At 67.8% G+C, this 55,815-nt stretch carries 53 protein-coding genes (1 of these 53 cut by a window edge); 19 read left to right on the top strand and 34 right to left on the bottom strand.

The annotated features are described in order from the left end of the window. Nucleotides 1–70: 70 nt before the first annotated feature. From BRO63_RS16910 to BRO63_RS16865, 10 genes are all read right to left on the bottom strand, one after another. Complete coding sequence (locus tag BRO63_RS16910; RefSeq protein WP_054453939.1) at nt 71–1,108, bottom strand: LD-carboxypeptidase; 1,038 nt, start codon at nt 1,106–1,108, stop codon at nt 71–73. Then, on the bottom strand, nt 1,105–1,596 hold the full coding sequence (gene tadA / locus BRO63_RS16905) for a tRNA adenosine(34) deaminase TadA (protein ID WP_088140877.1): 492 nt from the start codon (nt 1,594–1,596) through the stop codon (nt 1,105–1,107). The genes BRO63_RS16910 and tadA overlap by 4 nt, the downstream gene beginning before the upstream one ends. A 10-nt stretch (nt 1,597–1,606) precedes the next feature. Next, the gene (locus BRO63_RS16900) at nt 1,607–2,455 is read right to left on the bottom strand and encodes an HAD family hydrolase (protein WP_059380070.1); all 849 of its coding nucleotides are present in this window, start codon (nt 2,453–2,455) and stop codon (nt 1,607–1,609) included. Nucleotides 2,456–2,566: 111 nt separating this feature from the next. Further along, nucleotides 2,567–3,052: a hypothetical protein gene (locus tag BRO63_RS16895; protein WP_088140876.1), complete on the bottom strand. Its 486-nt coding sequence runs from the start codon at nt 3,050–3,052 to the stop codon at nt 2,567–2,569. A gap of 130 nt (nt 3,053–3,182) precedes the next feature. Continuing rightward, the gene (gene mnhG / locus BRO63_RS16890) at nt 3,183–3,524 is read right to left on the bottom strand and encodes a monovalent cation/H(+) antiporter subunit G (protein ID WP_088140875.1); all 342 of its coding nucleotides are present in this window, start codon (nt 3,522–3,524) and stop codon (nt 3,183–3,185) included. Beyond that, a complete protein-coding gene (locus BRO63_RS16885) occupies nt 3,521–3,802 on the bottom strand; it encodes a K+/H+ antiporter subunit F (RefSeq protein WP_013394078.1) in 282 nt (93 codons plus the stop codon). The genes mnhG and BRO63_RS16885 overlap by 4 nt, the downstream gene beginning before the upstream one ends. Continuing rightward, complete coding sequence (locus tag BRO63_RS16880) at nt 3,799–4,281, bottom strand: Na+/H+ antiporter subunit E (protein ID WP_088140874.1); 483 nt, start codon at nt 4,279–4,281, stop codon at nt 3,799–3,801. The genes BRO63_RS16885 and BRO63_RS16880 overlap by 4 nt, the downstream gene beginning before the upstream one ends. Beyond that, nucleotides 4,281–5,912, bottom strand: coding sequence for a monovalent cation/H+ antiporter subunit D (locus BRO63_RS16875; protein WP_088140873.1), 1,632 nt, complete (start codon nt 5,910–5,912; stop codon nt 4,281–4,283). Before BRO63_RS16875 ends, BRO63_RS16880 begins: the two co-directional genes overlap by 1 nt. Next, complete coding sequence (locus BRO63_RS16870) at nt 5,909–6,253, bottom strand: Na+/H+ antiporter subunit C (protein ID WP_054453926.1); 345 nt, start codon at nt 6,251–6,253, stop codon at nt 5,909–5,911. The genes BRO63_RS16875 and BRO63_RS16870 overlap by 4 nt, the downstream gene beginning before the upstream one ends. Beyond that, nucleotides 6,253–9,168 (bottom strand): monovalent cation/H+ antiporter subunit A, encoded by a 2,916-nt coding sequence (locus BRO63_RS16865; protein ID WP_088140872.1) that lies wholly within the window; start codon nt 9,166–9,168, stop codon nt 6,253–6,255. Before BRO63_RS16865 ends, BRO63_RS16870 begins: the two co-directional genes overlap by 1 nt. 559 nt (nt 9,169–9,727) lie before the next feature. Between BRO63_RS16865 and BRO63_RS16860 the strand changes: the two genes are divergently transcribed. Together BRO63_RS16860 and BRO63_RS16855 are read left to right on the top strand one after the other, a co-directional pair. After that, entirely contained in the window at nt 9,728–10,708 is a 981-nt protein-coding gene (locus tag BRO63_RS16860; protein ID WP_088140885.1) for a Bug family tripartite tricarboxylate transporter substrate binding protein, read from the top strand. A gap of 463 nt (nt 10,709–11,171) precedes the next feature. Beyond that, on the top strand, nt 11,172–12,053 hold the full coding sequence (locus BRO63_RS16855; RefSeq protein ID WP_088140871.1) for a hypothetical protein: 882 nt from the start codon (nt 11,172–11,174) through the stop codon (nt 12,051–12,053). 34 nt (nt 12,054–12,087) lie between these two features. Here BRO63_RS16855 and BRO63_RS16850 read toward each other — a convergent pair whose 3' ends face one another. The 11 genes from BRO63_RS16850 to BRO63_RS16800 all read right to left on the bottom strand — a co-directional run bounded on the left by BRO63_RS16850 (nt 12,088) and on the right by BRO63_RS16800 (nt 26,465). Beyond that, complete coding sequence (locus BRO63_RS16850) at nt 12,088–13,053, bottom strand: Bug family tripartite tricarboxylate transporter substrate binding protein (RefSeq protein ID WP_088140870.1); 966 nt, start codon at nt 13,051–13,053, stop codon at nt 12,088–12,090. Nucleotides 13,054–13,093: 40 nt separating this feature from the next. Beyond that, nucleotides 13,094–14,236 carry a CaiB/BaiF CoA transferase family protein gene (locus tag BRO63_RS16845; RefSeq protein WP_088140869.1) on the bottom strand — a complete coding sequence of 381 codons (1,143 nt, stop codon included), beginning with the start codon at nt 14,234–14,236 and terminating at the stop codon, nt 13,094–13,096. Between the two features lie 25 nt (nt 14,237–14,261). After that, complete coding sequence (locus BRO63_RS16840) at nt 14,262–15,323, bottom strand: hypothetical protein (protein WP_088140868.1); 1,062 nt, start codon at nt 15,321–15,323, stop codon at nt 14,262–14,264. Beyond that, complete coding sequence (locus BRO63_RS16835; protein WP_088140867.1) at nt 15,310–15,993, bottom strand: TetR/AcrR family transcriptional regulator; 684 nt, start codon at nt 15,991–15,993, stop codon at nt 15,310–15,312. Before BRO63_RS16835 ends, BRO63_RS16840 begins: the two co-directional genes overlap by 14 nt. A gap of 7 nt (nt 15,994–16,000) precedes the next feature. Beyond that, nucleotides 16,001–17,170, bottom strand: a complete 1,170-nt coding sequence (locus tag BRO63_RS16830; RefSeq protein WP_088140866.1) for an acyl-CoA dehydrogenase family protein — start codon at nt 17,168–17,170, stop codon at nt 16,001–16,003. A gap of 163 nt (nt 17,171–17,333) precedes the next feature. Then, a complete protein-coding gene (locus BRO63_RS16825) occupies nt 17,334–18,209 on the bottom strand; it encodes a DMT family transporter (protein ID WP_088140865.1) in 876 nt (291 codons plus the stop codon). 374 nt (nt 18,210–18,583) lie between these two features. Further along, a complete protein-coding gene (locus BRO63_RS16820) occupies nt 18,584–21,208 on the bottom strand; it encodes an AAA family ATPase (RefSeq protein ID WP_088140864.1) in 2,625 nt (874 codons plus the stop codon). After that, entirely contained in the window at nt 21,205–22,332 is a 1,128-nt protein-coding gene (locus tag BRO63_RS16815; protein ID WP_088140863.1) for a metallophosphoesterase family protein, read from the bottom strand. The genes BRO63_RS16820 and BRO63_RS16815 overlap by 4 nt, the downstream gene beginning before the upstream one ends. 39 nt (nt 22,333–22,371) lie before the next feature. Next, on the bottom strand, nt 22,372–24,165 hold the full coding sequence (locus BRO63_RS16810; RefSeq protein ID WP_088140862.1) for an acyl-CoA dehydrogenase family protein: 1,794 nt from the start codon (nt 24,163–24,165) through the stop codon (nt 22,372–22,374). A gap of 72 nt (nt 24,166–24,237) precedes the next feature. Then, on the bottom strand, nt 24,238–25,464 hold the full coding sequence (locus tag BRO63_RS16805; RefSeq protein WP_088140861.1) for a CaiB/BaiF CoA transferase family protein: 1,227 nt from the start codon (nt 25,462–25,464) through the stop codon (nt 24,238–24,240). A gap of 32 nt (nt 25,465–25,496) precedes the next feature. After that, nucleotides 25,497–26,465 (bottom strand): Bug family tripartite tricarboxylate transporter substrate binding protein, encoded by a 969-nt coding sequence (locus BRO63_RS16800; RefSeq protein ID WP_256943332.1) that lies wholly within the window; start codon nt 26,463–26,465, stop codon nt 25,497–25,499. A 195-nt stretch (nt 26,466–26,660) separates the two neighbouring features. Here BRO63_RS16800 and BRO63_RS16795 point away from each other — a divergent pair, with 195 nt between their 5' ends. Then, on the top strand, nt 26,661–27,542 hold the full coding sequence (locus BRO63_RS16795) for a LysR family transcriptional regulator (RefSeq protein ID WP_088140860.1): 882 nt from the start codon (nt 26,661–26,663) through the stop codon (nt 27,540–27,542). 97 nt (nt 27,543–27,639) lie between these two features. Here BRO63_RS16795 and BRO63_RS16790 read toward each other — a convergent pair whose 3' ends face one another. After that, nucleotides 27,640–28,941, bottom strand: a complete 1,302-nt coding sequence (locus BRO63_RS16790; RefSeq protein WP_088140859.1) for a D-amino acid dehydrogenase — start codon at nt 28,939–28,941, stop codon at nt 27,640–27,642. A gap of 135 nt (nt 28,942–29,076) precedes the next feature. Between BRO63_RS16790 and BRO63_RS16785 the strand changes: the two genes are divergently transcribed. From BRO63_RS16785 to BRO63_RS16765, 5 genes are all read left to right on the top strand, one after another. Next, the gene (locus BRO63_RS16785; RefSeq protein WP_013394098.1) at nt 29,077–29,544 is read left to right on the top strand and encodes a winged helix-turn-helix transcriptional regulator; all 468 of its coding nucleotides are present in this window, start codon (nt 29,077–29,079) and stop codon (nt 29,542–29,544) included. A 127-nt stretch (nt 29,545–29,671) separates the two neighbouring features. Then, nucleotides 29,672–30,331, top strand: a complete 660-nt coding sequence (locus BRO63_RS16780) for a DUF502 domain-containing protein (RefSeq protein ID WP_088140858.1) — start codon at nt 29,672–29,674, stop codon at nt 30,329–30,331. 33 nt (nt 30,332–30,364) lie between these two features. Next, the gene (locus tag BRO63_RS16775) at nt 30,365–30,610 is read left to right on the top strand and encodes an RNA-binding S4 domain-containing protein (RefSeq protein WP_059380049.1); all 246 of its coding nucleotides are present in this window, start codon (nt 30,365–30,367) and stop codon (nt 30,608–30,610) included. A 32-nt stretch (nt 30,611–30,642) separates the two neighbouring features. Beyond that, entirely contained in the window at nt 30,643–31,218 is a 576-nt protein-coding gene (locus tag BRO63_RS16770; protein ID WP_088140857.1) for a restriction endonuclease, read from the top strand. 13 nt (nt 31,219–31,231) lie between these two features. Next, complete coding sequence (locus BRO63_RS16765) at nt 31,232–31,603, top strand: DUF2784 domain-containing protein (RefSeq protein ID WP_088140856.1); 372 nt, start codon at nt 31,232–31,234, stop codon at nt 31,601–31,603. Nucleotides 31,604–31,611: 8 nt separating this feature from the next. Here the strand turns inward: BRO63_RS16765 and BRO63_RS16760 are convergent, their stop codons facing one another. The 3 genes from BRO63_RS16760 to BRO63_RS16750 all read right to left on the bottom strand — a co-directional run bounded on the left by BRO63_RS16760 (nt 31,612) and on the right by BRO63_RS16750 (nt 35,512). Beyond that, entirely contained in the window at nt 31,612–32,739 is a 1,128-nt protein-coding gene (locus BRO63_RS16760) for an acyl-CoA dehydrogenase family protein (RefSeq protein WP_088140855.1), read from the bottom strand. Between the two features lie 130 nt (nt 32,740–32,869). Continuing rightward, complete coding sequence (locus BRO63_RS16755; RefSeq protein WP_088140854.1) at nt 32,870–34,687, bottom strand: glycoside hydrolase family 15 protein; 1,818 nt, start codon at nt 34,685–34,687, stop codon at nt 32,870–32,872. A gap of 3 nt (nt 34,688–34,690) precedes the next feature. Continuing rightward, entirely contained in the window at nt 34,691–35,512 is an 822-nt protein-coding gene (locus tag BRO63_RS16750; RefSeq protein ID WP_088140853.1) for a glucose 1-dehydrogenase, read from the bottom strand. Between the two features lie 160 nt (nt 35,513–35,672). Between BRO63_RS16750 and BRO63_RS16745 the strand changes: the two genes are divergently transcribed. Continuing rightward, nucleotides 35,673–36,767 carry a sensor domain-containing diguanylate cyclase gene (locus BRO63_RS16745; protein ID WP_088140852.1) on the top strand — a complete coding sequence of 365 codons (1,095 nt, stop codon included), beginning with the start codon at nt 35,673–35,675 and terminating at the stop codon, nt 36,765–36,767. 59 nt (nt 36,768–36,826) lie between these two features. Here the strand turns inward: BRO63_RS16745 and BRO63_RS16740 are convergent, their stop codons facing one another. The 6 genes from BRO63_RS16740 to BRO63_RS16715 all read right to left on the bottom strand — a co-directional run bounded on the left by BRO63_RS16740 (nt 36,827) and on the right by BRO63_RS16715 (nt 42,874). After that, on the bottom strand, nt 36,827–38,557 hold the full coding sequence (locus tag BRO63_RS16740; RefSeq protein ID WP_088140851.1) for an ABC transporter substrate-binding protein: 1,731 nt from the start codon (nt 38,555–38,557) through the stop codon (nt 36,827–36,829). Nucleotides 38,558–38,673: 116 nt separating this feature from the next. Beyond that, nucleotides 38,674–38,982, bottom strand: coding sequence for a DUF2160 domain-containing protein (locus tag BRO63_RS16735; protein WP_054453883.1), 309 nt, complete (start codon nt 38,980–38,982; stop codon nt 38,674–38,676). 26 nt (nt 38,983–39,008) lie between these two features. Then, nucleotides 39,009–39,821 (bottom strand): carbohydrate ABC transporter permease, encoded by an 813-nt coding sequence (locus BRO63_RS16730; RefSeq protein ID WP_088140850.1) that lies wholly within the window; start codon nt 39,819–39,821, stop codon nt 39,009–39,011. Next, entirely contained in the window at nt 39,814–40,704 is an 891-nt protein-coding gene (locus BRO63_RS16725; RefSeq protein WP_088140849.1) for a carbohydrate ABC transporter permease, read from the bottom strand. The genes BRO63_RS16730 and BRO63_RS16725 overlap by 8 nt, the downstream gene beginning before the upstream one ends. After that, nucleotides 40,701–41,789, bottom strand: coding sequence for an ABC transporter ATP-binding protein (locus BRO63_RS16720; RefSeq protein WP_088140848.1), 1,089 nt, complete (start codon nt 41,787–41,789; stop codon nt 40,701–40,703). Before BRO63_RS16720 ends, BRO63_RS16725 begins: the two co-directional genes overlap by 4 nt. Further along, nucleotides 41,789–42,874, bottom strand: coding sequence for an ABC transporter ATP-binding protein (locus BRO63_RS16715; protein ID WP_088140847.1), 1,086 nt, complete (start codon nt 42,872–42,874; stop codon nt 41,789–41,791). Before BRO63_RS16715 ends, BRO63_RS16720 begins: the two co-directional genes overlap by 1 nt. Before the next feature lie 211 nt (nt 42,875–43,085). Between BRO63_RS16715 and BRO63_RS16710 the strand changes: the two genes are divergently transcribed. Then, nucleotides 43,086–43,877 carry a DeoR/GlpR family DNA-binding transcription regulator gene (locus tag BRO63_RS16710; protein ID WP_013394120.1) on the top strand — a complete coding sequence of 264 codons (792 nt, stop codon included), beginning with the start codon at nt 43,086–43,088 and terminating at the stop codon, nt 43,875–43,877. Nucleotides 43,878–43,882: 5 nt separating this feature from the next. Then, on the top strand, nt 43,883–45,481 hold the full coding sequence (locus BRO63_RS16705) for a glycerol-3-phosphate dehydrogenase/oxidase (protein ID WP_088140883.1): 1,599 nt from the start codon (nt 43,883–43,885) through the stop codon (nt 45,479–45,481). A 6-nt stretch (nt 45,482–45,487) separates the two neighbouring features. Here BRO63_RS16705 and BRO63_RS16700 read toward each other — a convergent pair whose 3' ends face one another. From BRO63_RS16700 to BRO63_RS16690, 3 genes are all read right to left on the bottom strand, one after another. Continuing rightward, nucleotides 45,488–46,087, bottom strand: coding sequence for an HD-GYP domain-containing protein (locus tag BRO63_RS16700; RefSeq protein ID WP_088140846.1), 600 nt, complete (start codon nt 46,085–46,087; stop codon nt 45,488–45,490). A 165-nt stretch (nt 46,088–46,252) separates the two neighbouring features. Then, nucleotides 46,253–46,933: a type 1 glutamine amidotransferase domain-containing protein gene (locus tag BRO63_RS16695; RefSeq protein WP_088140845.1), complete on the bottom strand. Its 681-nt coding sequence runs from the start codon at nt 46,931–46,933 to the stop codon at nt 46,253–46,255. Next, the gene (locus tag BRO63_RS16690) at nt 46,930–47,979 is read right to left on the bottom strand and encodes an NADP-dependent oxidoreductase (protein WP_088140844.1); all 1,050 of its coding nucleotides are present in this window, start codon (nt 47,977–47,979) and stop codon (nt 46,930–46,932) included. The genes BRO63_RS16695 and BRO63_RS16690 overlap by 4 nt, the downstream gene beginning before the upstream one ends. A gap of 165 nt (nt 47,980–48,144) precedes the next feature. Here BRO63_RS16690 and BRO63_RS16685 point away from each other — a divergent pair, with 165 nt between their 5' ends. The 8 genes from BRO63_RS16685 to BRO63_RS16650 form a co-directional block, all read left to right on the top strand. Then, nucleotides 48,145–48,873, top strand: coding sequence for a TetR/AcrR family transcriptional regulator (locus tag BRO63_RS16685; protein WP_088140843.1), 729 nt, complete (start codon nt 48,145–48,147; stop codon nt 48,871–48,873). Between the two features lie 2 nt (nt 48,874–48,875). Further along, nucleotides 48,876–49,844 carry an HlyD family secretion protein gene (locus BRO63_RS16680; RefSeq protein ID WP_088140842.1) on the top strand — a complete coding sequence of 323 codons (969 nt, stop codon included), beginning with the start codon at nt 48,876–48,878 and terminating at the stop codon, nt 49,842–49,844. Next, nucleotides 49,841–50,785 carry an ABC transporter ATP-binding protein gene (locus BRO63_RS16675; protein WP_088140841.1) on the top strand — a complete coding sequence of 315 codons (945 nt, stop codon included), beginning with the start codon at nt 49,841–49,843 and terminating at the stop codon, nt 50,783–50,785. The genes BRO63_RS16680 and BRO63_RS16675 overlap by 4 nt, the downstream gene beginning before the upstream one ends. Continuing rightward, the gene (locus BRO63_RS16670; RefSeq protein ID WP_088140840.1) at nt 50,782–51,927 is read left to right on the top strand and encodes an ABC transporter permease; all 1,146 of its coding nucleotides are present in this window, start codon (nt 50,782–50,784) and stop codon (nt 51,925–51,927) included. The genes BRO63_RS16675 and BRO63_RS16670 overlap by 4 nt, the downstream gene beginning before the upstream one ends. A gap of 6 nt (nt 51,928–51,933) precedes the next feature. Further along, nucleotides 51,934–53,415 carry an efflux transporter outer membrane subunit gene (locus BRO63_RS16665; protein ID WP_256943331.1) on the top strand — a complete coding sequence of 494 codons (1,482 nt, stop codon included), beginning with the start codon at nt 51,934–51,936 and terminating at the stop codon, nt 53,413–53,415. A gap of 132 nt (nt 53,416–53,547) precedes the next feature. Continuing rightward, a complete protein-coding gene (locus tag BRO63_RS16660; protein WP_088140839.1) occupies nt 53,548–54,267 on the top strand; it encodes a response regulator transcription factor in 720 nt (239 codons plus the stop codon). Nucleotides 54,268–54,385: 118 nt separating this feature from the next. Continuing rightward, nucleotides 54,386–54,868: a YbaK/prolyl-tRNA synthetase associated domain-containing protein gene (locus tag BRO63_RS16655; protein ID WP_088140838.1), complete on the top strand. Its 483-nt coding sequence runs from the start codon at nt 54,386–54,388 to the stop codon at nt 54,866–54,868. A 26-nt stretch (nt 54,869–54,894) separates the two neighbouring features. Then, nucleotides 54,895–55,815, top strand: partial view of an FUSC family protein gene (locus BRO63_RS16650; RefSeq protein WP_088140837.1) — the beginning only. The gene runs 1,059 nt beyond the window's last position; 921 of the gene's 1,980 nt are visible here — the first part of the coding sequence; its start codon is at nt 54,895–54,897; its stop codon lies beyond the right edge, outside the window.

The raw sequence follows: 55,815 nt of genomic DNA, 5'->3' as shown, positions 1-55,815 counted from the left end.
GGGCGCGCCCGCCGCAGGCACGCGGCGGCCGCGCGCGGCGCCCCGGACCCGCAAGCGCTAATCGCGCGCTTTAATGCGTGTGTTCGTCCAGCACCAAGTGCGCCATGCCCTTCTCGGTCGCCAGGCCGACCTTCTGCCCGATAGGCAGCGTCGCCTTGGTCGCGACGTGGCCATAAGGCAGCCCCGTCACGACCGGCACCTTGACCGTCTTGCGCAGCCAGGCCACCACTTCGTGCAGGTCGTAGCCGTTGTCATGCGGCGCCAGCTTGTAGTCCGAGAAGCGGCCCAGCACGATGGCCTTTTGCTTGCCCAGGATGCCGGCCTGCGCCAGCTGGATCAGCATGCGTTCGATGCGGTAGGGATGCTCGGCCACGTCTTCCAGGAACAGGATGCCGCCGCGCACCTTGGGCATGTAGGGCGTGCCCAGCAAGGACGTCAGCATGGCCAGGTTGCCGCCCCACAGGATGCCGCGGCAATCCACCGCATCGGCGTCCTGGGTTTCGAAGCTGAGGATTTCCAGTTCGCCGCGCATGATCTCGCCGAACAGCGCTTCGGTCAGGTCGTCGACCTTCTTGCCGCCGAAGTCGTAGACGGCCGAGGCGCCGGTATAGCTGACCGCGCCGGTCTGCGCCAGCAGGCCCAGGTTGAAGGCGGTGAAGTCGCTCATGCCGACGAAGCGCTTGCCGCTGTCGGCCATGGCCTTCCAGTCGATGGCAGGCAGCAGCCGGCCCATGCCGTAGCCGCCGCGCGTCACCATGACAATGGGCAGCTTCTGCTTGGCGGCGCGCGTCAGGCTGGCCAGGCGCTGCGCGTCGGTGCCGGCAAAGCGCTGGTGCTGCGCGTACGCAGTGCGGTCCACGGCGGTCTTGAAGCCCTGCTGTTGCAGCCTTTCGCGCGCCAGTTCGACGGCGGCCGGATCGCGCACGGCGGAGGACGGCGAGATCAGGTAGATGCCGCGGGCGTCGGGCAGCACGTGGGCGTGGCTGTGGTCGTGGCCGCAGTCTTCATCACATTCGTGGCCTGCGTGGCCATGATCGTGGTTGTGGTCATGGTCGTGGGCGGCGGCCGCTTTCGCGCCGCGCGCCTTGGCGCCTTGGGATTTGCTCATGCTGCGGATTCCTTGCTGCGGCGTTCGCGGAAGAACCGGCGCAGCAGCTCGCCGCAAGGTTCCGCCAGCACGCCGCCGGTGACTGAGGTGTGATGATTGAGTTTGGGGACCGAGCCCACGTCCAGCACGCTGCCGCAGGCGCCGGTCTTGGGGTCGTAGGCGCCGAACACGACGCGGGCGAGCCGCGCATGCAGCATGGCGCCTATGCACATGACGCAGGGCTCCAGCGTGACGTACACGGTGATGCCCGGCAGACGGTAGTTTTCCAGCGCGCGCGCGGCGCCGCGCAAGGCGACGATCTCGGCGTGGGCGGTGGGGTCGTGGTCGATGATGGTGCGGTTGTAGCCGCGCCCGAGGATGTCGCCCTGGGCCGACACCACCAGCGCGCCCACCGGCACCTCGCCGATGTCGTAGGCGGCGCGGGCCTCTTGCAGCGCGAGTTCCATGAAGCTGGCGTCCTGCGCGGTCCAGGGCTGGACCGCCGCCATCGGGATGGCCTCAACCACGGTACACCCGGGACTTCAGTGCGATGCGGCCGGCCAGGCTGGTCACGGCTTCTTCCAGCCATTGGTAGAGTTCGGCGTGCTCGTCGTAGCGGGCCTGGTTCAGGTTCGACACCCGGCCCTCTTCGATGAAGCCCCAGGCCCGGCTGCGCTTGTCGCGATGCTTGGGGTCCCAGACGCCGAAGGCAAAGCCGCCGGCGCGGCGGATCAGCGAAAAGCACGGAATGTCGGTGTAGCCGTCGCCGACGAACACCATCTGGTCGAACGGCACGCGCAAGCGGTCCTCGGGCACCTTGCGGTTGACCTCGAAAGGCTTGTTGCGGAAGTCGCGGCCGATGATGCCCTTCTGGATGTGGAACAGGTAGCGGGTCTTGTCGGTGAAGCTGACGATGCGGCGCGGAAACGCGATGCCGCCGTCCGCGCCGTAGATGAATTCGGACGCCCAGATCTCGGTGAATTCATGCGCGATGGGGGTGGAGCGGACCACGTCGCCGATGCCGCTGGAAATCAGGTAGAACTCCAGCTGCACTTGCGGCTGCTCGGCCCGCACGGCGGCGCGCAGCCGCTGGAACAGCGTGGGCACGCCGTCGTGCAGTTCCAACCGGGCGCCCCAGTCCTTCAGGCGCTGCTGGGTGATGAGGCCATGCTTGCCCGATTGCGACAGCTGGATCATCTGGTACAGGTAGGCGGGCACGGGATCCCAATCCTGCTGCGAGAGCAAGGGATCGACCTCATCCTTCCAGAAGGATGCCGTGTCCACGCCCATGCTTTCCAGGAAGCCGGACGTGCTGTCCGAGGCCAGCGTGTCGTCGAAGTCGAATATCAGGGCGATGACGTCGGACATGTATATGCGTGAAAAAGGGGCGACAGCCGCCATTTTGCCTGAATGTGGCGGCGGCTGCGCCCCTGGAGGTCCTAGCGGGCCGCCCTTGCGGCCCACGATCCGGACTGTCGCTTACTGGCGCACCGGCGAGGTCATGGGCGTCCCGGGCGCCGGCGCCATGCCCGGCGCGCCGGCCGCGGGCGGCACGGTGTCGGCGGGCACCTGGATCACGGTTTCACGCAGCACGCCCCCGCCCTGCACGCTGCCGCGCACATTGGTGGGCGAAGTCATCTGCGTCACGCAGTCCTGGCGCGAGGCGGCCGGCAGGCGGTTGCAGCGGTCCAGCATGTTCTGCTGCAGCTGGTCGTTGCTGCCATCCTTGAGGTTGTTGCGGCCGCTTTCCTGGCGCGCCGCGCCAGCTTCGCGCATGCAGGCGGCCTGGTCCTGGCCGGTGGCGCCGCTCTTGCAAGCGGCGACGTCCTGCTGGTACTGGGATTGGGACTGGGCTGAGCCGCGGCCGCTCGCATCGGCCGCGTGGACCGCTCCCGCGGCCAGCATCAGGCCGGCAGCGCAAAGCGTCGCCGCGAGGCGTTTGGTGTGCATGGGTCGTGTAGTCATGGTCAGCTCCTTGAAGTTGGTTGAACCCTTACCCACTATCCCACGATGGCGCTGCGCCTACATGTCCAGCGACGTGAAATCGTAAGACTACGTTTCAATTGCCGCGACGCAACAAACCCTGGTTGCCTCCTTAGCTGGCGTCGCGCTCGGCGTCGGTCTTGCTCAGGCGATTGCGGTACGTCGCCGCACGCATCAGCAGCATCGCGGTCACCGGCGAAGACACGATCAGCAGCAGCGTGATGATGACTTCATGAAACACGGGCCGCGCCGACAAGGCCGAAAACACCAGGATCGACGCCGCCAGCACGCAGCCACAACCCATGGTGTTGCCCAGCGTCGGCGCATGGATGCGGGCATAGAAGGTACGGAAGCGCAGCAGGCCGGCCGAACCGGTCAGCGCCAGCAGGCCGCCGAGCACCAGCAGGATGCTGGCCGGTATGGCGGCCCACAGCGGGATCTGGGCGTCGATCATGGCTCGATCACCTCGCCGCGCAGCAGGAAGCGCGCCATGGCGGTGGACCCGACGAAGCCAAACAGGGCGATCAGCAGCGCAATGTCGAAATACACCGACGTGCCGGAGCGGATGCCGAACACCAGCATGGTCAGCATGCCGTTGATGTACAGCGTATCCAGGGCCAGCACACGGTCCTGCGCGGTGGGGCCGCGCAGCAGCCGGATGGCGGCGAAGACCATGCCCAGCGCAAAGCAGAGCAAGGCGAAGGACGCGGCCCAATAAAGTATGTTGTTCATTCGAAAATCTCCATCAGCGGGCGCTCGTAGCGTTCCTGGACCAGCTTGACCCAGTCGCCTTCGTTCTGCAGGTCCAGCACGTGCAGCTTCAGGCAGTGGTCGTCGGTCAGGTCCACCCAGACGGTGCCCGGCGTGTACGTGACGATGCAGGCCAGCATCGCCAGGCCGTGCGGGTCGCGCATGGTCAGCGGGATCATGATGAACCCGGGCGAAAAGTCATTGCGGCGCGGATTCAGGATCAGCCGCGCCACGGCGATATTGGATTTGATGATGTCCGCGGTCACGTGCAGGAACAGCGGCACCGCCTTCCACAGGCGGCGCGGCTTGGCCTTCAGCGGCCGCAGGCGGGACGCCGCCCAGGTGAACCACAGCGCCAGCGCAATTCCCAGCGCGATCTGGCCCGCGGACGCGCTCTGGTTGAGCACCAGCCACAGGACGAACAGGTAGACGGGCAGGAACAGGAAGTAGAGGCGGCGCATCAGCTTCCTCCCTTGAGGCCGCGCACGGTCTGCGCGGACATGACGGCGTCGATGTAGGACTTGGGCTGATCCAGCGAGCGCGCCGCGTCGTCCAGATAGGCCGACACGGGACCGGCGCCGGCCGCCAGGCCCACGCACAGCAGCAGCAGCACGGCCACCGGCCCGGCTTCGATCAAGCGCAGGCGCGGCGTGCTGCGGTCATCGCTGGCCCAGAACACGCGGATGCCGGTGCGGCCCAGGCCGATGAGGCCGGCCAGCCCCGAAAGCAGCACCGCGGCCACCAGTATCCAGGCGTCCATGGGCACGGCCGATTCGTTGGCGGCCGACACCGCCGCCGACAGCAGCGACAGTTTGGCGACGAAGCCCGACAGCGGCGGCAGGCCCGTCACCAGCAAGGCGCAGGAAATGAAGGCCAGGCCCAGGAAGGCCATGGCCGCGGGAATCGCCACGCCCACCACGTCGTCGGAACGGTTGACCGAGGCCGGATCGTCCAGGTCGAACGCGTCCAGGGTCACTGCCAGCACGTTGGCGCCGAAGCTGCGGGTGCGCTCGATGAGTTCGGCCAGCAGGAAGAACGCGCCCGTGGTCAGCACGGAACTAAGCAGATAGAACAGCGCCGGGCCGGTCAGCGTCACGCCCGGCATGCCCAAGGCGGTCAGCAGCGTGCCGGCCGACACGATCACGCAGTAGCCCACCATCTTTTCCAGCTGCTGGGTCGCCAGCAGGCCCAGGCCGCCAAACAGCAGCGTGGCCAGCCCCGCCGCGAACATCCAGTCCAGGCTGAAGGCCGCCGGCGCGCCGGTGGGCAGCAGCAAGGAACCGATGCGCAGCAGCGCGTAGATGCCGACCTTGGTCATGATGGAGAACATGGCCGCGACCGGCGCGCCGGCCGAGCCATAGCCCTTGACCAGCCAGAAGTTCAGCGGCCAGGCGCCCGCCTTGACCAGGAAGGCCACGCCCAGGATGGCCGCGCCCGCCTCGAACAGCATGCGGTCCGCGCCCGCCAGGTTGCCGGCGCGCACCGCCAGGTCCGCCATGTTCAGCGTGCCGGTGACGCCATAGATCAGCGCGATGCTGATCAGCAGCAGGAACGAGGCCACCAGGTTGACCGCGATGTACTGCAGGCCGGCGCTCACGCGCGCCACGCCCGAGCCGTGCAGCAAGAGGCCGTAGGACGCGGCCAGCAGCACCTCGAAGAACACGAACAGGTTGAACAGGTCGCCCGTGAGGAACGCGCCGTTCAGGCCCATCAGCAGGAACTGGAACAGCGAATGGAAATGCACCCCGGCGCGGTCCCAGCGCGCCAGCGCATAGACCAAGGTGGCCAATCCCAGCACCGCGGTCAGGGTCAGCATCACCGCGGCCAGGCGATCGACCACCAGCACGATGCCAAAGGGCGCGGGCCAGTCGCCCACCAGATAGACCCCTACCCCGTCGGGCCAGACGCCGGGCACGCCGCCGCCCGCCACCACCAGCAGCGCGATGGCGGCGGCCAGTTGGCCCAGGGTCGAAACCAGCGCAATGGCGCCACGGGTATAGCGGCGGGTGTCCGCCAGCAGGAGCATCGCCGCGCCGGCCGCGAGCGGCGTGATGATGGGCAATACGGGCAGGTGTTGCAGCCAAAAATTCAAGATTGGGACTCCCGTCCATCAACGTGGTCGGTACCCGTGAGGCCACGCGAGGCCAGCAGCACAACCAGGAACAGCGCGGTGGTGGCAAAGCCGATCACGATGGCCGTCAGCACCAGCGCCTGCGGCAGCGGATCCGCATACCAGGAAGGATCATGGGCCATTGCCGGATCGACCACGGGCGGACGGCCCGAGGTCAGCCGGCCCATGCCGAAGATGAACAGGTTCACCGCATAGGAAACCAGCGACAGGCCCATGATGAACTGGAAGGTCCGCGGCCGCAGCAGCAGCCAGACGCCCGAGCCCGCCAAGACACCGATAGCGATGGCGTATATCAATTCCATCAGGCTTCCCCTGTTTGTGCGGCGGCCGCCTGGATTTCGACGGCAGCCTTGCGTTGCGCGCGCAGCGATTGGTGGGCCAGCGCCACCAGCACCAGCACGGTGGATCCCACGACCAGCATGTAGACGCCCAGGTCGAACAGCAGCACGCTGGACAAATGCACGTGGCCGATCAGAGGCAGCGCGAGGTCCCAGGACAGCGCCGCCAGGAAGGGCTTGTAGGCGAGCCAGGCGGTCACCGCCGCGGCACCGGCGAACAACAGTCCCAGGCCGATCCAATGCTGCGGGTTGAGGCGGCTGCGCGACTCCACCCAGTACACGCCGCCGACCATGTATTGCAGGATGACCGCGGTAGCGAAGATCAATCCGCCCACGAAGCCGCCACCCGGCTCGTTATGGCCGCGCAGCAGGAAATACACGGAAATCAGCGCGGCGGTGGGCAGCAAGAGGCGCACCAGCACGGTAGGCACCATCATGGAACCCGTGGGCACCAGCGACTTGATGTCCGGCGCGTCGGGCACGCCGCCGTCCTGGTCGAGCTGCTGGCGCGGCAGATCTGCGCTTTCGGCGGCCGGACGGAAGCGGCGCAGCAGCGCGTAGACGGTCAGCGCGACGATGCCCAGCACCGTGATCTCGCCAAAGGTATCGAAGCCGCGGAAGTCCACCAGGATCACGTTGACCACATTGGTACCGCCGCCGTCCGGCAGCGCGCGGTCGACGAAGTACGAGGAAATGGTGTCGCCTTGCGGCCGCACCAGCACCGCGTAGGCCAGCGCGGCCATGCCGGTGCCGGCCGCCCCCGCCAGCAGCAGGTCGCGCAGGCGGCGCCCGCGCGCGCGCAACGTGGCCTTCAGGCCCTCGTCTTCATCCTGCGCGATGCGCCGCGGCAGCCAGCGCAGGCCCAGCAGCAACAGCACCAGGGTCACGACCTCGACCGACAGCTGGGTCAGCGCCAGGTCGGGCGCCGAGAACCAGACGAAGGTCAGGCAGGTGATCAGCCCCGCGCCCCCGGCCAGCGCCAGCGACGCCAGGCGGTGGTACTTGGCCTGGAAGGCGGTGGCCAGCGCGCAGCCCGCGCCCACCAGCCACAGCAGCGCGAAGGCCGGATCAATAGGCGTCATGCGGCCCGCGCCGTCCAGCCAGCCGCCTGCGCGCAGCGGCAGCCAGGCCACGAACAGCGTGCCCAGCACGATCAGCAGCATCTGCACCTGCAGGCGCGAGGACGCCAGCCAGCGCAGCAGCCACGCGGCGACGACGCTGGAGCCGTCCAGCAGCGCCTCGAAGCTGCGGCGTCCGTCCAGGCGGTAGATGAACGGCACCCGGCCCGGGTTGGCGCGCTGATGGGCGCGCAGGGCCAGATAGAGCAGGATGCCGACGGTGGTCGCGACCAGGCTCATGACCAGCGGCAGGTTCAGGCCGTGCCAGACGGCCAGGCTGTACTCGGGCATGTCCTGGCCCAGGATGCTTTGGGCGGCCGTCGCCAGGAACGGGCCGACCGTCAGGCCGGGCACCACGCCCACCAGCAGGCAGATCGCCACCAGCAGCGCGCTGGGGAACAGCATCCAGCGCGGCGGTTCATGCGGCGCGCGCGGCAGGTCGGTGGCCGGCGGGCCGAAGAACACTTGCAGGATGAAACGCAGCGAATAGGCCACGCTGAAGGCGCCCGCGATGGTGGCCACCAGCGGCAGGCCGATCTCGGTGATGCGGTCGCCGCTGACGAAGGTGGTCTCGGCGAAGAACATTTCCTTGGACAGAAAGCCGTTGAGCAGCGGCACCCCCGCCATGGACGCGGCCGCCACCATGGCCAGCGTGGCGGTGATGGGCATGGCCTTGTAGAGGCCCGATAAGCGGCTCAGGTCGCGCGTGCCGGTTTCATGGTCCACGATGCCCGCCGCCATGAACAGCGAAGCCTTGAAGGTGGCGTGGTTGATCATGTGGAAGATGGCGGCCACTAGCGCCAGCGTGCTGTTCAGGCCCAGCAGCAGCGTGATCAGCCCCAGGTGGCTGATGGTGGAGTACGCCAGCACCCCTTTCATGTCCTGCTGGAAGATGGCGGCGTAAGCGCCCAGCACCAGCGTGATCAGCCCCGCCCCGCCGATGATCCAGAACCATTCGTCGGTGCCCGACAGCACCGGCCAGAAGCGCGCCAGCAGGAACACCCCGGCCTTCACCATGGTGGCCGAATGCAGATAGGCGGACACAGGCGTGGGCGCCGCCATGGCGTTGGGCAGCCAGAAATGGAACGGAAACTGGGCGCTCTTGGTCAGCGCGCCCAGCGCCACCAGGATCAGGACGGCGGGATACCAGGGGTCGGCGCGCACCAGGTCGCCCGCGGCCAGCACCCGGTCCAGGTCGTAGCTGCCGACGATATGGCCGAGGATGAGCACCCCGGCCAAGAGGCACAGCCCGCCCCCGCCCGTGACCGTCAGCGCCATGCGGGCGCCGCGCCGGGCGTCCAGGCGGTGGTGCCAGTAGGCGATCAGCATGAAGGACGCCAGGCTGGTCATTTCCCAGAACATGACCAGCTGGATCAGGTTGCCCGACAGCACCACGCCCAGCATGGCGGCCATGAAAGCCTGAAAAAACGAGAAGAAGCGCGGCACCGGATCTTCCGGCGACATGTAGTAGCGCGCATACAGCACCACTAGCGCCCCCATGCCGGAGACGATCAGCGCGAACAGCCAGGCGTAGCCGTCCATGCGCAGGGTGAACTGCAGGCCCAGGGCGGGCGCCCAGGGCATGTCGAAGCGGACCACGCCGCCGTTGGCGACCTCGGGGTAGAGGCTGATGACCAGGATCGCACAGACCAGGGCGATGAGGCCCGCCAGCCAGGCCTCGGCATTGCGGGCGTTGGATGGCAGAAGCGCGGCGCACAGGCTGCCGGCAAACGGCAGAGCGAGGATCAGGATCAGCGACATGGCGTTCCGAGAGTGTCCGGGCCCCCTCCCGCCAGCGCAAGGCAGCGAAAGACGAACAGACCGGGGATTGAAAAACGGACGGAACCCTGGCCCGGTGCGTCGCTGCACTACACGTTGCCCCGCGGGGGACATCAACCAACGCCATTGAACGGCGCAGACAGAAACAAACGCAATAGCTTTCTTGCAAGACCGGCCAAGAATCTCATACGAAAAATATCAGATTCTTGTAAGTTATGCAGAGATTTATGTGTTTACGATGCGGATGACGGCACGATCGATGCGCAATCCTTGCGCAATTGAAATATTCCCGAAGCTTTTCATGTCGTTGTCAGCATTGGATATTTTGGTCTATTGCGGTCTTCTTCGGACATCCGCGCCATAAAAAAATAACCCTGGACAAGCCAGGGTCTATCCGGGTTGACCGGCCGAAATTTACTGTGTGGAATGGCGCCCACGAGGCTCCGCCACGCCAGCATCCGGGCGCGGCAGGCTTCACCGACGCCGGCCCAAGAAGCCGGCCGGGTCGGAAATTCAAATAATCTGGAGAAGACTCTTGACCATGCTGTCCCAAGCCAAGGCCGTCCTGGCCGCCGCCGTCGCCGGCCTCTGCCTCACCACCGCCGCGCAAGCAGCCGACCCCTACCCCAACAAGCCCATCCGCCTGATCGTCCCCTTCGCCGCGGGCGGCACCACCGACATCGTCGCGCGCATCGTCGCCGAAGGCCTGACCCGCGAGCTCGGCCAGGCCGTGGTGGTCGAGAACCGCGGCGGCGGCGGCGGCTCGATCGGCGCCGACGCCGTGGCGCGCTCCACGCCTGACGGCTACACCCTGGGCGTGGCCACCGTCAGTACCATGGCCACCAACCCGGCCACCAATCCCAAGAACCCGTACAACCCGTTGAAGGACTTCGCTCCCATCACCAATATGGTGAACGTCCCCAACGTGCTCACGGTGAACCCGGCGGTGCCGGCCAAGAACCTGGCAGAGTTCATCGCCCTGCTCAAGGCCAACCCCGGCAAGTACGCTTACGCGTCCTCGGGCGCGGGCGGCATCGGCCACCTGGACGGCGAACTCTTCAAGTCCCTGACCAAGACCGACATGGTGCACGTGCCCTACCGCGGTTCGGGCCCGGCCCTCAACGACGTGATCGCCGGCCAGGTCAACGCCCAGTTCGACAACCTGCCCTCGTCCATGCCCCACATCCAGGCCGGCAAGCTGCGCGCCCTGGCCGTGGCCGCGCCCAAGCGCCTGCCCGCGCTGCCGGACGTGCCGACCTTCTCCGAAGGCGGCCTGCCGGAAATGGACAACATGGCCTGGTACGGCCTGGTCGCGCCTGCGGGCACGCCGCAGGCCGTGATCGACCGCATCCATGACGCCACGGTCAAGGCGCTCAAGGATCCGAAGATCGTGCAGCGCCTGGCCGACGGCGGCTCGCTGGTGGACGGCAACACGCCCGCCGAGTACGCCGCCCAGATCAAGCGCGAGCTGGAACTGCGCCAGCGCATCGCCAAGGAACGCAACATCCAGTCGACCAACTGATCGTCCGCGGACAGCGCGCCGGCCCAGCCCGGCGCCGCCCAGAAAGCCGGCCTGTTCCCAGGCCGGCTTTTTTTCATCCCCATATTGCGCCGCCGCGGTTGCGCGGGCCGCGCTTGACTGCAATCGCCCCGGTGGTAGCATGTGCGACCGTGCGATCCCATCTTTTCTCCCTTCCCTGCGCCGCCTGCGCGCTTTGCGCCCTGCGCTCGACCCTGTTGAGCTCGCAGGAAGTCGCCGCGCGCTCTGCCTACGCGCGCTCCAAGCCCGGCTAATCGCCCGCTTTCCCCCTTTCTGATTCCTGTACCGGCCCGCCGCCGGCTGCCTGCGCACATCCGCGCATTGCGCAGTCTTGCTGCCGGCCGGCGGACGCCCAGCCGCGTGGCCGGGCTCCGCGTCTCGTCCCGATATCCGCACGCCGCCGCAGGCTTGCAGCCAGGCCACGCACTGATCCATTCCAAGCGCCATGCAACTCACCAAGAACTTCGTCAAAGCCAAGAACCCCTGCGCGGGCGGCTACAAATGGTTCATCCGCGACCACAACGGCCAGGGCGACTACCAGGCCGTGCTTGACGCCTTGGTCGCCGACGGACGCGTCAGCGACGCCTGCTGGCTGCTGGACCAGTTCGGCCCGACCGACGCCGTGCTGCGGCTGGATTCGGTCGACGCCAACGCCATCGTCTTTGCCGGCACGCTGGAAGTGCGCATGGGCATCAACGTGGACAGCGTGGTGCGCGCCGGGCGCAGCATCGTCACCGGCGGCGGCATCCGCGCCGGCGAAACCATCCAGGCGGGCGAGAACATCACCGCCGGCGCCACCATCGCCAGCGGCGGCAACCTGCGCGCGGGCGGCGACGTCAGCGCCGACTGGGGCATCGAAACTGCAACGCGCCTGGATTGCGGCGGCAACGCGCGCGCCAAATGGGACATCTGCGCCGGCCAGGACCTGGCCGTGACCGGCCACCTGCATGCCGGACAGGACATCCAGACGCAGGGCGCCATCAAATGCGGCCAGGGCATCAAGGCCGGCGGCGAGGTGCGCGCCGAAAAGGGCATAGACGCAGCTTGCGGCATCCAGGCCGGCGGCTCCATCCAGTGCGGCGAGCACCTCGCTTCGGGCTGGGGCCTGATCGCCGGCGAGGACATCCGCGCCGAAGGATCGATCCGCGCCGGCGAAGGCGTGCAGGCCGAAGGCATCATCGAAGCCGGCGCGGGCCACGGCATCTACGCCGGCCTGAGCGTCCGGCTGGACGCCTGGGCGGCCTGCGCGCGGGTGGTGGCGCAGAGCCGGCCCGAGCAATTGGTCAGCGGACACTGGCACGGCCAGGACAGCGCCGCCTACGCATAACGGCTGCCCCGGCGCGGCCAGGACGGAAAGCCGCCTACTCCGGCTTGATGTTCGCTTCCTGCATGCGGCGGCCCCAGGTGCCCAGTTGCGCCTCCACGAAAGCCTGCTGTTGCGCTTGCGTGTTCGGCGCGGCCGTCATGCCCAGGCCGGCGAACTTCTGCTGCACCTCGGGACGCGCCAGCGCCTCGTTCACCGCCTTGTTCAGGCGTTCCAATATCGGCTGGGGTATGCCGGCGGGACCGGCCAAGCCAACCCACACCACCAGGTCGAAATCCTTGTATTCCGTTTCGGCAAAGGTCGGCACATCCGGCAGGTCCGGCAAGCGGCGCTCGGTGCTGATGGCCAGCGCCCGCAGCTTGCCGCCGCGCAACAGCGGCGTGGCGACCGACAGGTCCGCCATCACGTAATCGACCTGCCCGCCTGCCAGGTCCGTCAGCGCCGGGGGCTGGCTCTTGTACGGCACGCCTTCCGCGCGTACGCCGGCAATGCGGTTGAACGCCGCCGCGCCGACCTGCCCGCCCGGAGAACCGTAGCCGTAGTTCAAGGACCCCGAGGCCGCCTTCTTCACGAACGTGGCCAAATCCTTGTAGGGACCGTCCGCGCGAACCAGCAGCAGCATGGGCATCGTGGTCAAGCGCGACACGTGGCTGAAGTCCTTCTGCGCATCGTAGGGCAGCTTCTTGAACAGCCCCGGATTGATGGAGTTCAGCGAACTGCTGGAGATCGTCAGCGTGTAGCCGTCACCCGGCGAACGCACTGCGTACTCGGTGCCGATCAGGCCTTGGGCGCCGGGCTTGTTCTCGACGATCACATTGGCGTTCAGGTCCTTACGCAGTTCTTCCGCGATGATGCGGGCACTGGTGTCGGTGGCGCTTCCTGGCGAAAAGGCCGCGACGATCTTGATGGGCTTGTCGCCGGGATAGGTCTCGGCCTGCGCCGCGCCTTGCGCGGACAGGTTCAGCGCCGCGCACGCCAACAGCGCGAATCGAATCGTTTTCATGGTGTTGTCTCCTGGTTTTATGGGTACTGCCTGGTTCGCCTTACCGCTCTGACGGCGGTGTTGCGGCATTCATTTCGCCCAAGCGCGGCGGGCCCCGGCGTATAGCCGCGGGCGTGCCGGACAGCTTTATCGGTATGCCCGGGCCGTGATAGTCGTCCCGCCGCACCACCATCTGGCGATGTTCGGTATGGGCGGCCGCGGCCACCGATGCCATGTCCAGGATCGGCGCCGCAGGCACGTTCTGCGCCAGCAACTGCTTGCCGAACGCCTCGCCGTCCAGCTGCGCGAATGCCTGGGCCAGCGCCGCGTCCACGGCCTCGCGGTTGATCACGCGTTGCCCGTTGGACTTGTAGCGCTCGTCCTGCGCCATCCCGGCCATGCCCAGTTGCGCACACAGCTTGGCGAACAGCCGGTCATTGGCGACCGCGATGAACAAGGGGCAGGTCCGGGTCTGGTAGACGTTGTAGGGCACGATATTGGGATGCCCGTTGCCGCTGGGCCGCGGCGTATTGCCCGACGCAAGATAGTTGGCCAGGAACGGATGCGCCACCGACACGGCGGAATCGTAGAGGCATACGTCAGCCATCTGCCCGCGCCCCGTGCGGTGCCGGGCCTGCAGCGCCAGCAGCACGGCGATCGCGGCGTTCATGCCCGTGGTCAGGTCGACCACCGGCACGCCCAGCCGTAAGGGTGCGCCGCCCGCCTCGCCGTTGATGCTGAGCAGGCCGGCCATGGATTGCACCGCGGCGTCGTAGCCCGGCAATTCGCCCAAGGGGCCGTCATCGCCGAAGCCCGTGATGCGGCAATGGACCAGCCGCGGAAAGCGCTCGGTGATGGCGGCCGGTTCGGCCACGCCCCAGGTACGCAGCGTGCTGGCCTTGAAGTTCTCGATCAGCACGTCGGCGGTTTCCAGCAATTGCCAGAACGTCTCGCGTCCGGCCTCGCTGTTCAAATCCAGCACCATGCTGCGCTTGTTGCGGTTCACGGCGCGGAAATAGGCCGAGCTGCCATCCACGAACGGGGGGCCGAAGCCGCGGCATTCGTCGCCCTCCGGCGACTCGATCTTGATCACGTCGGCACCGTGGTCGCCCAGCATCTGGCCGCAGAACGGCCCTGCCAGGACGCGCGACGCGTCGATGACGCGCAGGCCGGCGAGCGCACCGCCGGCATCGCTGCTATGCATAGTCTGTCTCCTATCCGATTCCAGCTCAGGCCGAGGCGCGGGCAACCAGCCAGCTGAATTGCCTGCCCTGCCCGCCTGCCTGCGTGGTCATTTGCAGCGCGAGCCGGTGGTTGTGCGCATCCAGCGCGCCTTCCAGCAAGCCGTTCCAGGCTTGCGCCAAGCAAGGGTGCGCGTCGGCCACGCCATCCATCAGGTTCCAGCCGCTTTGCGTCACGCGTACGCCTTGCGGCGTCTCGTTCAACTCGCACGGGTCGCCCTGCGCTTGCGCCAGCGCCACCATGAAACGCCCGAATTGCAGCGCCGAGCCATCCTGCACCACCCCCAGCGCGCCTGCGGTCTCGTGATAGAACTGCATGCCTATCATTCTTCCGGTCAGGTGCAGCAGGCCGCCCGCTTCCTCGGGGCCCCACAGGTTCACGGCCACGGGCAAGGCGCTGCGCACGTATTCCATGGCGTAATTGCGGCTTGCCTTGGCCAGGCGCGTGGCGGGCCAATCCGCGGTGGGCAGCGTGGGCGCGGCGGCGGCATCGAAATCGGGCGCGTCCTCGTTGCGGCTAAAGCGCAGGCGCTCGTGCGGCTGCAGGTCGCGGTCGTATTCGTAGTAGTAGCCTTCCAGGCCCGATTGGCCGTCGACCGCCTGCTTGGTGCACACGAAACCCAGCCGCGGATTGTTGAGCGACACGCCGTTCTGCGCGTGCCAGCCCGCCAGCATGGCGCGCGACACTTCCGACGGTATCGCGCACAACGCGGTGCCCGACCAGATCCAGCGCGGCGCGGAGTAGCGTATCCAGGCCTTGCGGTCGGACTCGTACATGTATTGCACCGCCACCCCGCCGATATGGTTGGACAGGTAGTGGTACTGCGCTGCCGCGACGGCGGGCGGCAGATGCACGATGCCCAGCTTCTTCAGGCCCGCAACGAAGCGTTCGTTGCGCTGGCGGCAGAAGATCTCGTAGACCAGTTCCGCCGCGCGCGCCGTGCCGCGGCGGGTCACGGCGGACAGGACGATGCCCGTGAAAAAAGCGTGGTACCACTCGGAAACCGCGCGCCAACCGCGCTCCTCGTATTGCATGTCATGCATGGCGATTCACTCCCGCGGGCGCCGCCACGGAACCGGGCAGCAGGGATTGCATGGAAGCGACGGCGAAATCCGCGATGTCGCGCGCGATGGCCTCGCGATCCGCCTCGGATTCGCCAGTCCTGGGGCGGTACCACATGGTGGTCCAGTTCAAGGCGCCCAGTAGCGGCTTGACCTGCAAGGCCGGGGGGCCGGGCCGGAAGTCGCCCGCCGCCACGCCTGCCTCGATCACGCTGCGGAACAGCGACTCATAGCGGTCGCGCTGCCGCACCAGCTCTTCCAGTTCGGCGCGCTGCCCCGCCGTGGTGCGTCCGGCCAGATGCAGTTCGACGCCCTGCACCGTGACGCGCTGGTATGGCAGATGCGCCATCATCAGATGCGTGTGGGCATGCGCCATGTTCCAGAGCCGCTGGGGCGGCGACGCGGCAGCGTCCTGCGCCAGCGGCGTCACCGCGTCCAGGTTCAATTGCATGGCGCGCCGGTGCACAGCGAAGAACAGGTCGGTCTTGCTGCGGTAGTAGTAATAGACGCTGCCTTTGGTGACCCCGATCAGGTCGGCGACCGAATCGATGGTGGTGGCCGCGAATCCCATTTCGGTGAAGGCTTGCGCGGCGGCGTCCAGCAGCTCTACTTGCCGCAGCGGCATCTCGTCGTACGGAACAACAGTCTTGGTTTTCATGGCGTTCCTAGCGTTGCGCGGCGGCGCCCGCGCTTTTCTTGATGGCGCGGGCCAGGACCACGCGCTGGATTTCGGAGGTGCCTTCGTAGATTTCGGTGATGCGCTGGTCCCGGTAGCAGCGTTCCACCGCGCTGGGCTTCACATAGCCGCGTCCAGCCAGGATCTGCATCGCGTCGTCCACCACGCTGTGCGAGGTTTCGCTGGCCAGCAGCTTGGCCATCGCGCCCAGTGTGCCGATGTCCTGCCCGGCGTCGTAGGCACGCGCGGCCTCGTAGGTCATCATCCGCGAAGACGACAGCGCGGTAGCCGCGTCGGCCAGCTTGAAGCCCACGCCCTGGTGGTCGATGATGCTGCGCCCAAAAGTCTGGCGCTGCACCGCGAAGTCCCGCGCCTCGGCATAGCTGCACAGGGCGATGCCATTGGCCTGGGCCGCCACCACCACGCGGCCGATGCTCAGGGTCGCCAAGGCGAGCTTCAGCCCTTCTCCCAGCGTCCCGACCACGCTTTCCGCGCCGACCCAGGTGTCCAGTTTCAAGTTGGTGGTGGTGGTGCCGCGTATGCCCATCTTGTCTTCGTAATGATCCACCACCACGCCGGACGCGTCGCGGTCGACCACGAATGCGCTGATGTTGTTGCGCGCGCCCGGCTCGCCCGTGCGGGCAAACACGATGAAATGGCGCGAATGCCCGCCATTGCCCAGCCAGCACTTTTCGCCCCGGATGCGCCACCCGTCGCCTTCGGGCACGGCCGTGGTCAACAGGGCTGCCGCATCCGAACCCGCGCCGCGCTCGCTCAGGGCAAAGTTGACCGCGTGGCCGTCGCGCGCCAGGCCGCCCAGCAGCACCATCTTCTGCTCGGCGGAACCGCCCAGGATGACCGGAAACGCGCCCAGCGACAGCGCCGCCAGGATGGCGGCCGTGGAGGCGCAGCCCTGGGCCACGGTTTCCACCACCGCCACCAGCGAGCTCAGCGATGCGCCCGCGCCGCCGTATTCAACCGGAATGAAAAGCCCGGAAATCCCGCTTTCCCGCAACGGTTCCAGATGCTCCACCGGATAGCGCTGGTCACGGTCGATGGCGGCGGCGGCGGGCGCAAAAGCGCGCGACGTCAGGTCGGCGGCCTTATCCCGCCAGGCACGTGCTTGCGGGTCGAGCGGGGGATTCCAGATCACGGACATCGTTGTCTCCAGCAACATACTAATCAGTATTTAATCGAATGAACGAGAACATACTACTTGGTATTTTTCTTAGATACCTGGGGAAAACCCGGAACATGAGGAGGCCCCGCAAGCGCAGGCCATTCCGCCCGCGAGGTCCTGCCTCAATCGGCGCCGGCCACGTCTATGCAGACTTCGCCGCGGGCGCCGGACTACGCAACACCAGCATCAGCCCCAGCAGGATCCCCGCCATCCCGCCCAGGCTCAGCGCCGACAGCCGGTTGCCCAGGATCAGGTAATCCAGGGCCGCGGTGCCGGCGGGAACCAGGTAGAACAGGCTGGTGACATTGACGAGGTTGCCGGCCTGGATCATGCGGTAGAACAACAGGGTCGCACCCACCGAAATCACCAAACCCATCCAGATCAGCGGCAGGATGAAACCCGTCACCCACTCCACCCGGATCGGCTGGAACGGGACGAACAGCAGGCACAGCGCCAGGCTGACCAGGTACTGCAGCGGCATGACGTCCATGGGCGCCTGGCGCACGCGCTTCTGCAGCATCGCGCCGCTGGTCATGCAAAGCAGCGCGGCCAGCGCATAGGCCATGCCCGCCGCGGAAAAGCGCGCCATTCCTATGCTCTGGTAGACCACCATCACCAGCCCGCACAGGGCGAGCAAAAGGCCCGCCAGGCGCGGCAATGAATAGCGCCTTTCCATCACCGCCAGCGTCAGAATGGGCTGGGCGCCCAGCAGCGTGGCCAGCACCCCCGGCGTGATGCCGTGGTCCAGCGCCAGCAGATAGCAGATGGAATAGCCGCCGATGAGCAGCAGGCCGGTACCCGCCACCGTCAGGCGCGTGCCTGGTTGCGGCAGCCAGCGCCGCCGCCACGCGCACATCAACAGCAGCGCGGCCAGCGCCAGGATGAAACGCAGCAGCAGGAAGCCGAAGGCGGAGGCGTGGGACAGCCCCCATTTGGCGAAAATCGCGCCGCCGCTCCACAGCAGCACGAACAAGGAAGTGGAGCCATAGGAGGTCCACGCGGTTCTATCGAAAGACATGAGGTTTCTACCTGTCGGGGTATGAACAGGCTCCAGCCCCGCCCGCGCGTGCGGGCATGAGCATGCGCTAGACGGATGCAATACGCATCGGGACGTCTGGCGTAGCTTTTTTGAAAAAGGACTGGAGTCGCGTTGCGGACGGCGTCAGCCGACGACGACCGCGCTAGGCGGGTAAGCGCCCGAGACCACGCCGCAAGGCGGCGAGACCGGCGGCGATACCACCGTGGACACGACAGGAGAAAAACCGGGGGAAACTGCGGGACGCCGGAACAGCACACGCGCACGCGGACCCGCTGCGCAGGCAGCGGATGCGAAATCGGCGAGGAACGTGTGGTCAGGCATGGGGCGTAGCCTACCGGCTGCGCGCGGCGCGGTCAAGCGATGCGCCGCTGCTCCACCCCCATGTCGCGCCACGCCTCGCCATGGCAGGTGAACATCAGGATCTGATGCCGCGTGGCCGCGTCGAACAGCGCGCGCTTCATGAAGTCGCGCCGCGCGTCGTCCGTATGGACCAGCGCGTCGTCGAGCAGCAGCAGCGTCGGCCGCCCTGCTTCGCGCAGAAGGTCCGCGTAGGCGAAGCGGGCCAGGATGCCCAGCTGCTCGCGCGTGCCGAAGCTGAGCGCGGACAGCAGATCCTCGCCGCCCGCGCGGCGCAGCGCCGTGGGCAGCAAGGCGTCGTCCAGCCGCAGGTCGGCTTCGGGGAACAGCAGCGCCAGGTAGTGGTTCAAGCGGCGCGCCAGCGGCGCCTGCAAGCGTTGCGTGGCGGCGGCGCGCTTGTCGGCCAGCAGCTTTTGCAGAAGCTCCAGGGCGGCAGCGCGGCGGGCGAAGTCGGCGCGGCGCCGTTCCAGGCGTTCGCAGGCGGCCGCGGCCTCGGACAGCCGTTCGCCCAGCCCTTGGGCGCCCGCCTGGTCCAGCTTGCCCTGCAATTGCAGGATTTCGCCGTGGCGCTTGTGCTGCGCCTCGCGTTCGATGGCGGCGGACTTTTCGTAGCGCTGCACATCCTGTTCGACCAGCTCGGGACGGTGGCCGGCCAATGCGGCCTGCGCCTCGCCCACGCGGCGCTCCAGCTCATCGTGGCTGCTGCGGACTTCGGCCAACCTGCCTGCGCGGGCCTGCCGCTGCGTCGCGCGCTCGGACGACTGGAGCTCGGCGCTGCGCGCCGCTGCCTGGTTTTCGAGCAATTGCGCGCGTGCGCCGTCGGTATCCATGGCGCGCTGCGCGGCGGCCAGCGCGGTCTCGGCCTGAGCCGAAACCGCCTCGGCCTCACGCAGGGCCTGGAGCGCCGCGGGCAGATCGCCGCCGTCCGCCTGCGGCGCGGGCGGCAGCTTGTCCAGGCGATCCTGCAATTGCACACGGCGCGCCAGCGCGTCATCGCGCTGGCCGCGCAGGACGTCCATGCCCTTGGGCGCGTGGATGCCCAGCGTCTTGCGCATGCCGTCCAGTTCGCGCAGCAAGGCGCCGTAGCGGGCGTGGCGTTGTTCGGCCAGAGCCAGGGTCTCGACATCCAGGCGCTGCAGCAAGGCCGCGCTGGCCGCCCGGGCCGCTTCCACTTCACGCTTGAGCGCGGGCAGGTCCTGGCCGCCCGGTTCGATGCGCAAGCGTCCGACGCCCGGCAGCTCCAGTTCGGCGGCCGCGGTCAGCAGGACCTCGTCGGCGCCATGCAGGATCCGGCCGTCCAGCCGCGCCTGGGCGCCGGCTTCCAACTGGTAGGACAGCCGCGTGGCGCTGGCCTGTTGTTGCAGTTGCAGATTGGCCAGCTCGCGTTCGCTTTTGCGCAAGGCCTCGATATCGGCGTCGGCGATTTCGATCCGCATGGCCTCGGCCTTGAGCGCGGAGCCCTGCTCGATCAGCGCGGCGGCTTCCTGCAGCGCGCCGTCCAGGCGTTCGATCTCCGCGCCCAGCTGCGCCAACTGATGCTCCAGGTCACGCCGGTCGGCCACGGCCTGCACCGAGGTGACGCGCTGGCGCGCCATGTCCACGGCGGCGGCATGCGTCTGGCGCTGCTGCTGCGCGCGCGCCAGCGGTTCGCGTGCGGCCTCGACCCGGGCGCGGGCTGCGCGCGCCTCGTCGACCAGGGCCTGGAGTTCGGCCTCGTCCTGCTGGTCGCGCCGGACCTGGTCCTGCAATAGCGCCAGGGTCTGCGCGGCCTGCGTTTGTTCGCGGCGCAAGCCTTCAAAGGCTTCGCGCTCCTTGGCCAGGGCCGCCAGGCGCGCACGCGCTTCGGCCGCCTTGGCTTCGAAGTCCTTCCAGGGCTCGCCGGCCTGGGCGCGCTCGTGCTCGCGGCGCAACTCGGCCAGGCGGTCCACGTCTGCGTTCAGCTGCGCCATGGCCTGCGCGCACTCGTCGCGTTCGGCGGCGGCACGCGCAAGCGCGTCCTCGGCCTCTTTGTAGGCGCCCTTGGGGCGGCCGTTGCGTGCATCCAGCAGCGCGCCGCGCTCGGCGGCCACGCGCTCGTACAGGCGGTCGCCATCGCCGGAAGCCAGTTCGCCGGACAACTGCGTCAAGGCGTCGCGCAGATGCGCGCCCGCATGGCCGGCCGCTTCCTGCAGGTTCTGGCCGTCGCCCTGTTGGATCCACAGCAGGCCAGGTATGCCCGCCAGGTCCGGCTTGCTCTGGCCGCGTCCCGGCAATTCAAACCCCAGCAAGGCGGCTAGCGCGTTCTCGGCTTCTTCGCCGTCCAGGCGCTGCGCGCCGCCGTCGATCAGCAGCTCGCAGCGGGCCCGCGACAGGAATTGCTTTTTCAGCACATAGCTGTGTCCGGCATGCGTGAATTCCAGTTCCACGCTGGGCCGCGCGCCCGATTCGCCGTGCGGCGCCAGATCGGCGACCTTGCTGGTGCTGTAGCGTTCCAGGAAGGCGGAACGAATGGCGGCGGCCACCGTGCTCTTGCCGGCTTCGTTCGGGCCCACGAACAGGTTCAGGCCATCTTGCAGTCCCTCCAGCGCCATGGGCTGGCGGAACTTGCGGAATTCTTCCAGGGCGATGCGCGAGAGCTTCATTTGGCGGCTCCCGGCGCGGCGCTTTCGCGCTGGAACCGCAGCAGCAGCCGCAAGGCCTCGCCCGCGACCGCGGATTGATCCGGGTCGGCCTGCAGCGCCTGCAACTGCGTGGCGACTTCGCCCACGTAGCCGCTGGCGCGCAGCTCGGCCAGGTCGGCTTCGTCCGGTTCCAGCATGAGGCCGGACAGGTCCGGCAACAGCGCGCGCACCTGGGCCGCGGCCTGGTCGACGGCGCGTTGCAGGGCCTCCCAGGTTTCCATGTTGACGTGCCCTTGCAGGTCCAGCCGCAACACGTCCTCGGCGCGCAGCTCGGCCATGCGCGCGGCCAGCGCCTGCGCGTCCGAGGGCAGGCTCAGCGTTTCCGACCAGGCCGACCAGCGGTACTTGCCCGTGGCCAGCCGCTCGACCACGGGCACCGCGCCCGGCGCCTCGATGCGCACATGCAGCGCGTGGCCGGGCTCGTTGCCGCGAAAGCGGTCCTGCTCGGGCGTGCCTGCATACCAGGTGCGTTCGTCGATGGACAGGCAGCCATGCCAGTCGCCCAGCGCCAGATAGTCCAGGCGCGCCCGCGCCGCGCGATCCGCGGCGATGGGATTGGTGGCGTCTATGGTGTCGGGCAGGCGGCCCGCCACGCTGCCGTGCGCCAGGCCCACGCGGATGCGGCCGGGTCCGGTTTCCAGCGCGTCGAAGGCCTGGGTCACGTCGTCGTAGGTGTGGCGCTGCGTCAGGGGCGCGGCCAGCACGGCGAGATTGATCGCGGCCAGATCGACCACGCCGGTGCGCAAGGGCACGTGCACGTTGGGCGGGATGCAGCCCAACTGCATCGCCCGGCTCCAGACGCTGTCGGCCAGCGCCGCGTCATGGTTGCCGGCGATCATGACCCAGGGCCCGGTGTAAGCGGCCATGGCGGCGAACAGGCGGCGTATGCTGCGGTCCGACACGCCCTGCGTGTCGAACACGTCGCCCGCCACCAGCACGGCGTCCACGCCGCGTTCGGTCGCCAGCGCGGCGATGCGGCCGACGACGTCGAAGCGCGCCTCGGCCAGCATGGCGGCATCGTCGGTTTCAAACTGGCCGTATTGTCGGCCGATCTGCCAGTCGGCGGTATGCAGGAAATGGGTCATGCGCGGAATTGTAAGAGCAAGACCCCTGCCGCGGCCCCCTCAGGATGACAAAGCCAGCATCGGCACGACCTGCGCCAACGTCAACGGCTCATCTTGCAGCATCAGCCTGTCTCCCTGCGTTTCCCCGTCCGCGCCGACGCCGCGCAGCGGATCGGCGGGAAGCAGGTAGTGGCGCAACACCGCGTCGGCAAGCAGCAGACGCCGCGCATCCACGCCGGGCCGGCAGCTTTCCCAGGCCATGAACACAGCCGCCGACGCGTAATAGAGCGCGGATGCCGCGCGGCGCACCTGCGCTTCGTGTCGTTCGTCCGTCCCGACGTCCTGGGCCAGGCTGACGGCCCGGCCCAGGCAATCCCGCAATATTGAGCGCCAGGCGACGGGCAAGGCGGTCGCCTCCTCGAGCTTGCTTTCCAGCAAGGCGGCCAGCGCCTCATGCGCCCGATCCTTGCGCACGGCCCGCTGGATCGCGTCGAGCGCATTGATGTTGCTGGTGCCTTCCCAGAGCACGCCGATATGCGCGTCGCGGACCAGCCGGGCATTGACGAAGTCCTCGATGTAGCCGTTGCCGCCGCGTATCTCCATCGCGCCCGTCGCCACGGCGATGTTGTCCCGGCAGGTGCGCAGCTTGAGCAGCGGCGTCAGCAACCGCAGGACCTGCGCGGCGGCCGGGTCGCCGTCCTGGGCGCGCCGCATGATGTCCGCCGCCGCCATGACCATGGACAAGGCCGCTTCCGTCGGCGTCAGCAGTTTCAGCAGCTGGCGGCGCAGCAGCGGATAGGCCATGACATCGCGTCCGAACGCACGCCGATGGCGCGCGGCCAGCATCGCCTCGTTCAGGCAGCGCCGCATCATCGCCGCCGCGCGCACGCCGTGCGACAGCCGCGACAGGTTGACCTGCTCCATCATGTGCTTGAGCCCCTGATCCGCTTCCCCCACCAGGTATGCCTGGGCGCCCTCCAGCCGGATTTCGCCGCTGGCCATCGAACGCGTGCCCAGCTTGTCCTTCAGCCGCACGATGCGATAGGCGTTGCGGCTGCCGTCTTCCAGGCGGCGCGGCATCGCGAACAGGGCCAGGCCGCGCGTGCCTCCAGGCGCGCCTTCGGGGCGGGCCAACAGCAAGGCGACGTCCGCGTCGGTGTGCGAGCAGAACCATTTTTCCCCATGCAGGCGCCAGACCCCGTCGGTCTGGCGGGCAACGGTTTCCAGGGCTCCCACATCGGATCCGCCGGTCTTCTCCGTCATGAATTGCGTGCCCTTCCAGAGCACCGCCGGGTCGCTGGACAGCATGCGCGGCAGCAGTCTTTCCTGCAGCGCCGGACTGCCGAATTTCCTGATCAGGTGTATCGAGGTATCCGATACGCTGATCGGGCACATCTGGCCGAACTCGGCCTGGACGAACAGGTATTGCAGCGCGTACTTCGCCACGGGCGGCAGCGGCGCGTCGCAGCCCAGCACGCCGGCGCGATGGCTCATGGCATGGAACTGGAAATCCGCGAACGCGATATGTTCCATCTCCTGGTAGGCCGGGTGGTACTCGATCCAGTCTTCGTCCTCGCCCCAGCGCGTGCGCGCATGCAGCACGGGCGGATACTTGTCCGCCACGGTCGCCAGGGTATTGAGACGCCCCCCCGCCAATTGCCCCATGCGCTGGAACTGCGGCAGCAACCGCGCATGCGCGGCGGCGGGCAGGTACAGCCTCAGCAGATCCTGCAGGCCCCGATCCAGCGCGTAGAAGTCCAGGCCCGCGCAGTCGGGCGCAAGAAAATGGGAGCTCTGGGAGGACCGCTCGGGACGCGGGGGGACGTATTCATCGTATCTGGCTGAGAATGGCATGGACAGCTCCTGGAGGTCGTGGGCCGACGCCGCGCCAGTAGCGGCGCGGATGCGGGCGTCGGCAATGGGAAATCAGATGACGCCGGCAGCGCGCAGTTGCGTCAGCGCGGCGTCCGACAAGCCGAGACGCTGCGTCAGCACGTCCCGGGTGTGCTCGCCCAGCACGGGCGGACCCGCGGCATGGTCCAGCGGCGTCGCCGAAAACCGCATCGGGCTGGCGATGGCCGGGCAGGTTCCGCCCGTCGACAAGGGCAGATCCACGCGCAGGCCGCGGTGCACGACCTGCGGGTCGGCGAACGTCTCGGCATACGTGTTGATCGGGCCGCTGGGCACCCCCGCAAGTTCCAGCCGCCGCTGCCACGCCGCGCTGGTGTCCGTCTTCATGATTTCAGCCAGCAGGGGCAGCAGCGTGTCGCGATGGGTCAGACGCCCGCTGACCTTGGCATAGCGCGGGTCCTGCGCCAGGTCCGGCCGCTGGATCTCCTGGCAATAGGCCGCGAACTGGCTGTCGTTGCCCACGGCCACGATCAGGCGTCCATCCTGCGTGTCGAACACCTGGTATGGCACCGCGTTGGCGTGCGCGTTGCCATAGCGCCTGGGCGCCTTGCCGGACACCAGGTAATTGACGGCGGGGTTGCTGCCGAACGCCAGCACGCAGTCCAGCAAGGCCATGTCTATGTGCTGGCCCTGCCCGCTGCGTTCGCGCCAGGCCAGGGCCGCGGCAATCGCCAGGCTGGCGTACATGCCCGTCGTGATGTCCGCCACCGCCACCCCCACTTTCTGCGGGCCGCCCCCCGGCAGTCCATCCGCCTCGCCCGTGACGCTCATGAGGCCGCCCATGCCCTGGAAAATGAAGTCGTAGCCCGGCCGGTGGCGATACGGCCCTGTCTGCCCGAAACCCGTGATCGAGCAATAGACCAGCGCGGGATTGTCGGCGCGCAGGTCTTCGTATCCCAATCCATAGCGCGCCAGCGTGCCGACCTTGTAGTTCTCGACCAGCACATCGGAATCCGCGGCCAGGCGGCGAATGATGTCCTGGCCTTCGGCGGTGGAGATATCCACGGTCACGGACTTCTTGCCGCGATTGGCCGACGCGTAGTAGCCGGAATCCTCGCGCGGCCGGCCCCCGGCATCGGGCATCCAGGGCGGTCCCCAGCCCCGGGTGTCGTCACCCGCGCCGGGACGCTCGATCTTGGTCACGTCGGCGCCCAGGTCGGCAAGATTCTGCGTGCACCAGGGTCCTGCCAGCACGCGTGTCAGGTCCAGCACGCGGATGTGCGAAAGCGGTTTGATGGTCATGTGTCTCGGGTCTCGATGCCGGTGCGGCGCGGTTAATCGATGCGGATGTTGGCGTCTTTGATGACCTGCCCGTAGCGCGCGCTTTCCTCGCGCATGTAGGCGCTGAAGGCGTCGCCGAAGTAACCCACGGGCTCTCCCCCGGAACGCAGCAGGGCTTCCCGCACGTCGGCCTGGGCCATGATCTGCTCGATCGCGCCGCTCAGCGACTTGACGATGGCGGGCGGCGTGCCCGACGGCGCCAGGATGCCGACCCAGGCGGACATCTTCATGTCCGGATAGCCCAGTTCCGCCGTGGTCGACAACTGCGGCAGCACCGCGGAGCGCTTGTCGCTCATGACGGCCAGCGCGGTCAGCTTGCCCGCCTGGATCTGTGGCAAGCCCGTGAACGCGGGCTCGAACGTGACGGAGACTTCGCCGCCCATCACCGCCGCCTTGGCCGGCGCGCTGCCTTTGTAGGGCACGTGCAGCAGATTGACCTTGGTCCTGGACCTCAGCATCTCACCCGCCAGATGCGCCGTCGAACCAGCGCCGTACGAGGCGTAGCTGAACTCGCCCGGCCTGGCCTGGGCCAGCTGCACGAACTGTTCCAGCGTCTGCGCGGGGACCTTGGGATTGACCACGATGACGCTGGGCGTGGTCGCGACCAGCGCAATCGGCGCAAAGCTCTTGACCGCGTCATAGGGTAGCTTCGGGTACAGCCAGGGGTTGATCGTCAGCGTGGTGTTGGTCGCCGCCAGCAAGGTGTAGCCGTCGGGCTTGGCATTGGCCACCATCTCGGCGCCAATGATGGTGGCGGCGCCCGCCCGGTTTTCCACGATCACCGGCTGGCCCAGCCGTTCTCCGAGCTTCTGGCCGATGACGCGCGCCACCACGTCGGTCATTCCGCCCGCCGCGTACGGCACGATGAGACGGATGGGCATGCGGGGATAGTCCTGGGCTTGGGCGGCGGTGGCGGCCAGCAATGCGCTGGCGGCCAGCGCGATAAGGCTAGGGATGCGCAAAATAGTCTCCTTGGGGGATCGATCGCGGGTCTTTGCCCGGATTCACGGCCGCGTGTGTCCGCGGTGAAACCCATTATTGGCAGCGCGATTTTTCGCGTCCAATATATTTTTTTGTGCTATTCATACCGATGTTGGATCAATCTTTTGCGGCTTGCGCGCGCGGTCCAACACCCTTCCCTCACTCCGCGAGGCCCCATGGATCTGCGTCAACTCCGCTACTTCGTGGCCGTTGCCGAGGAGCTGCATTTCGGCAGGGCCGCCAAGCGCCTGTCCATCAGCCAGCCGCCCCTCAGCTTCAACATCCGCCAGCTGGAAGCCTCGCTGGGCATGGAGCTGCTGCGGCGCACCACCCGCGAAGTGGCGCTGACCGAGGCCGGCAAGGTGATCTATCGGGAAGCCTTGAAACTGCTGGCGCTGGCGCGCGATGCCGAGGAACAGGCGCGGCGCGCGGCCAAGGGGGAAAGCGGCGCCGTGCATATCGGCTTCGTGGGCTCGTCGTTCCTGACGCGGCTGGCATCGGATGTACGGGCTTATGCCGTAGCGCGCCCGGAGGTCGAAGTGGTCCTGTACGAACTCAGCAGCTATGAGCAGATCGACGCGCTGCAACGCGGCCAGATCGACATCGGGATCGTGCATCCCCGGGTGCTGCCTGCCGGCGTCGCGTCGCGCGTGCTGCACCGCGAGGACTTCGTCTGCCTGCTGCCGGCAACGCATCCGCTGGCTCAACGGGAGGCGATCGACGCGCAGCAGCTGCAACACGACGACTTCGTGCTGTTTCCCCGGGATTTCTCGCCGGGCTACTACGACAAGATATTGGCGCTGTGCCTGCAGGCCGGCTTCACGCCGCATATCCGCCACAAGGTGCGGAACATGCTGACGATCGCCACCTTGGTGTCGCACGAGTTCGGCGTGTCCCTGGTCCCGGCCTCGCTGGGGAAAGTGCAATTGCCCAACCTGGCCTGCCGCCCGCTGACGCATGCGTCCACCCCGTCGGACCTGCGCGGCATCTGGCGCCACGACGAACAGCAGCCCGCGGTCCTGGCCATGCTGGAGCAATTGGCGGCGCCACAGCCGTGAACCCGGCGCCCCAGAACACAGCGGCCCGGCCGGCATACTGCGCCGGGCGGGCCGCGGCAAGCCTGGCTCAAAGCTCAGGCCGAGGAAACGTCAAAGGTCAGGCGCTCTTGCCGTCCAGCACCAGCGCCTGGCTGGACGCCGCCTTGCGGTCGTAGCGCGACAGGCCCAGCCCGTCCGTGCGTATGGCCGGGCGCTGGCCCATGACCAGGTCGGCCACCAGCTTGCCGGAGCCGCAGGCCATGGTCCAGCCCAGCGTGCCGTGGCCAGTGTTCAGGTACAGGTTGCCGTAGCGGGTGGCGCCGACCACGGGCGTGCCGTCCGGCGTCATGGGACGCAAGCCGGTCCAGAACTCGGCCTGGGCCACGTGGCCGCTGCCGGGGAACAGGTCGTTGACGACCAGCTCCAGCGTCTTGCGGCGGGCGTCCTTCAGGCGCAGGTCGAAGCCCGCGATCTCGGCCATGCCGCCCACGCGGATGCGCTGGTCGAAGCGCGTGACGGCGATCTTGTAGGTCTCGTCCAGGATGGTCGAGACGGGCGCCGCGGATTCGTCCGCCATGGGGATGGTGAGCGAATAGCCTTTGAGCGGATACACCGGCAGGTCCAGGCCCAGCGGGCTGAGGAAGTCGCGCGTGTAGCTACCGAAAGCGGCGACGTAGCGGTCGGCGGTCAGCACTTCGTTGCCCACCCGCACGCCGGTGATCTGGCCGCCGGCCGTGTTCAGGCCCGACACCGTCTGGCCGAAACGGAACTCCACGCCCAGGCCCTTGGCCATTTCGGCCAGGCGCGTCGTGAACAGCTGGCAGTCGCCGGTCTCGTCATTGGGCAGGCGCAGGCCGCCCGACAGCTTGTGCAGCGAACGCGCCAGCGCGGGCTCGGCCGTCACCAGGCGGCTGCGGTCCAGCAGTTCGTAGGGCACGCCCACTTCTTCCAGCACGGCGATGTCGCGGCGGGCGGCTTCCAGCTGGGCCTCGGTGCGGAACAGCTGCAGCGTGCCGCGGGTGCGCTCTTCGTAGTGGATGCCGGTGGACTGGCGCAGTTCGCGCAGGCAATCGCGGCTGTACTCGGACAGGCGCAGCATGCGTTCCTTGTTCACCGAGTAGCGCTCGGCCGAACAATTGGCCAGCATGGACGCCATCCATTTCAGCTGGAACAGGCTGCCGTCCAGGCGGATGGCCAGCGGCGCGTGCTTCTGGAACAACCACTTGATGGCCTTCAACGGAATCCCAGGCGCGGCCCAAGGCGTGGAATAACCCGGCGAAACCTGTCCCGCGTTGGCGTAGCTGGTCTCCTGCGCCGCCGAGGGCTGGCGGTCCAGCACCGTGACTTTGGCGCCCAGCCGGGCCAGGTAATAGGCGGTGGTGGTGCCGATGACGCCGCTGCCGAGGACGATGACGTGCATGATTCTTTCCGATGATTGGATTTGTTCAGGAATTTCGGTAGTCTATGGGCCTCTCAGCAGTGAAAAGCACTGAAGATTTTTCTTTGGCAGTGCTTTTTCCCGCCCCCCTCCTGTTTTTCGATCGCCAAAAGTGAAATGCGCGAGCTAGACCGTATCGACCTGAAAATCCTGGATATCCTGCAGCGGGAAGGCCGCATTTCCGTGACTGAACTGGCCGACCGGATCAGCCTGTCCGCCACCCCCTGCTCCGACCGCGTCAAGCGCATGGAGCGCGAAGGCGTCATCACGGGTTACCATGCGCGCGTCAATCCGGCGGCGCTGGGCAAGAACCTGCTCGTCTTCCTGGAGATCAAGCTGTCGGCCAAATCCGGCGACGTGTTCGACAAGGTCAAGAAAGAGCTGCTGTACGTGCCCGAAGTCATGGAATGCCATCTGGTGTCCGGCGACTTCGACTATCTGGTCAAGGCCCGCCTGACTGAAATGAACGAATACCGCCGTCTCCTGGGCGAAATCCTCAAGCGCCTGCCCGCGTCCGCCGAATCGCGCAGCTACGTGGTCATGGAGGAGATCAAGGAGACCTTGTACCTGCCCGTGGACCGCTAGGCGCGCCCCGCCTTGGCGGCTTGCACGCCGATTGTTACCGGTCGGGCCCGCGCCGGCTGCTATGCTGGCGGCCCTTCGGCGCGTGCCTATGCCGCGTAATCCGACCCTAATTTATTTGCCTATGTCTATGAGCCGTCTCTATAAATACTTCTTCCGTGGCCTGATCACGGTCCTGCCGCTGGCCCTGACAATCTACCTGCTGTACATCTTCCTGGCCTGGACCGAAGCCGTCGCGCTGACCTTCCTGCGCCCCTTCATCGGCGGCTTCTACGTGCCTGGCATGGGCCTGGCGCTTGGGATCCTGGGCATCCTGGCCATCGGCTACCTGGTGTCCAAGGAACGCGTGCAGCGCGTGCTGGTGCTGCTGGAAATGCCCTTCACCAACCTGCCGGTGGTCAAGAGCATCTACTCGTCGCTGAAAAGCTTCGCGGACTATTTTTCGCCCAGCTCCAAGAACACCGCCCAGCAGGTCGTGGTCCTGCGCATACCGGGCCAGCAGCTGGAACTGGTCGGCCTGGTCACGCGCCGCAACATGGAAGGCCTGCCCGAAGGCTTCAGCCAGGGCGAGCGCGTGGCCGTCTATCTGCCCATGGGCTACATGATCGGCGGCTACACCGTGTTCGTGCCGCAGGAATGGGTCCAGCCCATCCAGATGTCGGTCGAGGAAGCCATGCGCTCGTCCCTGATCGCCTGGATGGCGCGCGCCGAAACCAACAACAACCGTCCCGCCGCGCAGGAGCCGCCCGCCGCCGCGCAGGACGGCGCCAACGGCGGCGGCCAGGCCTGAGCCCCCCGCCCTCACCTCTACGAAACTCACGCTATGCCCATCATCGAATTCACGCTGGCCGAAGGCAGCCCCTATATTGAAGTGAACCAGCTGCTCAAGGCCACCGGCGTGTGCGACAGCGGCGGCGCGGGCAAGATGCTCGTGGCCGAAGGCCACGTCAGCGTGGGCGGCGTGGTCGAAAGCCGCAAGACGGCCAAGATCCGCGCCGGCCAGATCGTGACCTGCGGCGACGTGCGCATCGTCGTGCGCGGCCCCGACGCGGGCGGCCAGGACGCCTGAAGCCCTCAAATCCAGCCTGACCGCGAGCCGCCATGAAATTCAAGATGTCCCAGAACTCCATCTTCGCCGTGCTGCTGCGCTCGCCCTGGTGGATGAGCGCCGGCGTGGCCGTGCTGCTGTCGGCCGCGGGCTTTGCCGCGCTGCCCCTGGAGTACGCCGCGATGGGCGTGTTCGCCGCGGTGCCGTTCGCGGTCATCGCCATCATGGCGGCCTACAAGCAATTGCGCTCGCCCTCGGGCGCGCGGGTGCAGGCCGTGGCCGAAGCCGCCGCCGGCATGTCCTGGGCCGACTTCTCCAAGACCGTCGAGGCCGGGTTTCGCCGCGACGGCTGCGAAGTCGAACGCCTGCAATTGCCCGGCGCCGATTTCGCGCTGACCAAGGACGGCCACGTCGCCCTGGTCAGCGCCAAGCGCTGGAAGGCCGCCCGCGTCGGCGTCGAACCGCTGCGCGAACTGCAGGCGGCGCGCGAAAAGCGCGGCGCCCGCGAGGCCATCTATATCGCCTTGGGCGAGGTCTCCGACAACGCGCTGCAGTACGCCAGGTCGCAAGGCGTGTCGCTGATGACGGCGCCCGAACTGGCCAAGCTGCTGCGGGACCTCAAACCCTGAGGCGGACACGGCCATGAGCTACCGCCTGCTCGCCGACCTGGTGCTCATCGTGCATGGCCTCTTCGTCGCCTTCGTGGTGTTCGGCGGGCTGCTGGCGCTGTGGAAGCGCTGGATCGCCTACCTGCACCTGCCGGCGCTGGCCTGGGGCGCGCTGGTCATAGGAATGGGCTGGATCTGCCCGTTGACGCCGCTGGAGATTTCGCTGCGCCAGCAGGCCGGCCAGCAGGGCTATGGCGGCGGCTTCATCGAACACTATGTGCTGGCGCTGATCTACCCCGAAGGCATCACCCGCGGCACGCAGATCGTGCTGGCGGCCTTGCTGATCGTGGGCAACATCATCGTCTACGCGCTGTGGGCGCGGCGCGGCCGGCGCCAGCCGGCCTAGCCTTTGGTTTACAGGGCCCGGGCGATCACCAGGCGCTGGATGTCGCTGGTGCCTTCATAGATCTGGCAGACGCGCACGTCGCGGTAGATGCGTTCCACCGGAAAGTCCTTCAGATAGCCGTAGCCGCCCAGGGTCTGGATGGCGGCCGAGCAAACCTTCTCGGCCATCTCGGAGGCAAACAGCTTGGCCATGGACGCCTCGGTCAGCGCGGGCCTGCCGGCTTCGCGCAGCGCCGCGGCGTGCAGCACCATCTGGCGCGCCGCATGGATCTGCGTGGCCATGTCGGCCAAGCGGAACGCGACCGCCTGATGCTCCATGATGGGCTTGCCGAAGGCCTGGCGGTCGCGCGCATAGTCGCGCGCGCACTCGTAGGCCGCGCGCGCCATGCCCACGGACTGGGAAGCGATGCCGATGCGCCCGCCCTCCAGGTTGGACAGGGCGATCTTGTAGCCCTCGCCCTCCGCGCCCAGCCGGTAGGCGGCCGGGATGCGCATGTCCTCGAACGCGATCTGGCAGGTGTCCGAGGCGTGCTGGCCCAGCTTGTCCTCGACCCGCAGCACCTTGTAGCCCGGCGTATCGGTGGGCACGATGAACGCCGAGATGCCGCGCTTGCCGGCCTCGGGGTCGGTCACGGCGAACACGATCACGACCTGGCCGCTGCGCCCCGACGTGATGAACTGCTTGGCGCCGTTCAGGATGTAGTCGTCGCCGTCGCGGCGGGCGCGGGTGTGCAGGCTGCTGGCGTCCGACCCGGCCTGCGGCTCGGTCAGCGCAAATCCGCCGATATGCTCGCCGGTCGCCAGCGGCCGCAGGAACTGCTCTTTCTGGGCGTCGGTGCCGAACTTCAGGATGGGCATGCAGGCGACCGAGTTGTGCACGCTCATGATGGTGGAGCAGGCGCCGTTGCCGGCCGCGATTTCCTCCAGCGCGACCGCATACGAGACATAGCCGCTGTCGTTGCCGTCCCAGGCTTCGGGCACCAGCATGCCGAAAAAGCCGAGCTGCGCCATTTCGGCAATGGCGTCGGCCGGATAGTGATGGTCGCGGTCCCAGGCCTCTGAATTGGGCGCCAGGCGCTCCTGCGCGAAGCGGCGCGCCATTTCCTGGACGCTGAGCTGTTCTTCGGTCAATAACATCGTTGTGTCTCCTGGATGCGGTGGCTGCCGACGCGCGGCTTGCTCTGTTCTGCAGTACGGCCCGCCTGGGGCGGCCGTCAGATCGCCAGAATACACCGGGTCGGCGCGCGCTGGACGCCGCTGCGCGCGCCTATTCGCGCGGCGCGTCCTGCTCGGCGCGTTGGCGCGCCGGACCGCTCGCGCGGCTCAGGTTGTAGGCGGTATTGACCAGCCCGATGTGCGAAAACCCTTGCGGAAAATTGCCCACCAGGCGGCGCCGGCCGACGTCGTATTCTTCCGCCAGCAGTCCCAGGTCATTGCGCAGCGCCAGCAGACGCTCGAACAGGCGCTCGGCGTCGGCGATGCGACCCTGCATGACGTAAGCGTCGGCCAGCCAGAAACTGCAGGCCAGGAACACGCCTTCCTCGCCCGGCAGCCCGTCGCCCGCATGCTGGGTGGAGTAGCGCAGCAGCAGGCCGTCGCGCAGCAGCTCGCGCTCGATGGCGCGCACCGTACCCGTCACGCGCGGATCGTCCGCGGGCAGGAATCCCACCTGGGGGATGAGCAGCAGGCTGGCATCCAGTTCCTCGGATCCGTAGCTCTGCACGAAGCTGCCGCGCGCCTGGTTGTAGCCGTGCTTGCAGATGTCCGCGCGGATGCTGTCGGCCAGGCGCTGCCATTCATCGCGCGGCCCGCGCAGCCCGAAGCGTTCGCAGGACTGCACCGCGCGGTCGAAGGCAACCCAGCACATCAGCCGCGAATGCGTGAAGGCGCGGCGCTCGCCGCGCACTTCCCAGATGCCGTGGTCCAGGTCCTGCCAGCGGTCGCGCAGCGGCTCCAGCAGCACCTTCTGCAGGCGCCAGGCCTCGGCCAGGGGCGCCAGGTCCGCGGCCCGCGCGGCATACAGGGTTTCGATGAGCTCGCCGTAGACATCCAGCTGGCTCTGGCCAGCGGCGCCGTTGCCGCGGCGCACGGGCAGGCTCCCCTCGTACCCCGGCAGCCAGGGGATTTCCAGTTCGGGCAGCCAGCGTTCGCCGGCGATGCCGTACATGATCTGCAACTGGTCGGGATGCCCGGCCACTGCGCGTAGCAGCCATTGGCGCCAGGCCTCGGCCTCTTCCCGGTAGCCGGCATTGAGCAAGGCGTACAGGGTCAGGGCCGAATCGCGCAGCCAACAATGCCGGTAATCCCAGTTGCGGCTGCCGCCCAGTGCTTCCGGCAGCGAGGTAGTGGGCGCGGCGATGATGCCGCCGGTGGGCTGGAAGGTCAGCAGCTTCAAGGTGATCAGCGAGCGCACCACGGCGTCCCGCCCTTCCCCGCTGCCCTCCCAGCGGCAGCGCTTGGCCCATTCCTGCCACCAGGAGATGGTGCGGTCCATGCTTTCCACGCGGTCCGGCACGAAATGCGGCGTGCGGTGCGAACGGTGATAGGACAGCGTGAACGGCACCACGCGGCCCGGATGCACCGTGAAGCGCGCCGTGGTCGTGAGTTCGTGTCCGGCCAGGTCCACCGGGGTGTGCAGCTCGACCGCATCGGGACCTGCGATGGCGCTCAGGCCGTAGTCGCGCCGGCGCACCCAGGGCACGGCCTGCCCATAGTTGAAGCGCAGCACCATTTCCATGTCCATCTGCACGTGGCCGGATTCGCCGCGCACGATGCGCACCACGTCGGCGCGCTCATCGTCGTCGCTCAAGGGCATGAAATCGTACAGCAGTGCCGTGCCGGAGCTGGTCTCGTAGCGCGTTTCCAGCACCGCGGTATCGGGCACGTAGCGGCGCGATACGGTGCAGTTGCGCGCGTGCGGCGCGATGCGCCAGTGTCCGTGCCGCTCGTCACCCAGCAGCGCCGCGAAGCACGCGGGCGAATCGAAGTGCGGCAGGCACAGCCAGTCGATGGAGCCGTCGCGCGCCACCAGGGCGGCCGACAGCATGTTGCCGATCAATCCGTAGTCTTCCAGGGGCTTGGACATGGCCTAGCCCGCGCCCCGGAATTCGGGATACAGCGTCATGCCGCCGTCGACGAACAGGGTCGTGCCGGTGACGTAGTCGGACGCATCGCTGGCCAGCCACACCGCCGCCCGCGCCACGTCTTCGGGCTCGCCGATGCGGCCATAGGGAATCAGCTGCAACAGCCGGGCCAGGCTTTCCGGCGTGTCCCAGGCCGGCTGGTTGATGGCCGTGCGTATGGCGCCCGGCGCAATCGAATTGACCCGTATCCGGGCCGGCGCCAGTTCCTGGGCCAGGGATTTCATCAACATCGACACGCCGCCCTTGGACGCCGCGTAGTTCACCTGGAAGGCCCAGGGGATGACCTCGTGCACGGAACTGATGAAGAGGATGTTGCCCGCCGCCAGGCCCTGCCGCGCCGGCAGCTCCGGCTGCGACGGGAACAGCCTGGCCGCGGCGCGCGCGCACAGGAAGTGCCCCGTCAGGTTGACGTCGATGACGCGCTGCCAGTCGGCCAGCGTCATGTCCGCGATCGGCGCGGAGTGCTCCACGCCTGCGTTGTTGACCAGGATGTCCAGCCGCCCGTAGTGCTGCAGCGCCTGCGCAAACAGGTGCTCGACCTCGGCCTCTTTGCTGATGTCGGCGGCTGCGGTGACCGCCGAACCGCCCTGGCGCTGGATCGCTTCGGCCACCGCCGCGGCCCGCGCCTGCGAATCCCCGCCCGCGCGATGATTCACCACGACCCGCGCACCGGCCGCCGCCAACCCGATTGCCGTGGCCCGGCCTATGCCGGAGGATGCGCCTGTCACCACGGCCACCCGGCCGCGCAGTTCGCTCGCATGCTGCATGCCTGCCTCCCTGGCGGCCGCTACGCATCGAGCCCGGCCGCCGCGTGTAGAACGTCCAGGGTAGCCCTGCGCGCAGGTTCCATGCAAGCCGCCGCGCAGCGTGCATAATGACGGCTATGCCGGCCCGCGCTCCTCACGGAGCGACGGGCCGCAGGTCCATATGTCCACCCATATGCCCATGCTTCCTGGAGACGCCGTGCTGGATCCGATACTTGCAGAACTGTCGACCACCCTGCCCGAGGCCAAGTCGGTCGAACAGCTGACGCGCCCGCTGCTGGACATGCTGGGCGCGGTGACCGGCCTGGAGTCCACCTATCTCACATCCATCGACCTGAAGGCCGATCTCCAGCACGTCCGCTATGCGCGCAACGCCGGCAAACTGCAAATCCCCGAAGGCCTGTCGGTGCCTTGGGAGGACACCCTGTGCAAACGCGCGCTGGACGAAGGCCGCATGTGCACCAGCGACGTCTCCAGCTGCTGGCCGGACTCCGACGCGGCCCGGCAGCTGGGCATACAGACCTATCTGAGCGCCCCCGTGCGCACCGACGACGGCGGGCTGTTCGGCACCCTGTGCGCCGCCAGCGCCACGCGCCACCGGATCGAGCCGCAGGCGGAATCGGTGCTGAAGCTGTTCTCCAGCGTGATCGCCCGCTTCCTGGAACGCGAAATGCTGATGGAGCAGCTGCACGCCGCCAACGTCCAGCTCATGTCCTACGCGCTGACCGATACGCTGACCGGCCTGCCCAACCGCCGCGCGCTCTATGAAGCGCTGGACCGCCTGCAGGCGCGCGCGCTGCGCGAAGGCGGCAGCGTGCTGGTCGGGGTGATCGACCTGGACGGATTCAAGAGCATCAACGACGTCTACGGCCACCAGCAAGGCGACGCGTTCCTGCAGGAAGTGTCGCGCCGTATCTCCGCGGCTCTGCGCGGCTCGGACATGCTGGGGCGCATCGGCGGCGATGAATTCGTGTTGATCGGGCCGGGTCCGGCCCTGGCCTCTGACGGCGGGCCTCATGGCGTGCACGCGCCGCGCGGCGATGCCGAGGAAGCGGCGCGCTCCCTGGAAGAGCGCGCCACCGCCGCCACCGTGGGCCGCTACCAGCTCGGCGACGAAACCGTCCCGTACGAAGGCGCCAGCGTCGGCGTGGTGGCGCTGGACCCGCGCGGCCTGGACGCCGAAGCCGCCGTGCGCCTGGCCGACGCCCGCATGTATGAAGTCAAGCGCGCGCGCAAGGCGGCGCGCGTCATACACTGACGGGCAAAAAAAGACCCGGCGCGATGCCGGGTCCAGGCCGTCCGCGGCGTTCGGCCGGCTTACCTCACCTTGCCCTGCTTCCAGGCGTCCAGCAGCTTCTCATAGGCGATCGTCTCGCCCTTGGGCTTCTCGTTGGCCAGTTTCTTCCACGGCGCGTGCTGGTCCGACAGCCACTTGCTGGGGTCGCTCTTGGGATTGAGCTTGGGCGCGCACTGCGCCATGCCGGCCCGCTCCAGCCGCGCCATGACCTGGTCCATTTCATTGGCCAGGTTGTCCATGGCGGCCTGCGGGGTCTTTTCGCCCGTGACCGCGGTGGCGACGTTCTTCCACCACAGCTGCGCCAGCTTGGGATAGTCAGGCACGTTGTTGCCGGTGGGCGTCCACGCCACGCGCGCCGGGCTGCGATAGAACTCGATCAGGCCGCCATAGTTGGCCGCGTTCTTGGTGAAGAACTCGCTGTTGATGTCGCTGTCGCGGATGAAGGTCAGGCCGGTGATGGACTTCTTCAGCGACACCGACTTGGACGTGACGAACTGCGCGTACAGCCAGGCCGCGGCCATCTTGTCCGGATTGGTGGACTTGAAGAAGGTCCATGAACCCACGTCCTGGTAGCCGTTCTGCATGCCGTCCTTCCAGTACGGGCCATACGGCGACGGGGCCATGCGCCACTTCGGCGTGCCGTCGTCGTTGACCACCGGCAGGCCCTTCTTGGTCATGTCGGCGGTGAAGGCCGTGTACCAGAAGATCTGCTGGGCGATCTGGCCCTGCGCGGGCACCGGGCCGGATTCCGAGAAGGTCATGCCCATGGCCTGCTGGGGCGCGTACTTCTTCATCCAGTCCACGTACTTGGTCAGGGCATAGACGGCGGCCGGGCTGTTGGTGGCGCCGCCGCGCGCAACGGATGCGCCGACCGGCGTGCACTTGTCGTCCGCCACGCGGATGCCCCACTCGTCCACCGGCATGCCGTTGGGCAGGCCCTTGTCGGCCGCGCCGGCCATCGACAGCCACGCGTCGGTGAAGCGCCAGCCCAGCGACGGGTCCTTCTTGCCGTAGTCCATGTGGCCGTAGACCTTCTTGCCGTCCAGTTCCTTGACGTCGTTGGAGAAGAAGTCGGCGATGTCCTCGTAGGCAGACCAGTTGGTGGGCACGCCCAGCTCGTAGCCGTACTTGGCCTTGAACTTGTCCTTCAGATCCTGGCGCGCGAACCAGTCGGCCCGGAACCAGTAGACGTTGGCGAACTGCTGGTCGGGCAGCTGGTAGAGCTTGCCGTCGGGCGCGGTGGTGAACTTGGTGCCGATGAAGTCCTTGAGGTCCAGATTGGGGTTGGTCCATTCCTTGCCCGCGCCCGCCATGTAGTCCGACAGCGGCAGGATGGCGCCGTAGCGGTAGTGCGTGCCGATCAGGTCGGAATCCGAAATCCAGCCGTCGTAGATGGATTTGCCGGACTGCATCGAGGTCTGCAGCTTCTCGACCACGTCGCCTTCCTGGATCAGGTCGTGGTTGACCTTGATGCCGGTGATCTCGGAAAACGCCTTGGCCAAGGTCTTGGACTCGTACTCGTGCGTGGTGATGGTTTCGGACACCACGCTGATTTCGTTCACCCCTTTGGCTTTGAGTTTCGCGGCGGCGTCGATGAACCATTTCATCTCGGCCATCTGCTGGTCCTTGGACAGCGATGAAGGCTGGAACTCCGAATCGACCCACTTCTTCGCTTCCGGTTCGCCAGCCCAGGCCGCCGAAGTCCCGATCAGGGCGATGGCGGCCGCCATGGCGTGCATGCGCAATTTCATGACCTGTCTCCTCGATAACTCTTCCCCATCGTTTGCTGCGGACCGCTGGCCGGGGAAGAGGCTGGCCGATAGTCCTTACCAAGCGCTTGAATACGCGAGGGGTCTGGCGCCCCTCTTCAACCTTTCCGCATGACGAATGCCAGCAGCAGCATGGACGCGATGAAGCTGATCCACACTGATGGCGGCTCGTCCAATGAAAACCATTCCGCCGCCTTCTGGCCGAATCCCAGGAATGCCAGGTTGAGCCAGGCCGCGGCCATCAGGCCGATGAAGAGGCGGTCGCCACGGGTGGTGCGCAGGGGCAGGAAGCCCTTGCGCTCGGCCGTGGGCGATTTCAGTTCCCATACCGTCATGCCGACCAGCATCAGCACGATGCAGGAAAAGAATACGGCGACGGGAGTGGTCCATACCATCCAGCTGAACATGAGTGCGCTCCTGCTATCCCTTGCCGCTACACCCGGCCCATCGCGAAGCCCTTCGCGATGTAGTGCCGCACGAACCAGATGACGATGCCGCCGGGCACGATGGTCAGCACGCCCGCCGCGGCCAGCACGCCCCAGTCCATGCCCGAGGCCGACACGGTGCGGGTCATGGTGGCGACGATGGGCTTGGCGTTGACCGAGGTCAGCGTGCGCGCCAGCAGCAGCTCCACCCAGCTGAACATGAAGCAGAAAAATGCCGCCACGCCCACGCCCGACTTGATCAGCGGCAGGAAGATGGTCAGGAAAAAGCGCGGGAAGGAATAGCCGTCGACATAGGCGGTCTCGTCGATCTCGCGCGGCACGCCGGACATGAAGCCCTCCAGGATCCAGACCGCCAGCGGCACGTTGAACACCAGGTGCGCAAGCGCCACGGCCAGGTGCGTGTCCATCAGGCCGAAGGAGCTGTAGAGCTGGAAGAACGGCAGCAGGAACACCGCGGGCGGCGTCATGCGGTTGGTCAGCAGCCAGAAGAAAACGTGCTTGTCGCCGATGAAGCGGTAGCGCGAGAAGGCGTAGGCCGCGGGCAGCGCCACGGCCAGCGAGATCACCGTGTTGATGACCACGTAGATCAGCGAATTGATGTAGCCCGAGTACCAGGCCGGGTCGGTGAAGATGGTGCGGTAGTGCTCGAAGGTGAAGTCGCGCGGCCACAGCGTCAGGGTGCTGACGATCTCCGTGTTCGTCTTGAACGACATATTCAGCATCCAGTACAGCGGCAGGATGGCGAAGATCAGGTACAGGGTCAGGAAGACGCCGCGCCAGCGGGAACTTTTCTCACGCATTTGCACGCTCCTCGTCGAAACCGCCGGTGGTGCCGGCGCGTTGCATCCAGTTGTAGAGGATGAAGCACAAGAGCAGGATGATGAGGAAATAGATGATGGAGAACGCGGCCGCTGGCCCCAGGTCGAACTGGCCCACCGCCTTCTGCGTCAGGTATTGCGACAGGAAGGTGGTGGCGTTGCCCGGCCCGCCGCCCGTCAGCACGAAGGGCTCGGTGTAGATCATGAAGCTGTCCATGAAGCGCAGCAGCACCGCGATCATCAACACGCCGCGCATCTTGGGCAGCTGGATGTAGCGGAACACCGCCAGGCGCGACGCGCCGTCGATGCGGGCGGCCTGGTAGTAGGCGTCGGGGATGGCGCGCAGGCCCGCGTAGCACAGCAGCGCCACCAGCGGCGTCCAGTGCCACACGTCCATGACCAGCACCGTGACCCAGGCGTCGACGTCGTTGCCGGTGTAGTTGTAGTCCACCCCCAGCCAGGACAGCGTGGCGCCCAGCAGGCCGATGTCGGTGCGTCCAAACACCTGCCAGATGGTGCCGACCACGTTCCAGGGAATCAGCAGCGACAGCGCGATGATCACCAGCACGGCGGACGCGCGCCAGCCGCTGGCCGGCATGGACAAGGCCAGCAGGATGCCCAGCGGGATCTCGATGGCCAGCACCGCCAGCGAAAAGCCGATCTGGCGGAACAGCGCGCCGTGCAGTTCTTCATCCTGCAGCACGGCGGCGTACCACTCGGTGCCGACGAAGACGCGGCGTTCGGGCGAGATGATGTCCTGCACCGAGTAATTGACGATGGTCATCAGCGGCAGGATGGCCGAAAACGCCACGCACAGCACCACGGGCAGGACCAGGAACCAGGCCCGGTGATCTATGGGTTTCATCGGATCAGCTCCTCGTCGCGGTAAAAGCAGGTGTGCGGATTCAGCACCGACAGCCAGACCGTGCCGCCGGCCGCGGCCGGGACGATGTTGCTGCCCAGCCGGGCCCGCACCGGCGTGCCCTCGAAGTCCGCCACCAGCAGCGTGTAGGTGCCCACGTCCTGCACCCGCTCCACGCGCATGGCCAGGGCGCCGGGCGCGCCCGGCTCGGTGATGCGCAAGTACTCCGGACGCACACCCAGCTTCACGGGACCCGCGCCGTCCAGCTTTGCCGCCATCTCCGCCGGCACCCCGGCGACGCGGCTCTTGCCCACTTCTAGCCCGCCGTCGCGCCACTGCGCCGGCAGGAAGTTCATGCCCGGCGAGCCGATGAAATGGCCCACGAAGGTATGCGCCGGCCGCTGGAACAGGTCATCCGCGCTGCCCACCTGCACCGCCCTGCCGCGCGCCATCACCATGACCTCGTCGGCAAAGGTCAGCGCCTCGGTCTGGTCGTGCGTCACGTAGATCAGCGTCAGCTTGAACTCGTGGTGGATTTCCTTGAGCTTGCGGCGCAGTTCCCATTTGAGCTGCGGGTCGATCACGGTCAGCGGCTCGTCGAACAGAATGGCCGATACGTCGCTGCGCACCAGTCCGCGCCCCAGCGAGATTTTCTGCTTGGCGTCGGCGGTCAGGCCGCTGGCGCGCCGGTCCAGCACCTGCGACATCTCCAGCATCTCGGCGATGCGCCCGACGCGTTCGCCGATGAGCTTAGGCGCCATGCCGCGGTTGCGCAGCGGAAACGCCAGGTTCTCGGCCACGGTCATGGTGTCGTAGACCACCGGGAACTGGAACACCTGGGCGATGTTGCGCGCCTGCGGGGTCTTGTCCGTGACGTCCTGGCCGTCGAACAGGATGCGCCCGTGCGACGGCCGCAGCAGGCCCGACACGCAATTGAGCAGCGTGGTCTTGCCGCAGCCCGACGGCCCCAGCAAGGCGTAGGCTCCGCCATTCTTGAAGGTGAAGGAAAGCGGCAGCAGCGCGTAGTCCTCGTCGGTCTTGGGGTCCGCCACGTAGGAATGGGACAGGTCCAGCTCGATCTGCGCCATCAGGCCGTCTCCCCCGCGCCCGCCGGCTGCCGCGGCGCCGCCAGCAACGCGCCGCCCGCGCCGAAGGCATAGGTCTGCGCCGGGTCGAAATAGAACTGCAGGCGGTGGTCCAGCGTATAGCGGTGGACCCCGGGCAATTGCGCCACCACGTCGCCCGCCGCCGTCTGCGCGTGCACGAAGGTGTCGGACCCGGAGATCTCGGCCAGCTTCACCACCCCAGGCAGGACCACATGGCCCGGCCTCGGCTCCACGTCCAGGGCGCCGGCGCGCAGGCCGGCGGTAATGTCGGTATCGGCGCCTTGCGGCAGCGCCCGCTCCACCGCCAGATCCCCCTGCAGCACGAAGCCGGACGCCGTGCGGCGCGCGGCAAACAGGTTCATGGGCGGATCGCTGAAGGCGCGCGCCACGCGTATGGAATTGGGCCGGTGAAAGACCTCGGCGGTCGGCCCGTATTGCAGCAGTTCGCCCGCGTCCAGCACCGCGGTGTGGCCGCCCAGCAACAAGGCCTCGCCCGGCTCAGTCGTGGCGTAAACGACCGTGGAGCGCCCTTCGGCGAACAATTCGGAAAGTTCGTCGCGCAGTTCCTCGCGCAGCTTGTAGTCCAGGTTGACCAGGGGTTCGTCCAGCAGGATGAGCGGCGCGTCCTTGGCCAGGGCGCGGGCCAGCGCCACCCGCTGCTGCTGTCCGCCGGACAGCTCCGAGGGGTAACGCTCCAGCAGATGGTCGATGTGCAGCCGCGCCGCCATGGCGCGGACTTTTTCGCCGATGTCCGCCGCCCCGCGCAGCTTGAGCGGCGAGGCGATGTTGTCGTAGACCGACATGGACGGGTAATTGATGAACTGCTGGTAGACCATGGCGACGTTGCGCTGGCGCACCGGCACGCCCGTGACGTCGGCGCCGTCGACCAGCACGCGGCCTTCGGTGGGCCGGTCCAGCCCGGCCATGATGCGCATCAGCGAGGTCTTGCCCGCCAGGGTGGCCCCCAGCAATACCGTCATGGCGCCCTCGACCGGGGCCAGGCTCATGGGATACAGGTGCGTCTGCGAGCCGGCCCGCAAACCTACCCTGTCCAAGTTCAGCTGCATCTGGTCTCCTCTACCTACTTATACGTCCCTGTTTTTTCACGGCGGACTTCGGTATTCGGTACAGCGGCTCGGCCTGCATTCAAGCGAACAACAGGATGAGCATACTCTTTCAGATAGCTTTCGTTTATTGTGCGTTTTACTCAAGAAGCGAACAAAAAACAATCTTGCAGCGCGTCATTATTTTTCGCTTTTGTTGTTTTACTATACGAACATGACACTGAACCCCAGACAGAGCGCGCTGATCGAAATGGTGCGGGCCCAAGGCTCGGCCTCGATCGAGGAACTCGCCAAACGCTTTGACGTCACGCTGCAGACCGTGCGGCGCGACGTCAATATCCTGTCCGAAGCCGGCTTGCTGTCGCGCTTCCATGGCGGCGTGCGCATCGAAGCGTCCACCATCGAGAACATCGCCTACCGCAAGCGCCAGGGCCTGCACGCCGCCGGCAAACAGCGCATCGCCGAAGCCGTGGCGCGCGCCGTCCCCGACGGCTGTTCGCTGATCCTGAACATCGGCACCACCACCGAAGCCATTGCGCGCGCCCTGCTGCGCCACCGCGGCCTGCGCGTCATCACCAACAATCTGCACGTCGCCGACATCCTGTCGGACAACCCGGACTGCGAGGTCATCGTGGCCGGCGGCGTGGTGCGTTCGCGCGACCGCGGCATCGTCGGCGAAGCTACCATGGACTTCATCCGCCAGTTCAAGGTCGACATCGGCCTGATTGGCATCTCCGGCATCGAGGCCGACGGCACGCTGCGCGATTACGACTTCCGCGAAGTGCGCGTGGCGCGGACCATCATCGAACAGTCGCGCGAAGTCTGGCTTGCCGCCGACAGCAGCAAATTCAAGCGCCAGGCCATGGTGGAACTGGCGCACATCTCGCAAATCGACCGCTTCTTCACCGACGCGCATCCGCAAGAGCCGCTGGCGCAAGTCCTGCTGGACGCCGGCGTGCGCTGCGACGTGGCGGCCGCCCCGAATACCTTGAAGCAAACACCTTGAATCCCATGAACCAACCGCTAGCCTCCGTCGCCCCGCCCGACCGCAACCGTCTCCTGAACACGCTGGACAACACGCACTCCTGGGACGTGATCGTCATCGGCGGCGGCGCCACCGGCCTGGGCACGGCCGTCGATGCCGCCTCGCGCGGCTATCGCACCCTGCTGATCGAAGGCGCGGACTTCGCCAAGGGCACCTCCAGCAAGGCCACCAAGCTGGTGCACGGCGGCGTGCGCTACCTGGCGCAGGGCAACGTCAGCCTGGTGCGCGAAGCGCTGCATGAGCGCGGCCTGCTCAACCGCAACGCGCCGCACCTGGTGTGGCCGCTGGGCTTCGTGGTGCCGGCCTACAACCTGTTCGACCAGCCCTTCTACGGCATCGGCCTGAAGATGTACGACATGCTGGCCGGCAAGCTGAACCTGGCGCCCAGCCGCTGGCTGTCGCGCCGCGACACGCTGGCCAACGCGCCGACGCTGGCCGAGAACGTGCAGGGCAAGAATCTGAAAGGCGGCGTGCTGTATTACGACGGCCAGTTCGACGATGCGCGCCTGGCGGTGAGCCTGATGCGCACGCTGTTCGACCTGGGCGGCACCGCGGTGAACTACATGCGCGCCACCGGCCTGACCATGACGGGCGGCAAGGTAGATGGCGTGACCGTGCAAGACGCGATCGGCGGCGCCAGCTTCACGCTGCGCGCGCGCTGCGCGGTCAACGCCACCGGCGTCTGGGTTGACGCGGTGCGCCGCATGGAAGACAAGAATGCGCAGACCATGGTCGCGCCCAGCCAGGGCGTGCACCTGACCCTGCCGCAGGATTTCCTGCCGGGCAAGCGCGCCATCCTGATCCCCAAGACCGACGACGGCCGCGTGCTGTTCGTGGTGCCATGGAACGGCCACACCATCGTCGGCACCACCGATACGCCGCGCGACGACCTGCCGCTGGATCCGCAAGCCGGCGCGCAGGACGTGGATTTCATTCTCAGCACCGCGGCGCGCTACCTCAGCCGCAAGCCTACGCGCGACGACGTCACCAGCGTCTGGGCCGGGCTGCGTCCGCTGGTCAAGGCCACGGGCGAAGCCTCCACCAAGTCCTTGTCGCGCGAGCACACCATCCTGGTGTCCAAGGCCGGGCTGGTGACCGTCACCGGCGGCAAGTGGACCACCTATCGCCGCATGGCGCAGGACGTGGTGGACACGGCCATCCAGCATCAGCTGCTGACGCAGGCCTCCTGCCGCACGGAATCGCTGCCGCTGCACGGCGCGGCGGGCCTGGCGCCCTCGCAGGAACACGCCGGCACGCCGGACAGCTACTACGGCAGCGACCTGCCCGCATTGAAGGCCCTGCCCGGCGCGCAACGCATGCTGGTGCGCGCCAGCGGCCTGTCGGAAGCGCATGTGCGTTTTGCCGCAAGGTATGAACTCGCGCGCAGCGCCGAGGACGTGCTGGCGCGCCGCAACCGCGCCCTCTTCCTGGACAGCGAGGCCGCGATGCTGGCCGCGCCTGAAGTGGCGCGCATCCTGGCCGAAGAGCTGGGCCATGACGCCGCGTGGCAACAGCGCACCTTGCAAGACCTGGAAACGGTGGCTGCGAACTACCGGCTGAAGTAGCCGATCCTACGGAACCTTCAGCGGGCTTTGCTGGATCATTGCCTCGAATGTGCGCAGCAGCGCCGGATCGCATTTCGAGCCGGCCTCCTGGTGCAGGATGCGCATGATCTCCGCGTGTGTGCGCGCGGGGTGGTAAGGCCGCGCGTCGCCCAACGCGTCATAGGAATCGGCCAGCGAAATGATGCGCGAATGCAGCGGGATATCCTCGCCTGACATGCCCGCGGGATAGCCTGATCCGTCAAAGTGCTCGTGGTGGTGGCGCACCGCCCGCGCGATCAGCTCGCGCTGCGGGATGTCGCTATGCATGATGATCTCGGCGCCCACCGCGGCGTGCGCCTTCATGATTTCCCAATCGTCGCGGTCCAGGCGCTTGGGCGAATACAGCACCCGGTCCGGCGTGCCGATCTTGCCGATGTCGTGCAGGCGGGCAGCGACAGCGACCGCTTCCTGTTCCGCTTCCGGCAAATTGCAGGCTCTGGCCAGCGCCACGCTCAACGCAACAACTCTTTCGGAATGGCGGCCGGTGGCCGGGTCGCGCGCCCGCATGGCGGCAAACAAGGCCGCCACGCAGGAGCCAGCGGGATATTCGGGTACGTCTGGAGGCATCGGTCATCGCGCGCAAGGCGGCCGGGCCGCATTGCGCTGTAGCAAAAGGTCGCGATTCTGACACATTGCGCAGCAATCCTTACCGATCAGATGCTGCGGCCCAGGGCAAAGCAGAGCCGGACCCGTCCCGCGCATGCGACGGGGACCCGGTCCGGCCGTCAGGATTCAATCCTTCAATCTGTCCAGCAGCGCGTTCGCCACGCCCACGGAAGACGCCGGATTCTGCCCCGTGACCAGCAGGCCGTCGCCGACCACGTGCGGCTGCCAGTCCGGGCCGCTGGTGTACAGCCCGCCCAACTGCTTGAGTTCATCCTCCACCAGGAAAGGCACGACGTCGGTCAGCTGCACCGCCGCCTCTTCCGCATTGGAAAAACCGGTGACCTGCCTGCCCTGCACCAGCGGCTTGCCGTCAGCCGTCTTGGCATGGCGCAGCACGCCGGGCGCATGGCACACGGCCGCGACGGGCTTGCCCGCCGCCAGCATGGTTTCGATCAGCGAGACCGAATTGGGATCTTCCGCCAGATCCCACAAGGGGCCGTGGCCGCCGGGATAGAACACGGCGTCGTAATCGGCCGCCTGCACCTGCGCCAGCGGCAAGGTGGCGGCCAGTAGCCGCTGCGCGTCCTGGTCCTGGCGAAAGCGCCGCGTGTCGTCGGTCTGGGCGTCGGGGTCGTCGCTCTTGGGATCCAGCGGCGGCTGCCCGCCCGCGGGCGAAGCCAGCGTGACCTTGGCGCCCGCGTCGACGAAGGCGTAATAGGGAGCGGCGAATTCCTCCAGCCAGAATCCGGTCTTGCGGCCGGTGTTGCCCAGCGTGTCGTGGGACGTCAGCACGATCAGGATGTTCATGCGGCGCTCCTTTGGTCCGGGCCGACGCGCACGATGCGCTTGCCGGCGTTTTCACCCTTGAGCAGCCCGATCAGGCCGCGCGGCGCGTTCTCCAGGCCATCGACCACGTCCTCGCGGTACTTGATGCGGCCTTGCTGGATCAAGCCTTGCATCGCCTCGCGGAACTCGCCGTAGCGGTGCGCGTATTCGTTGAAAATGATGAAGCCCTGCACCTTGAGACGCTTGGTGAGGATGGCGCGCATCAGCACGCCCAGGCGGTCCGGTCCTTGCGGCTGGCTGGTGGCGTTGTAGGCCGAGATCAGGCCGCAGACCGGTACCCGCGCACGCGGATTCAAGAGCGGCAGCACCGCGTCGAAGACCGCGCCGCCGACGTTCTCGAAGTACACGTCGATGCCCTGCGGCACGGCGCGCGCCAGGCGGCCCGGCAGATCGGGCGCCTTGTGGTCCAGGCAGTCGTCAAAGCCCAGCTCCTGGACCACATAGCGGCACTTGTCCGCGCCGCCCGCGATGCCGACCACCTTGCAGCCGTGGATCTTGGCGATCTGGCCGACCACCGCGCCCACCGCGCCGCTGGCCGCGGCCACCACCACGGTCTCGCCCGCCTTGGGCTGGCCGATGTCCAGCAGGCCCATGTAGCCGGTGAAGCCGGGCATGCCCAGCACGCCCAGCGAATAGGACGGGTGTTCGGGATTGGGCCCCAGCCGCAACAGGCCGGCGCCATCGGACAGGGCATAGTCCTGCCAGCCTGATTGCGCCAGCACCCACTCGCCCGGACGGTAGTCGGGATGGTTGGAGGCTTCGACCCGCGTCACCGTGCCGCCGACCATGACGGCGCCGACCTGCACCGGCTCGGCATAGGACGGCGCATCGCTCATGCGGCCGCGCATGTAGGGATCGAGCGACAGGTACACGGTGCGCAGCAGCACCTGGCCGGGGCCGGGCTGGGGAACTTCGCCGGTTTCCAGGCGGAAATCGCTGTCCGCCGGCTCGCCCTGCGGGCGCGCGGCAAGCACGATGCGGCGGTTGATGGAAGACGATTGCGGCATGACGGTCCAGCCTCCTGCAAGGAAGCCGCCCGGGCCTTGCGGGAACAGCCCGGGTGGCGGGATGGGGTACCGGGCCATTACACCATCGATGCCGTCCCGGCCGATGTGTAACCCTGGCCGCGGCCCCTCTTTTAATTAATTAATAATTTAATTAACATACGCCGCATGTGCCCCGAACGCCGCTCCGAACCCTCCACGCCCGCTCGCCGGCCCGGCCGGCCGCCGCGCCCCGACAACGCCGCCGCCCGCGCCAATCTGCTGGACGTCGCCACGCGCCTGTTCGCGGCCCAGGGCGTCGCGGCCACCACCCTCACGCATATCGCGCAACGCGCCGGCGTCACCTCGGCGATGGTCCACTACTACTTCAAGAGCCGCGATCAATTGATAGACGCGGTGGTGCTGGAGCGGATCGTGCCGGTGATCGGCTTTGTCTGGTCCCCGCTTGCGCAGGCGCAGGATCCGGCGGCCGATCCGCCCGCCGCCGTGCGCGCCTTCATCGCCGAAGTCGTCGGCCGCCTGGTGCAGAGCGCCGCCGAGCGGCCCTGGCTGCCCGCCCTGTGGCTGCATGAGGTCGTCAACGAAGGCGGCCAGCTGCGCGACCGCGTGCTGCGCCATCTGCCGGCCGACCGCCTGCAGGCCTTCTCGGGCCTGATCGCGGACAGCCAGCGCATGGGCGCCATCACGCCGGGCGTGGAGCCGCGCCTGGTGTTCCTGTCCATCCTGGGCCTGACCCTGCTGCCGCTGGCCACCTCCAGCCTGTGGCGGCGCGTGCTGCAGGACGACGCGCAGGCGCAATCCATCGACACCCGCGCGATCGCGACCCACGCCATCGCCATGCTCACGGGCGGCTTGTTCTCGCCGCCCGCGCCGACTTCCGCCCCTCCAGGACGCTGACCATGCGCATCCATACCGCCTTGCGCCGCCCCCTGCCCGCCTGCTCGCTGGCGCTGCTTGCCCTGGGCGGCTGCGGCAAGGACAACGGGACTTTCTTCCAGGGCTACGCCGAAGGCGAATACGTCTACGTGGCGTCCTCCGAGCCCGGGCGGCTGGCCGAACTGCCGGTGCGGCGCGGCCAGCAGGTCGAAGCCAACGCGCCGCTTTTCGCGCTCGAAGCCACGCGCGAGACCGCGGCGCGCGACCAGGCCAGCGCGCAACTGGCCGCCGCCGTGGCGCAGCAGGAAGACATCGCCACCGGCAAACGCCCGGCGGAAGTCGACGTCAGCCGCGCCCAACTGGCCCAGGCCGAAGCCGCCAGCCGCCGCTCGGCGGCGCAACTGCGGCGCGACACCGACCAGTTCCGCATCGGCGGCATCGCCCGCGCCCAGCTGGACGACAGCCGCGAACAGGCGCAATCGGACGCGGCGCGGGTGCGCGAACTACAGGCCCAGCTCGAGGTCGCCCGCCTGCCCGGCCGCGACGAACAGCGCCGCGCCCAGGCCGCCGAAGTGGAGGCAGCCAAGGCGGCCCTGGCCCAGGCGGAATGGACGCTGGCGCAAAAACGCCTGGCCGCGCCGGCCGCGGGACTGGTGTTCGACACCTTGTACCGCGTCGGCGAATGGGTGCCCGCCGGCAGTCCGGTGGTTAGCCTGCTGCCGCCCGGCAACATCAAGGTGCGCTTCTTCGTGCCGGAAGAGGCCTTGGGCGGGCTGAAGATCGGCCAGCAGGCGACGGTGCGCTGCGACGCCTGCGGCGACCCCATCCCCGTGCGCATCGACTACATCTCGGCCCAGGCCGAGTACACGCCGCCCGTGATCTACAGCCGCGAAAGCCGCAGCAAGCTGGTCTACATGGTGCAGGCCCGGCCCGCGCCCGAGGCCGCCGCGCGGCTGCATCCCGGCCAGCCGATGGAGGTCACTCCGCAATGAACGCGCCCGCCTCGGACTACGTCATCGACGTGCACGGCCTGAACAAGCGTTTCGGCGACAAGCACGTGGTCAACGACGTGTCGCTGCAGGTGCGCGAAGGCGAGATCTTCGGCTTCCTGGGGCCCAACGGCAGCGGCAAGACCACCTGCATCCGCCTGATGTGCGGACTCTTGACGCCGGACTCGGGCAGCGGCACCTGCCTGGGCTACGACATCCTGCGCGACAGCGCCCAGATCAAGCGGCACGTGGGCTACATGACGCAGAAGTTCTCGTACTGGGACGACCTGACCATCCGCGAGAACCTGGACTTCGTGGCGCGCATGTACGGCATGCCCGAGCGCAAGGAAACCGTGGAACGCGCTTTGGAGGACCTGGGCCTGCAAAGCCGCGCCAAGCAATTGACGGGATCCTTGTCCGGCGGCTGGAAGCAGCGCCTGGCATTGGCGGCCTGCCTGCTGCATCAACCCAAGCTGCTGCTGCTGGACGAACCCACCGCCGGCGTGGACCCGACCGCGCGGCGCGATTTCTGGGAGCAGCTGCATGAACTGGCGGCGCGCGGCATATCGGTGCTGGTCAGCACGCACTACATGGACGAGGCCGAACGCTGCCACAAGCTGGCCTACATCTCCTACGGCCGGTTGCTGACGCAAGGCACGGCCGAGGACGTCATCGCCGAACAGGGCCTGACCACCTGGGCCATCCACGGCCACAACCTGGTGCCGCTGGCGCAGCGCCTGCGCAACGCGCCGGGCGTGGACCAGACCGTGGCCTTCGGCTCCGCGCTGCACATCAGCGGCCGCGACGCGGCGCTGCTGGAGCGCACGCTGACGGACGCCATCGCCGGCCAGGACCTGAGCCTGGAGCGCATCGACACCAGCCTGGAGGACGTCTTCATCTACCTGATGAAGCGTTCCACCGACAACTTCGCGAGCCCGCCATGATGCGCCATCTGCAAGGCTTTTCGTGGTCGCGCTGGTGGAGCATGGTGCTCAAGGAGTTCCTGCAACTGCGCCGTGACCGCATCACCTTCGGCATGATCGTGGGCCTGCCCATCATGCAGCTGGCGCTGTTCGGCTACGCCATCAACACGAACCCCAAGCAGATGCCGACGGCGGTCATCGCCGCCGACCACAGCCCGTTCACGCGCAGCTTCGTGGCGGCGATGAGATCGTCCGACTACTTCCACATCATCGAAGAGCTGGACAACGAGGAACAGGGCCGCACCGCCCTGGCCCAAGGCCGCGTGCTGTTCGTCCTGACCATACCGCCGGACTTCAGCCGCAAGCTGCTGCGCGGCGAGCGTCCCGCGCTGCTGATCGAGGCCGACGCGACCGACCCCATGGCGACCGGGCTGGCCTTGGGGTCGGCCACGCAGTTGGCGCAGGCCGTGGCGCAGAAGGACCTCACCGGGCCGCTGGCCGGCCTGGCCGGCGGCCAACCGCCGTTCGACGTGCTGGTGCACCAGCTCTACAACGAAGAACAGATCTCGCAATACAACACCGTGCCGGGCCTGATGGGCGTGATCCTGACCATGACGCTGGTGATGATGACCGGCCTGGCCATGACGCGCGAACGCGAACGCGGCACGATGGAAAACCTGCTGGCGATGCCGGTGCGGCCGATCGAGGTGATGACGGGCAAGATCGTGCCCTACATCGCCATCGGCCTGATCCAGTCCAGCATCATCCTGCTGGCCGCGCACTTCGTGTTCCACGTGCCGTTCCAGGGATCGCTGCTGGCCGTGTACCTGTCGGCGCTGGTGTTCGTCGCCGCCAACCTGACCGTGGGCATCACCCTGTCGTCGCTGGCGCAGAACCAGTTGCAGGCCATGCAGCTGACCATGTTTTATTTCCTGCCCAACATGCTGCTGTCCGGCTTCATGTTTCCGTTCCAGGGCATGCCGCTGTGGGCGCAGTATTTGGGCAACCTGCTGCCGCTGACCCACTTCAACCGGCTGATCCGCGGCATCCTGCTCAAGGGCAACGGCTGGTGGGACCTGTGGCCCAGCATCTGGCCGCTGCTGCTGTTTACCGTGGTTGTCATGACCGCCGCCGTGAAGTTCTACCGCCGCACCCTGGATTGAACCGCCATGTCCCGCCCCACGCTCCTGCCCTTTCCGTCCGCCGCCGCGCACAGGCTGGCCGCGCCCGTCCTGTGCGCGCTGCTTGCGGGCTGCGCGGTCGGGCCGGACTTCGAGCGGCCCGCCGCGCCGCAGGTCGACGCCTACACCGCGCCGCCCGCATCCGCCCCGGCCGCCGGCGCGCAGCGCCTGCAGGCCGGCGCCGACATCCCCGCGCAATGGTGGCAGTTGTTCCGCTCCGAGGCGCTGGACCAGCTGGTGCGGCAGGCGCTGCAGGCCAGCCCCACGCTGGAGCAGGCGCGCGCCCGCTTGCGCCAGGCCAGCGAGGATTTGAACGCCGAAACCGGCGGCCGCATGCTGCCCAGGGTGGATGGCAACCTGTCGGCCACGCGGCAGAAAGTGGACCCCGCGGCCTTCGGCGTGCCGATGGCCGAACAGCCCCCGCCCTTCACGCTCTACAACGCCTCCATCGACGTGTCCTACACGCTGGACGTGTTCGGCGGCAACCGCCGCGCGCTGGAAGGATCGAGCGCCCAGGTGGACTACCAGGCGCATGAACTGCAGGCCGCGCGCATGTCGCTGGCCGGCAACGTGGTCACGGCGGCGATCCGCCAGGCGGACCTGAACGAACGCCTGGCCGACACGCGGGCGCTGCTGGCGGCGCAGGAGCGGCAACAGGACATCATGCGCCAGCGCCAACAGGCCGGCGGCGTGTCCGAGGCCGATCTGCGCAACCAGGAATTGCTGGTCGCGCAGACGCGCGCCACGCTGCCGCCGCTGGAGTACCAACTGGCGCAGGCCACGCACCAGCTGGCCGCCTACCTGGGCCTGGCGCCGGCCGAGCTGCGGTCCGCGCCCCTGCGGCTGGCCGACCTGACGCTGCCCGCCGACGTGCCCACCGGCGTGCCCTCGGCCCTGACCCGCCAGCGCCCCGACATCCTGGCCGCCGAAGCGCTCTGGCGCCAGGCCTCGGCCAATGTCGGCGTGGCCGTCGCCAACCAGTATCCGCAGTTCACCCTGACCGCCAGCTTCGGCTCGCAACGCACCCGCGTGGGCGACCTGTCCAATGGCCTGAACGTCTGGAGCCTGGGCCTGGGACTGGTCCAGCCGCTGTTCCACGGCGGCGAGCTGCGCGCGCGCACGCGCTCGGCCGAGGCCGCCTACGATGCCGCCGCGGCCGGTTACCGTCAAACGGTGTTGGAGGGGTTCCGGCAAGTCGCCGACGCCTTGCGCGCCGTGCAGACAGACGGCGACGCCTACCAGGCCAGCGACGAGGCCTGGCGCCGCGCCGACGAGGCCGAGCGCATCGCGCAGGGCCGCTACCAGGCCGGTGGCATCAGCCACCTCAGCCTGCTGGACAGCCAACGCCAACTGTTGCAGACGCGCATCGCGCGCACCGCGGCGGACGCGGCGCGCTACGCCGACACCGCCGCCCTGTTGCAGGCCCTGGGCGGCGGCTGGTGGAACGAAACGCCCGCCGACGCACCATAACGGTGCGGCCTGCGCGCGCCACGTAACCATGTCCGAGAATTCGGGTAAGAAAGTGGCGTTGTGCGAGGTTTAGGAAATCGCTGTATCCGATGCATCATGCATGCGCTCATGCTGCACAGATCACAACGATTCATGAATGACCTACTAGACCTGATCGTCTTCTCTCCCAATCCGGAAGTACGCGCGCACCGCGGCGCGGCGTTGGCGGAAATGGGCTTCTCGCCCCGGTTGTGCGAAGACTCCAACAACCTGTTCCGCCTATTCCAGGCCCGCCGCACCCCCTTGCTGGTGATGGAAGCCGAGCTGTCCGATCTCTGCATGGCCGTGGCCGGCCTGCGCGCCATGGACACCACCGCGGGCATCGTGGCCATTTCCACCTTCGATTCCCCCGAAAACCGCATCCTCGGCCTGCATTGCGGCGCCGACGTGTGCCTGCCGCCGGACGCGGGCGCAACCGAAATCGCGGCCGCGTTGCAGGCGCTGCTGCGGCGCATACCCATGCCTGGCCGCCGCGCCGCCGACCCCGAACCGCGCCCGGCGCAGCCGACGCCGGGCGAAGCGGCCGGCAAATGGCAATTCCATGACGCGGCCTGGACCCTGGTCAGTCCAGAAGGCAAGCGCCTGGCCTTGACCCTGGCCGAGCGCGAGTTCCTGCTCAAGCTGACGGCTTCCGCCGACAAGCGCCTGCCGCGCGCCGACGCAGCCATCACGGACTCGCACGGCGGCCACGAATCGATGCGCCGCACCGACGTGCTGGTCAGCCGCCTGCGCCGCAAGGCCCTGGACCTGAACCTGGAACTGCCGATCCGCACCGTCTGGGGCTGGGGTTACGCCTTCACCGGAGAAATCTGAGGCGGCGGGCCGGGATGGGCCAACGCGCCCGCCGCAGCGCTGCGCGGCGGGCGTATCATGCGGCGTACGAGGCCGACTCCCGGCCTGCGCTCGCCACATCCCGATCTACGCCCCCGCCATGGAAGTCTTCGAACGCCTGCAAGCCCTGCTTGTCCAGAACCAGGCCCGCTACCGCCTGATTGAACACGCCGCGGCCGGCCGCTCCGTCGAGGTGGCCGCGATCCGCGGCACCGAGGTCAGCCAGGGCGCCAAGGCGCTGGTCTGCCGCGTCAAGATATCCTCCAACCAGCGCAGGAACGTGCTGGCGGTGTTCCCGGCCGACAAGCAGGCCGACCTGGACGCCATCGCCCGCGCGGCGGGCGGCAAGAAAGCGTCGCTGGCGTCGCAGGACCTGGCGCGCGAACTGACCGGCTGCGAGATCGGCGCGATCCCGCCCTTCACCTTCAATCCCGACCTGCACCTGCTGGTGGATCCCAGCCTGCGCGAACGCCACGGTGAAATCGTGTTCAATGCCGGCCGCCTGGACGCCTCCATCCTCCTGAACACGGAAGACTACTTCCGGCTGGCCGCGCCCGACGAGGCGCCGCTGATCAAGGCCTGATCCCCAGGCCGCGCCACGAGGCCGCCGTGTTCCGTTCCTCGCTGAAACATGCCGCGCGCAGCGCCAATATGCGTTGGCTCATGAGCCTGGCGCACATGGAGCCTTCGCCCGTCAGCCGCTGGGTGGCGCTGCGCGCCGCGCTGGCCATCGGCCTGCCGTCCGCGGTGGGGCTGGCGCTGGACCAGAGCGCGGCGGCGGCCCTGGTCGCGCTGGGCGCGCTGCCCGCCATCACCGGCGACAACGGCGGTCCTTACCGCAACCGCGCGCTGTCGATCGGCGCCACCGTGTTCGGCGGCGCGCTGGGGTATTTCCTCGGCACCTTGATTGCAGGACACGGGCTGTGGACCTCCGCCGCCATGACGCTGCTGGTGCTGGCGGCCAGCCTGGTCGGCACCTTCAACAACATCGCCGCCGTCTCCACGCTGCAGTTCGCCGCCTACGTCATCGTCGGCGCCAGCCTGACGTCCACCCTGCCGCCATGGCTGCCTTCGGTCCTGGTGGGGGCCGGCGGCCTGTTCGGCCTGGCGCTGACCCTGACGGGCTGGGTGGTCCACCCGACAGCGCCCGAGCGCGCCGCGGTCGCCATGGCCTACCGCAAGCTGGCGGCCATGTTCGCCGCCATCGGCACCTCGCACACCATGAGCGCGCGGCGCGACATGGAAGCGGCCATGACGACCGCCTACGACACCGTGCTGGCCGCCCGCCGCAGCGCGGCCGGCCCCTCCCCGCGTCTGGCGCGGCTGGCGGCCCAGCTGCAAGCCTGCACGCCGCTGACCAATACCGCCCTGGAGCTGGCCCGCGCCGGACGCGTGCTGCCGCGCGACTGCGCGCGCGTCATGAACCGGCTGGCCGACCGCGTGGAAAACGACGCGACGCCGGACCCGCGCGAGGACATCGCGGCCTTGCGCGAGGCAGGCATGGCCCCCTTGGCCGACGCGCTGGCCCAG

This window comes from Achromobacter xylosoxidans (assembly GCF_002192695.1).
GTDB lineage: Bacteria > Pseudomonadota > Gammaproteobacteria > Burkholderiales > Burkholderiaceae_B > Achromobacter > Achromobacter xylosoxidans_C.
The sequence above is the reverse complement of the archived record's forward strand: the minus strand, read 5'-3'. Positions and strand labels throughout refer to the sequence as shown.

Bases quoted from the DNA above. Each gene is read 5' to 3' on its own strand.
- BRO63_RS16835 (WP_088140867.1), bottom strand. From the start codon at position 15,993: ATGAAAACCAAGACTGTTGTTCCGTACGACGAGATGCCGCTGCGGCAA.
- BRO63_RS16900 (WP_059380070.1), bottom strand. From the start codon at position 2,455: ATGTCCGACGTCATCGCCCTGATATTCGACTTCGACGACACGCTGGCC.
- BRO63_RS16700 (WP_088140846.1), bottom strand. From the start codon at position 46,087: ATGCCTCCAGACGTACCCGAATATCCCGCTGGCTCCTGCGTGGCGGCC.
- BRO63_RS16665 (WP_256943331.1), top strand. From the start codon at position 51,934: ATGTCCCGCCCCACGCTCCTGCCCTTTCCGTCCGCCGCCGCGCACAGG.
- BRO63_RS16865 (WP_088140872.1), bottom strand. From the start codon at position 9,168: ATGTCGCTGATCCTGATCCTCGCTCTGCCGTTTGCCGGCAGCCTGTGC.
- BRO63_RS16720 (WP_088140848.1), bottom strand. From the start codon at position 41,789: ATGGCGCAGATCGAGCTGGACCTGTCCCATTCCTACGTGGCGGACCCC.
- BRO63_RS16820 (WP_088140864.1), bottom strand. From the start codon at position 21,208: ATGAAGCTCTCGCGCATCGCCCTGGAAGAATTCCGCAAGTTCCGCCAG.
- BRO63_RS16755 (WP_088140854.1), bottom strand. From the start codon at position 34,687: ATGTCCAAGCCCCTGGAAGACTACGGATTGATCGGCAACATGCTGTCG.
- BRO63_RS16685 (WP_088140843.1), top strand. From the start codon at position 48,145: ATGTGCCCCGAACGCCGCTCCGAACCCTCCACGCCCGCTCGCCGGCCC.
- BRO63_RS16775 (WP_059380049.1), top strand. From the start codon at position 30,365: ATGCCCATCATCGAATTCACGCTGGCCGAAGGCAGCCCCTATATTGAA.
- BRO63_RS16910 (WP_054453939.1), bottom strand. From the start codon at position 1,108: ATGAGCAAATCCCAAGGCGCCAAGGCGCGCGGCGCGAAAGCGGCCGCC.
- BRO63_RS16830 (WP_088140866.1), bottom strand. From the start codon at position 17,170: ATGTCCGTGATCTGGAATCCCCCGCTCGACCCGCAAGCACGTGCCTGG.
- BRO63_RS16705 (WP_088140883.1), top strand. From the start codon at position 43,883: ATGAACCAACCGCTAGCCTCCGTCGCCCCGCCCGACCGCAACCGTCTC.
- BRO63_RS16725 (WP_088140849.1), bottom strand. From the start codon at position 40,704: ATGAAACCCATAGATCACCGGGCCTGGTTCCTGGTCCTGCCCGTGGTG.
- BRO63_RS16695 (WP_088140845.1), bottom strand. From the start codon at position 46,933: ATGAACATCCTGATCGTGCTGACGTCCCACGACACGCTGGGCAACACC.
- BRO63_RS16690 (WP_088140844.1), bottom strand. From the start codon at position 47,979: ATGCCGCAATCGTCTTCCATCAACCGCCGCATCGTGCTTGCCGCGCGC.
- tadA (WP_088140877.1), bottom strand. From the start codon at position 1,596: ATGGCGGCGGTCCAGCCCTGGACCGCGCAGGACGCCAGCTTCATGGAA.
- BRO63_RS16765 (WP_088140856.1), top strand. From the start codon at position 31,232: ATGAGCTACCGCCTGCTCGCCGACCTGGTGCTCATCGTGCATGGCCTC.
- BRO63_RS16825 (WP_088140865.1), bottom strand. From the start codon at position 18,209: ATGTCTTTCGATAGAACCGCGTGGACCTCCTATGGCTCCACTTCCTTG.
- BRO63_RS16845 (WP_088140869.1), bottom strand. From the start codon at position 14,236: ATGCATAGCAGCGATGCCGGCGGTGCGCTCGCCGGCCTGCGCGTCATC.
- BRO63_RS16880 (WP_088140874.1), bottom strand. From the start codon at position 4,281: ATGCGCCGCCTCTACTTCCTGTTCCTGCCCGTCTACCTGTTCGTCCTG.
- BRO63_RS16670 (WP_088140840.1), top strand. From the start codon at position 50,782: ATGATGCGCCATCTGCAAGGCTTTTCGTGGTCGCGCTGGTGGAGCATG.
- mnhG (WP_088140875.1), bottom strand. From the start codon at position 3,524: ATGATCGACGCCCAGATCCCGCTGTGGGCCGCCATACCGGCCAGCATC.
- BRO63_RS16660 (WP_088140839.1), top strand. From the start codon at position 53,548: ATGAATGACCTACTAGACCTGATCGTCTTCTCTCCCAATCCGGAAGTA.
- BRO63_RS16790 (WP_088140859.1), bottom strand. From the start codon at position 28,941: ATGCACGTCATCGTCCTCGGCAGCGGCGTCATCGGCACCACCACCGCC.
- BRO63_RS16855 (WP_088140871.1), top strand. From the start codon at position 11,172: ATGCAACTCACCAAGAACTTCGTCAAAGCCAAGAACCCCTGCGCGGGC.
- BRO63_RS16745 (WP_088140852.1), top strand. From the start codon at position 35,673: ATGTCCACCCATATGCCCATGCTTCCTGGAGACGCCGTGCTGGATCCG.
- BRO63_RS16810 (WP_088140862.1), bottom strand. From the start codon at position 24,165: ATGCCATTCTCAGCCAGATACGATGAATACGTCCCCCCGCGTCCCGAG.
- BRO63_RS16870 (WP_054453926.1), bottom strand. From the start codon at position 6,253: ATGGAATTGATATACGCCATCGCTATCGGTGTCTTGGCGGGCTCGGGC.
- BRO63_RS16785 (WP_013394098.1), top strand. From the start codon at position 29,077: ATGCGCGAGCTAGACCGTATCGACCTGAAAATCCTGGATATCCTGCAG.
- BRO63_RS16895 (WP_088140876.1), bottom strand. From the start codon at position 3,052: ATGACTACACGACCCATGCACACCAAACGCCTCGCGGCGACGCTTTGC.
- BRO63_RS16850 (WP_088140870.1), bottom strand. From the start codon at position 13,053: ATGAAAACGATTCGATTCGCGCTGTTGGCGTGCGCGGCGCTGAACCTG.
- BRO63_RS16860 (WP_088140885.1), top strand. From the start codon at position 9,728: ATGCTGTCCCAAGCCAAGGCCGTCCTGGCCGCCGCCGTCGCCGGCCTC.
- BRO63_RS16675 (WP_088140841.1), top strand. From the start codon at position 49,841: ATGAACGCGCCCGCCTCGGACTACGTCATCGACGTGCACGGCCTGAAC.
- BRO63_RS16715 (WP_088140847.1), bottom strand. From the start codon at position 42,874: ATGCAGCTGAACTTGGACAGGGTAGGTTTGCGGGCCGGCTCGCAGACG.
- BRO63_RS16735 (WP_054453883.1), bottom strand. From the start codon at position 38,982: ATGTTCAGCTGGATGGTATGGACCACTCCCGTCGCCGTATTCTTTTCC.
- BRO63_RS16730 (WP_088140850.1), bottom strand. From the start codon at position 39,821: ATGCGTGAGAAAAGTTCCCGCTGGCGCGGCGTCTTCCTGACCCTGTAC.
- BRO63_RS16780 (WP_088140858.1), top strand. From the start codon at position 29,672: ATGAGCCGTCTCTATAAATACTTCTTCCGTGGCCTGATCACGGTCCTG.
- BRO63_RS16750 (WP_088140853.1), bottom strand. From the start codon at position 35,512: ATGCAGCATGCGAGCGAACTGCGCGGCCGGGTGGCCGTGGTGACAGGC.
- BRO63_RS16885 (WP_013394078.1), bottom strand. From the start codon at position 3,802: ATGAACAACATACTTTATTGGGCCGCGTCCTTCGCCTTGCTCTGCTTT.
- BRO63_RS16795 (WP_088140860.1), top strand. From the start codon at position 26,661: ATGGATCTGCGTCAACTCCGCTACTTCGTGGCCGTTGCCGAGGAGCTG.
- BRO63_RS16815 (WP_088140863.1), bottom strand. From the start codon at position 22,332: ATGACCCATTTCCTGCATACCGCCGACTGGCAGATCGGCCGACAATAC.
- BRO63_RS16805 (WP_088140861.1), bottom strand. From the start codon at position 25,464: ATGACCATCAAACCGCTTTCGCACATCCGCGTGCTGGACCTGACACGC.
- BRO63_RS16740 (WP_088140851.1), bottom strand. From the start codon at position 38,557: ATGAAATTGCGCATGCACGCCATGGCGGCCGCCATCGCCCTGATCGGG.
- BRO63_RS16770 (WP_088140857.1), top strand. From the start codon at position 30,643: ATGAAATTCAAGATGTCCCAGAACTCCATCTTCGCCGTGCTGCTGCGC.
- BRO63_RS16655 (WP_088140838.1), top strand. From the start codon at position 54,386: ATGGAAGTCTTCGAACGCCTGCAAGCCCTGCTTGTCCAGAACCAGGCC.
- BRO63_RS16680 (WP_088140842.1), top strand. From the start codon at position 48,876: ATGCGCATCCATACCGCCTTGCGCCGCCCCCTGCCCGCCTGCTCGCTG.
- BRO63_RS16760 (WP_088140855.1), bottom strand. From the start codon at position 32,739: ATGTTATTGACCGAAGAACAGCTCAGCGTCCAGGAAATGGCGCGCCGC.
- BRO63_RS16710 (WP_013394120.1), top strand. From the start codon at position 43,086: ATGACACTGAACCCCAGACAGAGCGCGCTGATCGAAATGGTGCGGGCC.